This window comes from Chryseobacterium sp. FR054 (assembly GCF_056844565.1).
The window spans coordinates 230,686-288,356 of the sequence record NZ_JBXDSA010000006.1 but is presented as its reverse complement, the minus strand read 5'-3'; the positions used below and the strand labels follow the sequence as shown (position 1 = coordinate 288,356).

Sequence of the window (57,671 nt, the reverse complement as noted above, 5' to 3'; positions counted from 1 at the left end):
AATAACTGGATGTAATAAGAATAAACAGGCAGACATTTTGCCCATAAAGAAAGATATTGATGAAATTTTTAATTTGAATAATTATCAAAGAAAACAAAAACAAATTAATGACTCTGTTATTCAGTATGAGGGAGTTAATAACCTATTTTTAATAAAAGGAAAGTATAACTATCAAAAAAAATATAAAATAGGTTGGTGGAGAGTTTATGATCTGAAAAATAATGAAAAATATTTAGATGTAGAATTTTATAAAGAATTTGATAAAAAGGAAGAAATGAAAAATCAAATCATTTTTTACCAAAAAAATAAAATAAATATATCTAACAGTAAGTTTTATATAAAAAAGTATAATAGTGAAGATCATACTATTTTATATAATTTTTATTTTCCAAAAAGTACAGATAAAATATATTCCGCAAAAATAAATATTGGTATAATTGCTGATATGAAGCCTTTACTTTATCCTGTGACTTTTGAATGCAATAATAGTAACAATAGTTATAATTATTCCTTGGATATTTCTAAATATAAAAACCATGTTAAATGTATTGGGCTCATTTTCAGAACATTCAGTTAGTGAAAAGAAAAAAGAAATCGGTATTAATGAAATTATGATAGATGATACATTAGTCATCAAATAGTTTAATAAATAGCCAAAGCTGCACAAAATATCCTGACTTTGAGCTGACAACAAAAACCATTGCACATCAAACGGCAATGGTTTTTTATATCTTTCCTTAGAAAACCGCTATATTTACAATTATACAGACCATCTGAGAAATATAGACTAAGCTATGCTAAAAACGGCACAGGAACAGAGTAATTGAGGAAAGTAATTATTATCCGTTTGGCCTGAAGCATGAGGAGTATAATAATCTGGAGGGAAATCCGAATTATCAGTATAAGTACAATGGAAACTTCCCATCAGGGATTTTTACAACTTTACTGAATGCAAAAGAATGGATAGAGAAACATTCATTAAATGGGATATTAAATAAATATCCTGTTGACATGGGAGTTTATAATTGGGCTATAAAAGAAAATTTTTTTACAATCCGAAATGAATACCAAAAAGAGTCTAAATTTATTCAAAGATTTACATGTGCATCAATGGAGCACTTTCATTTTGAAGATGGTAAATTAATTTAACTCTCAGCTGGCGCAAGCGTCACGCTTGTGCCATGAAAACAATATAGATTGAATCTTCTATAATATGATCAATAAGTATCCTTATCACTTGACTGTCGAAATATAATCTGTACGTCTACAATTGGAAATGTCGGCCCTACTTTTTACATTTGTAAGTAAACCTTACCTTTCGTATAATACACAAAAATAAACCCTCGCAACCTGCGAGGGTTTTATATTATAAAAAGCGTTCTGTTTTTTTATATGAATTCTATCCCAACCCCACAAAAAAACCACCGCCTCAGCAGTGGTTATATTTTAAATTATTCTGTCTGTTTAGAATGATACTTCATTCACTTCTTTGCCCCGCTGAAAATTCATTACTTTCTGGCTTCCCTTGTAAGAAACACTTACAACGTTGTTCTGCTTAGGGAAAGAGCTTAAAAGGATCGTGTTTTTAATCTTTAAGGTACTGATATCTGAAACACCTCCGGTTTCAAAGTATACCCATACAGTTTCTCCGTTGACCTGACTTCCCGTGAATGTAATCGTTTTCGGAGATCCGTTAACGTACACATCAAAGTTATTGTTCACATATTTTTTTACTTCTGCTTCAAATCCTGCAGTATTGGGATTTATTTTAATAGCATCAGAGATATGGTTGGTATTCATTTTTGTGGTAAACTTCAATGTTTTGCTTCCGTCTACATAATCCACTTTAGTCATTGAAGAGAAAAAGTCTACATACATAAAACTCATTAACACAAAAAATGTTAAAATTCCTGATATATATAAAAGTTTTTTCATCTTAATTAATAGATTTACAATCATACTTGCTTGTTATATAAGTCACAAATAATATGCCAATTAAAAATTAACATTCACAGAATATTTATCATAAAATGCTTTGATGTGGGCAACAGCCTCATCCGCAGTGTCTACGACTCTGTACAGGTCAAGATCATCCGCTGCAATCATACCTTCTTCCAGCAGTGTTGATTTGAACCAATCCAGCAGGCCGCCCCAGAATTGGCTTCCTACAAGAACAATCGGGAATTTTCCGATCTTATTGGTCTGAATCAGGGTAAGAGCTTCCGTAAGCTCATCCAGTGTTCCGAAACCGCCCGGCATTACTACAAATCCCTGGGAATATTTTACAAACATTACTTTTCTTACGAAGAAGTAATCGAAATTCATAGAATAGGATTTATTGATATACGGGTTGAAATGCTGTTCAAACGGCAAATCGATATTAAGCCCGATGGATCTTCCCTGAGCATTGAAAGCACCTTTGTTTCCTGCTTCCATGATTCCCGGTCCGCCTCCGGTAATAATTCCGAAGCCCAGTTTGGTGATTTTCTCAGCAATCTCCACGGCCATGGTGTAGTATTGGCTTTCAGGTTTCAGCCTTGCAGAACCGAAAATGGATACACACGGGCCTATTTTAGCCAGTTTTTCGTAGCCATCCACAAATTCCGCCATCACTTTGAAGACCATCCAGCTGTCTTTGGTAATGGTCTCATCCCAGGTTTTCTGCCTGAGGCTGTTGTGTAGTTTTGTTTCGTTAATATCAAGTTCCGGATTTACTAAACTCTCATCCCTGGTTCCATCCATTTCCATTGCAAAATTATTTAAAATGTTTTTCGGCCTCTGTTACAGACTCCGGTCTTCCTACATCCACCAGGATGCTGTCATGCACAAAGCCGTGAATATGCTCGGTCTGCATAAGGTCCAGATATTCTTCCATAACAGAAAATTTGCCTGTTCTTTTTATTTTTTCAAAGATAACGGGGTTAATGCAGTGAACGCCACTGAAGGCAAGAGCTTTGAAACCTTTGTTGAATTCCGCAAGTCTCTGTTCTCCGGTCTGCACATTCAGCCAGCCTCTCAGAACCATATCATCATTGAAAAGAAGTTTTCTCGAACTTTCACGGTCCGAAACCGCTAAAGTAGCAAAATCTTTTATCTTTTTGTGGTATTCCACCAGAGCGGTGATATTGATTTCCGTTAGAATATCTGCATTCATGATCAGAAAATCTTCCCCGTGATCAAGAAATTTTCTAGCAAAAATCAAGCCGCCTCCGGTTTCCAGCAGTTCTTCTCTTTCATCGGAGATTTCAATGCTGCATCCGAAATTACTGTTTTTATTTAGAAAGTCAACAATCTGATCTCCAAAATGATGAATGTTGATCACAAAATCTGTGATCCCGAAACTTTTCAGGTATCTGATATTCCTTTCTAAAAGCGGTACGCCATTTACTTTGGCCAATGCTTTTGGATGATGATCTGTAAAAGGTTTCAGTCTTGTTCCTTTTCCTGCTGCGAAAATGAGAGCTTTCATATAGTATGGGCAATAAGTGATGGATAATAGGTAATGAATAATCGTAAGTAAAAATTACTTATTGCTCATTAATGATTACCAATGTTCAGGTGGTGCTGTTCATCATGATGAAGACTTATTTCGGTACCTTCAGGATATTTTTCGCGGATGAATTCTGCAATTTTTATCGCCGAATATACAGATCTGTGCTGTCCTCCGGTACATCCGAAACTGATCTGAAGATTCTCAAACCCTCTTTCCAGGTAGTTATCGATATTGATTGATATGATGCTTTTTACCAGTTCAAGAAACTTAGGCATTTCAGTTTGGGTTTCCAGATATTCCTGAACACCGGGATCGTTTCCGGTCTGGATTTTATATTCCTCAATTCTTCCGGGATTCAGAATTCCTCTGCAGTCGAACGTAAAACCGCCGCCGTTGCCGGTATTGTCTTTGGGAATTCCTCCTTTTTTGTAGGAAAAGCTGTGTATGTCGATGTGTAGCATTTCTTCTTTTTTTATTTTTTTGAACCGTTAAGGTTTATTTTATTAAGTTGTAAGGAAAGTTAAGATTTTGATAATTTAAAATTATTCAGGAAGCTCTCTGCCATATTCGTTCACGAAAGGCTTCAAAGACCAGGTTATATGAAGTGTGAAAAAGTTAATCAGCACGTCTTGAGGTTTTTCAGAACCGTCACACAAATAAAAAGCTTCTTTTTGGGGCATAAAATCTTAGAATGCGTTTAAATTTAAGAATTTTAATTTTTATGAATAATCAATGTCCTGCTTATAAAATCTTTGATTTTTTACTGACCAACCTTAATCATAAAACTTCTTAATGGTTTAAAATCATATTAATTTTTACTTTCGTTTCTTCTGTCGCAAGCTGTTGTATCACTTTTTTCAGTTCAGGATAGTGGTCCATCTGTTCCCGGGATTCTGCAAACCGGGTAATATTTCTTATGCCGGTTTCCAGGCTGGCCAGGAAGTGCTGTTTCCGCTGAATAAGTCCCCGGAACCCGTAAGCACCCAGTACCTGAAGAAATCTCATCATCTGTAACGGTCTTACCGAGTTTTTTAGTTGAGATTGATTTTCGGGATTTTCAAACTGTGAAATATAGAAATCAAGCATTTCATTTTTAAAATCTTCGGGGAAATCTGCTTTGGCCTGGAAAAGAAAAGAGATGACATCATACATCAGCGGTCCTTTCATGGCAGACTGGTAATCGATGAAGGAAACCCGGTCATTTTCATCCACCATAATATTCCTGGCCTGAAAATCACGGATCATGATTCCTTTGGGTTCAAGGCTTTCAATAAGAGAAGCAATCTCTTTGAATTCTTTGAGTAAGGCCGATTTCCGGTATTCCAGCTCAAGAACATCCGCTACAAAGTTTTTAAAGTAATACAGATCGTGGATCACCGGAAGTTCATCATAACTTTCATATTCAAAAGTTTTTGAGAAATCAATCCTGTCCTGGGTAAGGATCTGAAGCTGAAAAAGTTTTTCCAGTGTCTGCCTGACAAGAGACTTGATACGGGCGGAAAGTCCTTCCTGAGCAATAAGCTCTGAAAGGGTATTTTGCCCGAGATATTCCTGAATATAGGTTTTCCGGTCCTCAGAAACAGCCAGTATCTTTGGCGTATTGAGGTTGAGCCCAGAGAAAACTTCAGAATAATAAAGGAAACTTTCATTTTCCGGGACATTGTCATTCCCTGTGATAATATATTTCCTGGTACCGGAAGCCGCCAGAATATTCACCCTCGCAGAGCCGCTCTGAGCAAGTACTGTTAATTCGGAAGATTTTTCACCCAGATAGTTTTCAAAAAATCGTTTTGCGTTTTCAGAAGTCATAATATGGAAACAAATATACTAATTTACAATGAGTAGGGAAGATTTGATGGGCACTGTTGTTTATATTGTATTGATGGGGGTAATTTTATTTGTTTTTCATAGATCGGTTACTTCTTTCTTCTGTTCCTGAAATTTTTAAGTTTTCTCTTTCATTTTCCCTCTAATTTTTATCTTTGCATTATGCTAAAGGACTTCAAGCCTGTTTTATTTATTCTGTTGAGATTCATCATCATCTATCTGGTGCTGCTTTTCGCCTATCAGTTTTATCTGAACAGCGGAAAAGAAAACGGTCTTGATCTTTTTTCAAGAATGATTGCCGGACAGGTAAGCAGCATTCAGAATGCGTTGGGTTTTCCTACACGCCTGTATGATGACATCAAAAACGAGCAGGTCTGGTTTTATGTAAAAAAAGACTATGCAACCAGAATGGTGGAAGGCTGTAATGCCGTTTCCGTAATGATCCTGTTTGCTGCTTTTGTATTTGCTTTTTTTAAAGGAGCAAAAACATTTCTGTTTGCTCTTGCCGGGCTCGTTTTATTATACGTGATGAACCTCATAAGAATTGCTGCCCTGAATATAGTAATGACTGACCATCCTGAATATGGGAAGATGTTTCATGATTTTGTTTTCCCGGCAGTTATTTACGGAACGGTGGTACTTCTCTGGCTGATATGGATTAAATTCTTTGCTTTAAGACATGAAAATTCTTAGCTGGCTTCTGGTTATAGCAGGGATCTGCGGTCTTACAGGGGTAAGAATGCTCGAGGAAAAGATCTTTTATGATCCTTTCCTGAATTATTTTCATGAAGCAAATAAAAATATAGAATTTCCACAGTTTGAATGGGGAAAGCTGATCATCTCCCATCTTTTCAGGTTTATGCTGAATCTGCTTTTTTCCTGTCTGATCATTCAGTGCCTTTTTAAAAAACGGAACTGGACGGTACAGGGTGCTCTGCTGATGATGATGATCTTTGTGATTACTTTCCCGATCTATCTTTACTGTATTGATGACCGTTTTGATATAGGCTATCTTTTTTCTTTTTATATGAGGCGGTTTGTGATCCAGCCTTTGGTGCTGCTGCTGATTGTTCCCGTATTTTATTACAGAAAGCAGTTGGAAGCGGGGAAGGATGCATAGCTTTTAATTGATCATTCTGCAGTATGTTTATCTATACTGGTGACATTTTCAGGTGTCCATGTCACACGTTTTACAAAATCTTTTTCGCGGACCGGACAGTCTTTGATCTGGCAGACCGGGCATGAGATGGTTTTACAGTCGTCCATATGAAAGTTAAATTCTATATTTCTCTTGATATTCCCGGCCAGAAGAATGATCATCTTCTCCATTTCATTGTGGGCATCGCGAAGGCTGTAATACCAGGGAAGGGTAATGTGGGCATCAATATGGAGGGAAGCGCCAAACTGCTGGATTTTCATGTTGTGAACATCAATCCATTCTGTTTTTCTGTTTTCTTCCAAAACCCTGATGATCTGATTGAGAAGCTCCGGATCCTGTTCATCCATAATCCCGCTCAGGGATTTTCTCACAATTTTATACCCTACAAAAATAATGTAAGCTCCAAAAACAAGAGCAACCGCTGAATCCAGCCAATAGATTTTAGTGAAATAAACCACGACTAAACTCACCACTACCCCCAGAGTGGTAATGGTATCAGACTGAAGGTGCTTTCCTGAAGAAACCAGTACCGCCGAATTTTCTGCCTTTCCTTTTTTAATGGAAATATAGCCAAGAAGATAGTTAACAACAGCTGTTGCCGTTATAATCCATATTCCCAGGTCCAGCTTATCCAGTGTTTTTCCAACAATAAGGCTGTGAATGCCTTCATAAATGATCATGATCCCGGCAATGGCAATTAATGCTCCTTCTATACCGGACGTAACAAACTCTACTTTTCCGTGACCATACGGATGGTCTTCGTCTTTAGGTTTTGCAGCAAGATAGAGAGAATAAAGGCCCATAAATGCACTGATAACATTCACGATACTTTCCATAGCATCTGAAAATACGGCATCTGAATTGGTGACTTTCCAGGCGATGATCTTCCCGATGAAAAGGATAATTCCGAAAACGGCAATAAGTTTCTGGAAGCCTATTTTATCTTTATTGTTTTGTTTCTTTCTGTCCATAGGTTTGATAAAAAAAAGAATCTCAATTCTGAGACTCTTTTTTATTTTGTTAGTTTAAACTAAGTTGTTGGCTGCTAAGTATTCTGCAATCTGTACAGCGTTCGTCGCTGCTCCTTTTCGCAGATTGTCTGCCACGATCCAGAGATTGAGCGTTTTGGGCTGTGAAAGATCCCGTCTTATCCTTCCTACAAAAACTTCATCTTTACCTTCGGAATACAGCGGCATTGGATATTCGTTGTTTTTTACGTTGTCCATTACAACCACACCCGGTGTTTCAGATAAGATTTTTCTTACTTCATCAAGATCGAACTCATTTTCAAATTCAATGTTTACACTTTCAGAATGTCCTCCCTGTACCGGAACCCTTACTGCGGTTGCCGTCAGGTTGAACGTATCATCTCCTAAAATTTTCTTAGGTTCTTTCATCAGCTTGATCTCTTCTTTCGTGTAATCATCATCGCTGAATACATCACAGTGTGGAAGAGCATTTTTAAAGATCTGATAAGGGTATACTTTGGCCACAGAATCATCTCCGCTGATCTCTGAATTCAACTGGTCCACGGCTGCTTTACCGGTTCCTGTTACCGATTGATAGGTAGATACAATCACTCTTTTAAGATCATATTTTTTATTCAAAGGTCCCAGTACCATCACCAGCTGAATGGTTGAACAGTTCGGATTGGCGATAATCTTGTCTTCTTTAGTCAGTACACCGGCATTGATTTCCGGAACAACCAGTTTTTTATCAGGATCCATTCTCCAGGCTGAAGAATTGTCGATCACTGTTGTTCCCGCTTCTGCAAAAAGAGGAGCAAATTCCAGGGAAGTGGAACCTCCGGCAGAGAAAATAGCAATATCAGGTTTGGCAGCTATAGCGTCCTTCATGCTTACAATCGTAAATTCCTTCTGTTTATACTTCACCTTCTTGCCTACAGATTTTTCGGATGCTACCGGAATTAATTCTGTTACAGGGAAGTTTCTCTCCTCCAAAACTTTAAGCATAACTTGTCCAACCATTCCTGTTGAACCTACTACAGCTACTTTCATTGATTTAATTAAAAAATTTAAAGATTAAACTATTAAAAAGTTAACTCATAAATGATAACTTATTTTTATATTTTAAGCCCCGAAGACTCTCGCCCACGGGAATGCGAATGCAAATAAACCTGCCGCAATAAGACCCATGATCACAATTCCCAAAGAAATCGTATCGTTGGATTTTACCTTTTTGTTGATGATGGTCATCAGTACTGCTGCAATAAGCATTGAAAACGGATGTTCCACATATTGGAATCTTAAATCTGCATTTTTCATTACAGATCCCATATCCATTCCTTTAGTGAAGTTGATCACCAGCATGATGATTCCCAACAGGAACTGGATGTGGAAGAAGATCATTGTAAAGAGCGTGGTCTTCTTCAAAAATTTGTTCACTTTGCCACTGAAGCCGAACATGGTTGCTAAAAGCGCAATAATAAATAATGCTACTAAAAGAAGCTCAAGATACCCGAATCCTTTGTGGGCATTAAGTAAAATTTTGTAAAAATCCATAATCAATTTTTTTGTACACAAATATAGCAAAAATCCCGGCGAAAAGCCGGGATGGATATTGATAAAATCTTATATTATGATCTTATTAGAATCTATATGAGACAGATGCAGACCATGTTCTTCCGAAACCGAAGAATACAAGGTTTGAAGTATCTAAGCCTTTATAGAAGTTTGCAGGATTGTTGATGTAAGCATTATATAGTTGCTGTGCCTGCTGATCAGTATTGGTAGATGTTTTGAAATCAGATAGTTCTTTAACATGGTTTGAAGACTTACCATCAGAGATATAAGTAGTGTCAAACAGGTTATAAACGTTACCCGTTACAATAAGTTTGCTTCCGTTGTTCAGGTTGAAAGCATACGATAAACCTAGATCGAAAAGGTTGTAGCTAGGCATTTTTAATGCTCCTTTTTCAGCCGCTTTTGGAATTACACCATTGTTGATGATAAAGTTTTGGTCAATGTTAAATGTACCGTATAAATTATCAGCATATCTCCACGTACTGAAAATGCTAAGCTGTTTTACCGGTTTTAAAGTAAATCCTAAAGCTGCGGTTGTTTGCGCTGCATCAGAAACTTTAATACCGTCTAACGCCAGCTGTACTGAGTTACTGTTCGTTTTAGGATCAGTGATAGCAACATTATTGTCATCGAATAATTCTCCAACAGGATTATTCTTGTATTTCCAGTTACCTATTGATAGCATACCGTTTAATTCCAGGTAATCTGTAACTTTATAGAATGCTTCGAATTCCGCTCCCATGTGAACTTCCTGTACCCCTAATAAATTTACATACGCTCTGGTTTGGTTATTTGGATTTGATGGGGTAGGCGTATTGATATTAACGTTGGTAACTCTCTGGAATCTGTCTTTCCAGGTAGTGTAGTACAGGTTTACATTGGCTCTGAAAGCAGAACTTCTGAATCCGTATCCTAGCTCTGCAGAAGCAATTTTTTCATTCTGAAGGTTAGAGTTTAATACCTGTTGGTTATTTGGATATACCGCATAGTTATTAGGCTGTTTAGAATAATAACCCATATTGGCAAAAACGTTATGCTGCTCGTTGATGTTATAGTTGATACCTGCTTTAACGTTATATCCCCAGATTCCTTTAAATCCGGTTTTAGTGTTCACAACCTGATTTTGTTGTTTTGTAACACCGTCTATTACCCAGTTGTCAATTCTCTGGAACTGCTGATTGGAAAGAGACCCCTGTAAAAATGCTGAAATGGCATCGTTTGAGTATTCCAACTGTCCGAAAGTTCCTAGCCACATTACTTCACCATTGAAGTTTCTGCTGGCAATCTGCGAATCATCTTTGATTGCTTTTACAAAAGGATTGGCAGAAGGCTTAGGATCATAAGATTGTGTAACAGAGTAGTATGGTGCTGCATTCAGGTTGCTGTTCTCACGATATTCTGAATTTCCTAACATTCCTGACACAAGGCCCGGGTGGTACCCGTAATAATATCTTCCGTCTAAACCTGCGGAGAAGTTCCAGTTAGAATTAATCTTATGCTGGAAGTTCGTTAAGAAGCCATACCAGTCATGGGAGTTAATATGTGATCTTCTTACAAGACCATTTTTTCTGCCAGCAATCCCTGGAGTTGGGTTAACAGGAGCTAATGTCCCGGCAGAATTTGTGAAATCGGGAATAGAAGCTCCCTGGTTCCACGCATAGATATCATCAAATCTGATTTGTCCTTCAGAATTTTTAAGCTTACTATTGTTGATATTACTTCCATTAATTTCTCCTAAGAAACCAGTTCCTCCACCTCTTCCCCAGGAAGCATATAATACGGTGGATAATTTAGATTTTTCCGAGATATTCCAGTCCCAGTTAATGGATGCTACGGGCTTGCTGTAAAAGTTAACAGACTGAGAGTAAACATCTCCTTTTAAATATCCCCAGTTAGGATTATACTTTCTGTTTGGCTCTCCGTCTTCACCATATTTAATAAAATCGGAAATTCTACTCTGATAGTTTTGCATGTGCCACTGAGGAGCCCCTGTAAAAGTAAACTGGAAATCATGCTTTTTATTAGGCTGGTAACCTAACGCGAAATAGTAGTTGTATGATTCAAAATCGGTTCCGTCAACATACATAGCTCCTGCAGTTCTTGACATTAAGAACGAAGAAGACCATCCTTTTGCTGATTTTCCTGTATTGTATGAAAATAAAGTTTTAAGATATCCGTCATTACCAAGTCCTACCGTAACGTTACCTTCTCTTTTTTTATCTGCAGCTCTTGTTAATACGTTAATAGTACCTCCAATAGATGCGATTGCCAATTTAGAAGACCCAAGACCTCTCTGTACCTGCATTGCAGAAGTTACATCAGATAGTCCTGCCCAGTTTGACCAGTAAACAGATCCGGATTCCATGTCGTTTACAGGAACACCGTTTATCATTACAGCAGTGTTGTTCATGTCAAATCCACGAACGTTAACTCTACCGTCTCCAAATCCACCGCCTCCTTTAGTTGCATAAATAGACGGAGTTGTGTTCAGGATCTCAGGGAATTCCTGGTTTCCTAATCTTTCAACAATCTGAGCTTCTTTAATTGTTGAAACTGCTACCGGAGTTTTTCTGTCTTTTGCAATATCGGCAACACCGGTTAATACAACCTGTTCAATGTCATTGGATTTGGCTTTTACCGTATCCTGAACCTGTTGAGCATAATAGACACTGGCTGTAGAAAGTGTGATTACTGCAGACAGCATCGATTTGTTGATTAATTTCATAATCGTTAGTAATAATTAGATTTAATTTTCTGCAAAATTCGCGAAATAAATTTTAACTATTATTAACTCAATGTTAATTTTTATTCAATCTTAATAATATTTAACTCGTTGATTTTCAATTTTATAAACAAAAATTGAATTTTTATATGAAAAAAATCATATTATTGAATTTTTAACAAACAAGGGGTGTTTTTATTAAAAATACAACGCTATTTCACGGCTTTGAGACTCAGATCGATATTCTCAGCCGAGTGAGTAAGGGCTCCGGCAGAGATAAAAGTAACTCCTGTGGAAGCAATTTCTTTTAACATATCACGGGTAATTCCACCGGATGCTTCAGATTCACATACCCCGTTAATCATTTCAACAGCCTGCTTCATTGTAGGTACATCCATATTATCCAGCATGATTCTGTCTGCTTTTGCATTGATTGCTTCCTGAACTTCATCAAGATTTCTTGTCTCTACCTCAATTTTAAGTTTTTTCTTATGGGTTTTGATGTAATCTTTAGCCATTTTTACCGCATTGGTAATGCTTCCGTTATAATCAATATGATTGTCTTTCAGCATGATCATATCATATAAACCGTATCTGTGATTGGTTCCGCCGCCAATGGCTACCGCCCATTTTTCACATATTCTGAAATTTGGGGTCGTTTTTCTTGTATCCAGAAGTTTGGTTTTTGTCCCTACCAGCCTTGAATCCCACTCGTGAGTCAGGGTGGCAATTCCGCTCATTCTCTGCATACAGTTCAGGATAAGTCTTTCGGTGGAAAGGATTGATCTTGCGCTTCCGGTTACGGTAAGGGCAATGTCTCCTGCTTTTGCAGGGGTCCCGTCTTTGATGAAGATTTCAACATTCAGGTTTCTGTCAAAAGTCTTAAAAATAAATTCAGCCAGTTCCACACCGGCCAGAATGCAGTCCTGTTTTACCAGAAGTTTTGCGCTCTGTATCAGGTCCTGGGGAATCGTGGAAAGGGTAGAGTGGTCGCCATCCTGAATGTCTTCTTCAAGGGCATTTTTTATAAATATTTTTAGTGCTTTATCTGTAACGTAGCTGGGTCTTTTCATTATCATATGGTTTAGGCTAGATCTTTATTGTAGAATGCTCCTTTATTTTCTTTCATTTCCATGGATTCGGTAATGATGAGATGGGCAACGGTGGTAAGGTTTCTTAATTCGGATAACTGAGGGGAAAGAATGGAGTAGCGGTAAATTTCATCCACTGCAGCCGCAATTTCCTGATGTTTCTGAAGTGCCATGTTCAGACGTTTGTTGCTTCTTACGATACCTACCAGATCGCTCATCATTTCCTGAAGCTGTTTTCTGAGATAGGTGACAATGACCATTTCGTCCATAATTTTCATGCCTTCTTCATTCCATTCGGGTACCGCTTTCAGATCATCGAAATTGAAATGATTTTCATTCAGCAGGGCTACGGTTTTCATTGCGGCATTGTGTCCGAAAACAAGGCCTTCGAGTAAGGAGTTGGAAGCGAGCCTGTTGGCTCCGTGGAGTCCGGAATTGGTACATTCGCCTACGGCGAAAAGGTTTCTGATGGAGGACTGCCCGTCTCTGTCTACTTCAATTCCGCCCATCAGATAATGGCAGGCAGGAACAACGGGGATCAGCTGGGTAAAAGGATCAATACCTTCGTCTTTACATTTTTTATAGATATTCGGGAAGTGTTCCAGGAACTTTTCGTGATCCATTTCACGGCAGTCAAGACCTACATATTCGTCTCCGGAAATCTTCATTTCGTTGTCGATGGCTCTGGCTACGATATCTCTTGAGGCCAGTTCTTCACGCTGGTCATATTTATGCATGAACTTTTCCCCTTTTCTGGTTCTTAATTTGGCTCCGTCACCACGTACCGCTTCTGAAATAAGAAAAAGCATACCGTCGATCTTGCTGTAAAGTGCCGTAGGGTGAAACTGGTAATACTGCATATTGGAGACCTTTCCTTTAGCCCGGGCTACAAAAGCGATTCCGTCACCGGTTGCTATGGTAGGATTGGTTGTGTTTTTATAAACATGTCCTGCTCCTCCGGTGGCTACCAGTGTAATTTTAGAGGTTATTTTCTTAATCTTTTTTGATTTTTCATCCAGAATGTAAGCTCCGTAGCAGTGGATGTCGCCTTCATTCAGCGGTTTTCCCGGAACGTGGTGCTGGGTGATGATATCTATAACGTAATGATGATCCAGAATTTCTATATTGGGGCTGCTGTTGGCCGTTGCCAGTAAGGCTCTTTCAATCTCGAAACCGGTAATGTCTTTATGGTGTACAATTCGGTTTTCTGTATGACCGCCTTCTCTTCCCAGTGCAAATTTTCCGTTTTTCATGTCGAAATTGGCTCCCCATTCCACAATTTCATTAAATCTTGCGGGAGCTTCCTTCACCACCATTTCTACGACATCGCGTTTATTTTCGCCATCGCCGGCACGCATGGTGTCTTCAATATGTTTGTCGAAATTATCGTTTTTGAAATCGGTGACCACAGCAAGACCGCCCTGCGCGTATTTCGTATTGCTCTCATCTTCGTCAGATTTGGTTACGATGATGATCCTGGCATCAGGAAGCTGTTCAGAAACTTTTATGGCATAAGAAAGTCCCGAAATGCCGGAACCAATTACTAATACATCCGCTTTTATCATATGCTTGCTTTAGGTACAAATCGTTTATTAAATAAATTTAAACAATTTTTCGTTTGGTTTTCGTACTTTTTTCATGTGCTGGAAATGATCTTCTTCAGAACGGTATCCCAAAGCGAGGGTAACCGTAACTTTTTCTGTTTCGGGATTGATGTTCAGAATTTCTTCTATAAGATCCTGACGGAAGCCTTCCATCGGACAGGAATCTATATTCTCAATAGCGGCGGCATACATCAGGTTGGCCAGAACGATATAGGATTGTTTTTCTGCCCAGGAGAAAATTTCATCCTGTGTTTTCTGGCTGATATGCTGGGTAATACTTTTTTTGAAAAGATCAAGGCTCTCCAGGGGAGTTTCCCTCACTTCGGAAATATGACTGAAATATCCCCGGATATAGTTTTCTTCAATAGTTTTCTTTGAAATGATCACAATGAGGTGTGAGCACGTGGAAATTTGAGAAGGATTATAGAAAGCCGGGATTAATTTCTGTTTCATTTCCTCACTTTCAACAACAAAGATCTTGTAAGGCTGAAGTCCCAGTGAACTGGCCGACAGTTTTCCCGATTCAAGAATGTTTTGCAGGGTTTCCTGAGGGATGATCTCGTGATTAAATTTCTTCACAGAATATCTTCTGCTTAAAGCTTCCAAATAATTCATAAGGCAAATTTAAGAATTGAAGATGAATAAAGCGTGTTTAAAATCAAATAAAAAATCACTCCGTTTAAGCGGAGTGATTTGAAATATTAAAACTGATAATGATGAATTATTCTCTATTCTTTACCATGATCCATCCTGAGAATTTAATTGGAGTACTGTTTTTGTTGTTTTCATTCCATGTTATCGAGTACCAGTAATTTCCGGTAGGTACTTTTTTGCTTCCGTTGGTCGTTCCGTCCCATCTGTACCTGTTGGTTTTATCTGCCTGGAAGAGCTTGTATCCGTATCTGTCGAATATTCCTATTTCCAGATTGAGTTTTCCGGCCAGTGCAGAGTAATCGATGGCATCATTTACGCCATCCCCGTTCGGGGTGATTACGTTAATGAGATTAGGAACGGTAATGTTAATAATGATAGGATCGCAATCGTAGCTGTCCTTAACGAATACTTTAGTTTCTCCTCTCGCCACATTGGTGAAGATATTGGAATCCTGCCAGTGTACGTTGTCCATAGAATACCGGTAAGGAGCGGTTCCGCCATTGGTGAAAACGGTAACTGTACTTCCTGAAATATCAATACTGGTGACTACCGGCTGTTCGGAGGCATACACTTTTACGGTCTGTTTGGTGATACATCCTGCTGTGTTTAATTTTACCCAGTAAGTTCCCACTCCTACATTACTGATAGACTGGGTGGTTGCTCCCGTGCTCCATTCGTAACCGTTAAATCCAGGCCCTGCATCCAGGGTTGTTTTATCTTCGATACAGATGATCTTGTCTTCCAAAACATTGGATTTTACCGGAGCAATAACTGTCAGGGTAACTTTTGCAATAGAGTAGCACCCCTGTGTGTTGAAGACTTTTACGTAGATTACACCGCTTGGGGCTGTGTAATTAAGAAAGTTTAAAATTTCATTGGTTCCGTCAAGGGCATCTGTAAGGGAAGGGTAGTATTTTTTAGTCGCTCCCGTTACTGTGGTTACAGTAGCATTGCTGAGGTTGAATGTTCCCAGTGAAGGATTGGCTTCCAGGAAGCATGATCTTAAAAAAGCATCTGTTACCGTTACAGTCGGATTAAGGCTTAATGTTATTTTGGATGTACTTACACATCCCTGAGGTGTGGTTACCTTTACAAATATAGTTGCAGGCCCCGAAGCATAGGCAGTGGGATTGGTGATCTGATTGATCCCTGCATTAAGATCATACATGGTGTTGTAGAACTCTTTGGTGCATCCCGGAATAGTGGTTACGGCTGCCGATGTAAGATCAAAAGTTGCAGTGCCTGCATTATTATTGTTGCAGCCTGTTAAGGTGGCGTTGTCCGCGGCAAACGGAGTAGGTTCCAGCTTTATGACACCGTCCCCGTTATCACAGAGTGTGGAGGTTGGGTCCTTGATGACTACTTTGATTGTTGTATTTCCGGTATACTGAAAACTGGAAGGATTGGCAATCGGAGTGGAGCTTCCCAGTATGTAATACGTGAAAACGTAGTTTCCGGGATTGTTTACAAACTGATTGCTAAAAGAGGTAAGATCTACAATACCGTTTCCTGTTGCAGGATTGGTGCAGACAAAAGGAGTTACGGTACTGTTGAGTATAGGAACTTTATCTACAAAAACTTTTACATTTTTAATGGAATGCCTGGCACTTGCACCTCCGGTAGCTGCCGAAAATCCAAAATATCCCTGAGACATACCAACCGCTCCTCCGGATGGGGCAAAAGACTGGTCAACAATCTGCACACCATTAATTTTTATCTTTATAATCCATCGGTCGGGATTGCTGAGATCTGTTTCTCCGTTTACTTCCACGTGTCTGAATTCCGGTCCTACAAAGGGCTGGGTGGGATTCAGATCGGGAGAGTGAAATGTACTCCCCGGGGTGGTGTTAAACTCGATATTGTTTCCGGTGGTATTGTTGGTTCCATACAAAATATGGACTTTGCTCATTTGTGCTTCTGTGGTATTGTTGAAAATATCAAACCCTACCATCAGCCCTGAAGCGTTTCCGGGAACTCCCAAACCTCCTCCTGAAACGAATCCGGTGGGTGGATTGGCAAGATACCAGAATGTGAAACCGTCCCCCCGTCCGAATTGAGTGGTTCCGTTTCCGTCAATTCTAAAATCGAACTCCACCTTCCATTTATCACAATAGCTCAGTGTAATGGGGGTGGCAAGTTTTATAGCTCCATACAGGCTGGTGTTATCTGTGGTAAGTCTTACAAAATCACCACTGACAGCTGCATTGGAAACGAGATCCCAACCGGTTGTATTTACAGGGTCGCCTGTAAGCTGGTAAGTCTGAGAAAACATTTTTCCTGAGAAGCCTAATAAAATTGTTAAATAATAAATAAGTAGTTTTCTTTTCATGAAGTGGATTAGTTTTGAGTTGTATTTGTAAATATATTTATTTTGTTCTGTAATATGTAATATATAATTGTCAATTGTATAATAAAAAATGTCAATTTGTCAACTAATTAAAGGTATATGTGGGAAATGAATAAATTGGCATTTGCTTTTTTGTTTCTTATAAATAATGCCGGTCTGTTTATAAAAAAATCACTCCAGGTGAGGAGTGATTTTCAGAGATAGTTATTCCCTGTTTTTTACCAATATCCAGCCGGAATATTTTATTGGAGTGTTGTTTTTATCATTTTCATTCCATGAGATACTGTACCAGTAAGTTCCGGTAAGGATCTTTTTCCCGGATGCAGTGCCATCCCATGTGAAATTTCTGATTTTGTCAGCTTCATACAGTTTATTGCCGTATCTGTCGTATACCGTGAAGACCAGGTTTTTCTTATATGCCAGTGCGGAATAGTCTATTACATCATTGATGTTGTCTCCGTTAGGAGTGATGGCATTGATCAGATTCGGAACGGTGATCTGTACAGCCACAGGTTCACAGTTGTAGAAATCTTTAATATATACCTTAGCTTCTCCTCTCTTCAGACCTGTGAAGATATTAGAATCCTGCCAGTTAATACCATCCAGTGAATACCTGTAAGGAGGGGTTCCTCCAGATGCATTCACCGTAACGGTTGTGTTGCTGATCTCAATACCTGTAATCACCGGGTTGGCAGAAGCAATAACTTTTACGAACTGAGTGGTAATACAGTCTCCTGTTTTTAATCTTACCCAGTACTGGCCGACACCTACTCCCTGGATGGACTGTGTTTTCGCTCCTGTGCTCCATTCGTAGCCGTCAAAGCCAGGGCCTGCATCAAGGTTGGTTCTGGCATCCACACAGATGATCTTATCCTTTAAGACGGATGATCTTACCGGAGGAAGTACCACGAGATTTACTTTTGCAATTGCAAAACATCCGTTGGCATCTGTAACCTTTACAAATACAGCAGTGCTGGCTGACATGTACTGATTGGGGTTCATGATCTCGTTTGTTCCGTCCAGCGCATTGGCAATACTTGTATAATATTTTTTAGGAGGATTGGTTAATGAAGTGACATCAGCTGAAGTAAGGTCAAATATAGCGTTGGTAACATTGGTTTCTATAAAACATGATTCCAGGGTGGCTTCTTTTACAGGTGTTTCAGGGTAAAACGTAAGGCTGATTTTAGCTGTTCCGGTACATCCCTGAGGAGTGGTTACTTTTACATATACGGTTCCTGCAGCAGACAGATAGCTGGAAGGGTTCTGAATCTCGTTGGTCCCGGCATTTAGGTCATTGAGGGTACGGTAATATTTCTTTGTTACACCCGGGACATTTGTTACATCGGCGGAATTAAGATTGAATGTCGCTTTTCCTGCTTTGTTGTTATTACATGCAATAAGGGTTTTGTCATTAGCGGTGAAAGGTGCGAGCACCAGCTGAATTTTTCCGTCCGGGTTGTCGCACAGTACGCCGGCATTGTCTTTTACAATAACAGTAACGGTTGTATTGGCGTTGAACTGGTAATTGGTAGGATTGGTTATCGGTGTTGATCCCTGTACATAAGTGAAGGTATAGGCAGATGGATTGCTCACAAACTGCGAATTGAAAGTCGTTAAATTTACTGAAGCATATCCTGTTGTGGGATTCGGACAGTAAGACTGGGTAGCAGTAGGCTGTAAAATAGGGACTTTGTCTGTATAGATTTTTACATTTTTAATGGAATGTCTGGATCTTGCGCCTCCGGTGGATGCCGAGAATCCGAAATATCCTATCGTCATCGCCGCCGCGGTACCTGACGGTGCAAAAGACTGGTTGCAGATGACATTATTATCGATTTTTATCTGTACGATCCAGTTGGTGGGAGTGGCCGGGTCTACCTGTGCTGTTACTTCAACGTGTTTAAAGGTAGTTCCCTGAAAAGGCTGGGTTGTGTTCAGGTCCGGCGAGTGAAAAGAACTTCCCGGAACATTAAAAAACTCTACGTTGTTGGTGTCGCTTGTATTGGCAACCTGCCCGTAAGCAACATGCACTTTGCTCATGGTAGCCGTAGTGGTATTGTTGTAGGTGTCGAAACCAACAATAAAGCCCACTGCGTTTTGGGAAACTCCGAGACCGGAGCCTAAAATACTTGCTACGGGAGGGTTGGCGAGATACCAGAATGCGATTCCGTCTCCGTTGGATGTCTGGTTGGAGTCCATTCTGAAGTCAAACTCTACTCTCCATTTATCACAATATTTCAGGTTGATAGGGTCGTTCAGCCTGATCGATCCGGACTGGTTGTTGGTGTCCGGGGTAAGCTGTATGAAATCTCCATTCACCTGAGTTGGTGAAACCATTGTCCATCCTGTGGTACTTACCGGATTTCCAGCCAGTTGGTAGGTTTGGGAAAATACACCTCCCGGTAAAAAACACAGCAGGAAAAGAATATAAGACAATAAATTTTTATTCATTGAATCAGATTTACTATTATTAGATGTGTAAATATATTAAATCCTGATTAATAAATATAATGTTAATTTTACTTATAATGATATAAAATATGCAAAATATAGTTGAAGCTTAAACAAAATAGTAAATGTTTTTAAATGGAGTTTAGAATTGATAAAAATTAAATCAGAAAAGAGTATGATTTTCCGGTCCTTCAAAAAAAGTATCGATTTCCAGATCTGTGGAAGCTGCTGCTGCAACGGCTAGTTTATCGCATAATTCATTCTCAAAATGTCCGGCATGTCCTTTTATCCAGTGCATTTTTGGGGTATGTATTTTATAAAGTTCCGCAAACCTTTTCCAGAGATCCGGGTTTTTTACATTTTTCCAGCCTCTTTTAATCCAGCCTGAAAGCCAGTTCTGATTGATGGCATCTGCCACATATTTACTGTCTGTATAAACGTGGATATCATTTTCCGTTGATTTCAGTTTTTCCAGAGCAGTAATTACGGCAAGGAGTTCCATCCTGTTGTTGGTGGTCTTTCTGAAACCTTTGGAAAAAGTTTTCTGGTAATTTTTTTCAGGTACGCGCATGAGAATACCGTATCCTCCTTTTCCGGGATTTCCGCTGCAGGCTCCGTCAGTGTATATTTCGATTTTCAAAAGCTTAAAACATTTAAATAAAACAATACTTCTGATTCCTGAACATTTGGAGAGTGCTAAGAATCGGGATCATTGATTAAAAATCAGAACGGAAAATCATCATCATCATCAAAATCATTCATGGATGATCCTGATAGTTTTGAGCTGTCCGGAAGATCAAACGCAGCACCTGGCTGGATCGTGGTTTTTATCCTGTCGAATCCGCTTGGTTCTCCGGACCCGAAATTAGAAGGATATCCTCCTGCACCTCCGTCAAGGGCAGCCTCAATATCTCCGAATTTTGCAAAATGTTTAAGGAAAGATAATCTTACATCTGCGGTTGCACCATTTCTGTGTTTGGCGATGATCAGTTCTGCCTGGTTTTCGGTAGAGGTTTCCTGGCCTTCTTCATCATTATCCCATACGGCAATTTTATAATATTCGGGTCTGAAAATAAATGAAACGATATCCGCATCCTGCTCAATCGCACCGGATTCTCTAAGGTCGGAAAGCTGAGGTCTTTTTCCGGGACGGGTTTCCACGCTTCGTGAAAGCTGGGAAAGTGCAATTACCGGGACGTTTAATTCTTTTGCGATAGCCTTTAATGAACGGGAGATCATAGAGATTTCCTGTTCACGGTTTCCTGCTCCTTTCCCGCCGCTGCCGGCCGTCATCAGCTGAAGGTAGTCCACCATGATGAGCCTTACCCCATGCTGCATAACCAGTCTTCTGCATTTGGCGCGGAAGTCGAATATAGACAGGGAAGGGGTTTCATCAATATAAAGCGGTGCATTCTCCAGTTCGGATACATTGGAGAATAACCTCTGCCATTCTTCATCATCAAGGGTTCCCTTTCTCAGTTTTTCGGATGAAATTCTGGTTTCAGAAGCAATCATTCTGGTGATGAGCTGTACGGATGCCATCTCGAGAGAGAATAACGCCATCGGTATTTTATGTCCTACCGCAATATTTCTTGCCATAGAAAGAAGGAAAGCGGTTTTACCCATCGCCGGACGCGCAGCAATAATAATAAGGTCGGAATTCTGCCAGCCTCCCGTTTCTTTATCCACATCCCTGAATCCGGACGGAACTCCCGAAAGTCCCTGTTTATCTTTCAGGGATTTGATGGTATCGATGGCCTGTTTTACCAGTGAATTGGCGGTATCAAAACCTTTTTTGATCGTTCCGTTGGTGATTTCAAAGAAGGATTGTTCGGCTTTGTCTAAAAGTTCAAATACATCAGTAGATTCTTTATAGGAAGAATCGATTACGTTGGCTGAAACATTGATCAGACTTCTTAAAATGTATTTTTCAAGAATAACACGTACATGGTATTCAATGTGGGCAGATGAACTTACTCCCATTGTCAGGTCGATGATATAATGATCACCCCCTGCCGGAATGAGCTTATCCGTTTTCTTCAGATCCTGGATAATGGTCATTAAGTCTACGGGATGGTTGCCTTCGTAGAGTTTTAATATCGAAGAAAAGATAATCTGATGTCTTGGGTCGTAAAAAACTTCCGGAGTAAGAAGGTCAATAGAATGGTCCAGACCTTTTTTGTCAATTAAAAAAGTTCCGATCACCAGTCTTTCGAAGTCTACTGCATTAGGAGGCATTTTCCCATCCGCAATTGACAGTTCTTTTGCAAAGTTTCCGTGGGTAAGGGATGATAATGTTTCTTTCTGCGCCATGGTGCAAAGATAGTTTATTTAAAAAATAATTTAAAATGAGTATTCAACAAATTGTTCGCAAACTTCCGGAACAGGCTGTCAACAGAAGGTAAAGGGTGTGGATAAAAAAATCACCCCATTGCTGAGGTGATTTTCAAGATATTTAAACTTGTTTAATCTTTGTTTTTTAGAAGTATCCAGCCGGAGTATTTAACTTCCGTGCTGTTCTTGTCGTTTTCGTTCCAGGATATGGTGTACCAGTAGGTTCCTGTAGGGATTCTCTTGCCGAAAGCAGTTCCGTCCCATTTGTATCCTCTCAGTTTGTCTGCTTCATGCAGTTTGTTTCCATATCTGTCATAAACAATGAATATAAGATTCTTTTTGTAAGACAGTGCAGAGTAGTCAATCTCGTCGTTTACCTTATCTCCGTTCGGAGTAATCGCATTGATCAGATTCGGAACTGTAATGGTAATGTGAGTTGGGTTACAGTTGTAAGTGTCTTTTACAAAAATCTGATTTTCACCTCTTGGAAGGTCCGTGAACGTATCGGAGTCCTGCCAGTTGATTCCGTCTATTGAATACTTATACGGAGCAGTTCCTCCGGTAACGTTTACTTTGATTGTATTGTTGGTGATGTCTACGCTTGAGATAACAGGCTGCTGAGAAGCACGTACTGTTACCGTCTGAAGAGTGAAACATTTTCCTGTTTTCAGTTTTACCCAGTGTACTCCTATCCCGACATTGTTTATCGATTGGGTTTTTTCGCCGGTGCTCCATTCGTATCCGTCAAATCCAGGCCCTGCATCTAATGAGGTCTTAGCCTCTGCACAGATTATTTTGTCTTTCAATATGGCAGATTTTACAGGAGGAAGTACTCTCAGTGTAATTTTAGCGATTGAATAACACTGGTTGGTATTTGTTACCCTTACGTATACCACTGTGCTTTCGCTCAGATGATTTTCAGGGTTTAGGATAGCGTTGGTTTCTTCAACAGCGTCTACTAATGTTTTATAATATTTCTTAGTATCTGTATTAAGAGCTCCTACATCAGCCAGGGTAAGATTGAATGTTGAAGAAGTGGTATTGTTCTCCAGATAGCATTCTTCAATAACGGCATCTTTAAGCTTCACAACCGGATAGAACGATAATCTGATCGCAGCCGTAGCCGTACATCCGAATACTGAAATTAATTTTGCGTATACTATTCTTTCATTGGAAACATAGCTGGTTGGGTTTGTGATTTCGTTGGTATCTGCATTCAGATCAGCCATGGTAGGGTAATATTTCTTGGTAACCGTACCGGTGAACACGTCTGCCATGGTCAGGTCAAATTTTGCCGTACCCTCTTCTCTGTTGTTACAGCCTAAAACAGTAGCGTCCCTGGCTGTAATTTTTACTTCTTTAAAAATAAAGCTTCCTGATATAAAACATTTGTTCAGTGCATTGTTCGGATTATCAGGATCTGTATATTTTATTCTGTAAAAATAAGTAGTTGTTCCGTTTACGGTAATAGGTGTGGTAATAGGCGCATCTCCTGTAAGGGCATCATTATTGTTACGGTGATAAGTTACTGAGAAATTTTCATTCCCGTTGACAATATTATTGCTCAGTGTAGAAAAGTCGAATAAAGAAGGAAGTGAACAGATCGGCACTTCGCGTGGAGATGTAGGTGTTGCTCCCGGCGCTCCCGGTGGAAGGAAAGGATTCGGGGAAAGTGTAGGGTGGTTGAAAGGAGATGCTAAAGTAGCTGTTCCTCCCCACGTTAAAGAGAATCCTAAGGTATTGTGACTGAAGTTGTCAACCAGTAATACGTAAGTCTCACCGGCTACTACGTTCATTGGAGCTTCGTAACTGCCGTTAGGAGCAGGAGATGCCAATCCTGTAGGGTGAGGCCACGGTCCTGTTCTGGGTGCATAGTTACAACGGACAGGAGTTCCTAAAGTCGTGATACTTCCGCAGACAGGGCTTGGTCCCCATACGGCCCAGTCATAATCGGCACTGTTAGCATCGTTGTGTGGACCGTCCGGGTCAACATTCGGAGTGATTTCAAATGTAAGGGTACCGGATTGTCCGACTGTAAATGAATACCATACTGAAAAATGTTCGCCTCCTTTTAGGCAGAGGTCGGCCGGAATATTACCCGATGGTCCCGGTATGTCTACAACGGTTCCCGGTCCTTTCGGATCGTATGAGATATTCGAGTTCCCACAAACCGGAATTGCAGTAGCACAGTCAGACTGCGAGTAAAAAACCTGCGATATAAATAGGATAAAAAGAAGTAGTGTTTTTTTCATTTTTAAACGATTTTTTAATGAAACAAGTTAAATATACAATTTAATTATCATTTATGTTGAAAAACCGCTCCGTAGAGCGGTTTTTTTTATTTCTGTCAAAGATTTACTCTCTGTTTTTTACCATTACCCATCCTGAAAACTTGAACGAAGTATTCTTTTTGTCGTTCTCGTTCCAGGTTACGGAGTACCAGTAAGTTCCCGTAGGGATTTTTAAGCCGCCTACTGTTCCGTCCCATTTGTATCCGTTTGTCTTATCGGCCTGATGGATTTTTGTTCCGTACCTGTCAAAGATACTGAATATAAGGTTCTGTTTACCTGCCATAGCAGAATAATCTATCACATCATTTATACCGTCTCCGTTCGGAGTGATCACATTTACGAGATTAGGAACTACAACACCTATTTCAATAGGATCACAGTCGTAAGCATCTTTTACATAGATTTTGTGATCTCCTCTGGATAAGTTGGAGAATACATTGGAATCCTGCCAGTTGATGTTATCCATAGAATATTTATAGGCTGGAGTTCCACCGATTACGTTCACCGTGATGGTGTTGCTTGTAATGTCAATATTGGATACTACGGGCTGCTCGGAAGCATAAACTTTTACGGTCTGTTTGGTGATACATCCTGCTGTGTTAAGTTTTACCCAATAGGTTCCCACTCCTACATTGCTGATAGACTGTGTCGTGGCTCCGGTGCTCCATTCATAGGCTGTAAACCCGGGTCCTGCATCCAGAGTGGTTTTATCTTCTATACAGATGATTTTGTCTTCCAGAACGTTCGACTTCACAGGAGCGATCACGGTAAGGGTTACTTTGGCAATTGCATAACATCCCTGTGCATTAAACACTTTTACATATATTACACCACTTGGAGCTGTGTAGTTAAGAAAATTTAAAATCTCGTTGGTCCCGTCGATAGCATCTGTATATGAAGGATAATACTTTTTAGTAGCACCGGTTACCGTTGTTACCGTCGCGTTAGTCAGATTGAATTCTCCAAGAGAAGGATTGCTTTCAAGGAAACATGATCTTAAGAACGCATCGGTTACAGTAACTACCGGGTGGAATTTAAGGGTGATCTCTGCTGTATCGGTACAGCCAAACTGTGAAATTACTTTGACGAAAATTTTTCCTTCCGCAGAAACAAACTGATGCAGGGAAACTCCGGTGATTTCGTTGGTTCCGGCATTCAGGTCATACATTGTAGGGTAATACTTCTTGGTTGCGGTAGGATCTCCGAATACATTGGCAGAAGTAAGGTCAAAGGTTGCGGTACCGGCGTTGTTGTTGTTACACTGGGTCAGTGTGTCATCATTGGCAACAATGGTTCCGTCTATGAATTTAAATTTGCCAAACTGTTTACATTTATTGATAGGGTTGTTCGGATTGGTTGGATCCTCGTAGCTTATACTGTAATAATAAATGTCGGTTGTGTTGACAACTTGTGGCGTTGTAATCGGGTTGTTGGATGCCAATGCGTCATTCTGGCTGGTGTGATAAGAAATCTTAAAATTAGGATTACCGTTAAGAATTCCTGCCGATAATGATGAAAAATCAAAAGGAGCCGGATTGGTACAGATGATCACTTCTCTCGGATCTGCCGGGTCTGCTGCCGGTTGTCCGGGAGGATTGAACGGATAAGGCTGTATATTCGGATCTGAGAATGGAGAGGCAAGGGTGGCAGATCCGCCCCATGTCATTCTGAAACCATTGGCTGACTGGCTGTGGTTGTTGACTATCAGATAGTACGTTTCACCAGGCAATACATCCATGTATTTTGCCCATCGGTCTCCGCCTACCGGGTCGCACAGATCGGTAGAAGTCATATTAAGGCCTGTGATTCCGGGTGATACAGCATAAGACCCACGAAGCGGAGTGCCTCGGGTTGCACATGTTTTATTAGGACCGAATACTGCAAAATCATAGTCATTGCCCAGGTCATTGGGAACAATCGAAAAGGTAAGAGTCCCTCCGGTAGCAATAGTAAAGGTATACCATACCGAATACCTTTCACTGCTAAGACAGCCTCCAATAGTTTCCAGAGTATCACCATGTCCGTTAGGGGTATATGAGATGTCTGTATTGCCACAGACGGCCATAGCTGATGAGCAGTCTGACTGCGCATATAGAATATGTGAAAATATTATTAAGAAAAGGAAGAGTGCTTTTTTCATAAGGGGAAGATTTAAAAAAACAAATTTTAAAAGTTATTGTTTATAATAACATTGTTTTGTTGTAAAATACCGTTTTACAAATCGGTACTGATTTTTCAAAAGATGAATGCATCTTAAAATGACAGAGCGGTAAATCAGTTGGTTCTGATCGAAAGCCCTTATACTTTCTCAAATTTTTATTGACTGATTAGCTGTTTGCCCCAGTTTGGAGAAGCTGTTGCTGATGCGTCCGCGGCTTCAAATTCTTTTATCGCCTTTTGATGGCGCTCCACGGCATCGGCTTTATTGTTGGACAGCTCTGCTATTTCAGCCTTCAGAAAGGTAAGTCTCGGACTGCTCTTCAGCTGGGTTTCTGCTTTTGACATATAACCAATAGCTGTTTTTAAATCCTTTTGAGGTTCGGTAGAGGTTACTGTTCTGATTCTCTGTACCAGAATAAGCCCCAGAAGAGTATTGATCTCTCCGTTATTCTTTTCCGCAGCAGCAGCCTGAGTTGCATATTTTTTTGCCAGCTCGCTGGATTCGCTCAGGTTTTTTTGTGGGAAGTTCTTCAGAAGAAAGCTGGTCTTCAGATACATAGATACAGCCGCATAATAGCTGGCCTGCCATTTTTCAGAGGTTTTAGCCTCAGAAAATGTTTTGAAAAGAGTATCATAGTCAGTTTCGGACCGGGCATCGTTGAGCTGCAGAACAGACTGCTGTAAAGCCTGATCTGAGAATTTCTGGGCATCTGCCCGGAAGCCGGCCATGAAAAAGCATAAAATTAATAAAAGTTTATTCATAAAGGGGAATTTTTTTATTAAGCAAATATAGAAAATTATTAAAATTAAATTAAAGAATTTGTGATATATTTAATAAAATAAGAGTGTTTTGTGTTGATATTTTAATATTGCTAACTTGAGATTTGTATTTTTGATTTTCCGTTTTTACTCATTATTGTTGCTTTTTATAAAGATGAAAACAGTTTTTTATGTAAATTATTGTGTAGTGAATAAAAGAGGAAAGAGCTTTTCTGGCATGTTATGCTGAACTGACCGTAAAAGAAACACTTTAATATAAAAAGGCCACTTCAACGGTGAAGTGGCCTTTTTATGGCAAAATCTGATATAGACTAAAATTAAATTATTCTCTGTTTTTAACCATTATCCAGCCAGAGAATTTAAATGCGGTGTTCTTTTTGTTGTTCTCGTTCCAGGTTATGGAATACCAGTATGTGCCCGTTGGAATTTTTTTACCGGTTATGGTTCCGTCCCATTTGTAGCCGTTATTTTTATCAGCCTGATGGATTTTTGTTCCGTATCTGTTAAAGATACTGAATATAAGGTTCTGTTTACCTGCCATAGCAGAATAATCTATCACATCATTTATGCCGTCTGCGTTCGGAGTGATCACATTTATAAGATTGGGGATTACTACCCCTATTTCAATAGGATCGCAGTCGTAAGCATCTTTTACATAGATTTTGTGATCTCCCCTGGATAATTTGGAGAATACATTGGAATCCTGCCAGTTGATGTTATCCATAGAGTATTTATAGGCCGGGGTTCCACCGATTACGTTCACCGTGATGCTGTTGTCTGTAATATCAATATTGGATACTACGGGCTGTTCGGAAGCATAAACTTTTACGGCCTGTTTGGTGATGCATCCTGCTGTGTTAAGTTTTACCCAGTACGTTCCTACTCCTACATTGCTGATAGACGGTGTCGTGGCTCCGGTGCTCCATTCATAGGCTGTAAACCCGGGTCCGGCATCCAGAGTGGTAGTATCTTCAATACAGATGGCTTTGTCTTCCAGGACATTGGATTTTACAGGAGCAATCACCGTTAGGGTTATTTTGGCAATTGAATAACATCCGCGGGTGTCTGTTACCCTTACATATACTACGCCCGTTGGAGCAACGTAATCAAGAGGAGTCAGGATTTCATTAGTACCGGCTGCAGCGTCGGTAAAAGACGGGTAATATTTTTTGGTAGCCCCTGTTACAGTAGTCACGGCAGCATTACTGAGATTGAATGAAGCCGTTGCCGGATTGGATTCTATAAAACAGGATCTGATACTTGTGTCGTTTACCACAACTACGGGGTGAAGATTCAGATTGATTTTGGCTGTTGCAGAACATCCCTGAGGGCTTGTTATCAATACATAGATGACATTGGTTGATGAAAGATAAGCGTAAGGATTAGTGATTTCATTGGTGCCGGCATTCAGATCAGACAGGGAAGGATAATATTTTTTGACAGCGGTCCCGGTTGGATCATTGTATACATTGGCGGTTGTAAGATTGAAAACCGCAGTTCCTGCACCGTTGTTGTTACACATCGTTAAAGTAGCATCCGTAGCGACAATATTTCCCTGTTTGAATTTAAATTTCCCTGTCAGCCGGCAGGAGTTTATCGGATTATCCGGATTGGCAGGATCTTGGTAATGGATGCTGTAATAATATACCCCGGTAGTGTTTACCGTTTGAGGAGTAAGGATGGGATTGCCTCCGGAAAGCGCCTCATTCTGGCTGGTATGGTAGGTAATAACAAAATTAGAATTGCCATTTGCAATTCCTGCTGTCAAGGTTGAAAAATCAAAAACAGTAGGATCCATACAGATGATCACTTCCGACGGATCGGCAGGGTTGGCAGCCGGAACTCCGGGCGGTACAAACGGATAAGGGGTGGTTGCCGGATCATTGAAAGGGGATGCCAGAGTAGCTGTTCCTCCCCAGGTTAGGGAAAATCCGTTGGTGTTGGCGCTGTAGTTGTTTACCAGGAGATAGTAAGTCTCTCCCGGCAGTACATCCAAATATCTTACCCAGGCAGTTCCGTTTCCTGTACCGCCTCCGGCAAAAGGGAAAGTGGTCGTCATGTCAAGCCCGGTGGCACCAGCGGTTAAAAGGGTATTGCATCTGATGCTGTTTCCTTTGTTGGCGCATGTTATATTGGGTCCCCATACATAAAAGTCATAATCCGTGGGTGTCGTTTGCAGAGGAGTAATAACAAAAGTTAATGTTCCTCCGGTAGCAATGGTGAATTTATACCACACAGAATACATTTCCCGATATATACCACAGCTTCCATCCGGCAGTTCCTGAACTCCCGGCCCGCTGGGAATATAAGAGATATTTGAATTGCCGCAAACTGCCATCGCTGTAATGCAGTCCTCTTGTGAGAAAAAGAGTTTGGGTAGAAATAAGATTAAAAGAATTAGAGTTTTTTTCATATCTGATCATTTAAGATATTAATTTCATATAATTAAGGTTAAATTGCTGCCTGATTTGTCTGTTTTGCAGAATTTTAACCTTTTAATTGTTAATGATTCTGAAAAATAGCATACTGAATTATGGCGTTTTATCTTTACTTCTGATGGAATGGTATTTATAAACCCATTGAAGCCCGGCACTCTTCAAAGGGATCAATAAATGTTATAATTACCATCCCGGATGCTAAAAAATATACAGATCCGTTGCAATGCAGTATTTTTATCAAAATCATTTTTTCGTAATCAAATTTACATAAAAAAAGATATTTGATTGATAAATAGCTATTATTTTAATCTTTTTTCAATTGTTAATGAATTTTAATAAAAGAAATTTAATGGTCTTATGAAAATATATAAAGATCGAATGATAAAAAATGAATTTTATTTATAGGGATATAGAAAAAACATGAGAATTTCCTCTGAATTAGGTTCAGAGGATAAAGAAAATATCATATAATAAAAGAAATTAATACTGCATTTTTCTCAGCTTAGGATTGGTGCTTCCCACGAGCAGAGCAATCAGAACCGTCATGCTTCCTCCGAAGACAACCGACCGTACAACGCCCAGCAGCTTAGCCATCAGTCCGCTCTCAAACTGTCCCATTTCATTACTGGACATAATGAAAATTGAATTGACACTCAGAACCCTTCCTCTTATATGATCCGGAGTTTTCAGCTGTACAATGGTTCCCCGGATGACTACGGAAATCCCGTCCAGCATCCCGCTCATCACTAAAAACATAAATGAAAGCCAATACAGCTTAGAAAGCCCGAATCCAATGATGCAAAGTCCGAATCCTGTAACCACTGCCAGAAGAATTTTCCCCTGATTCTTACGTAAAGGAACCAGGGAAAGAATGGTAATGATACACATGGAGCCAATATCCGATGCGGCATTCAGCAGTCCGAAGCCCTCAGCTCCGGCATCCAGAATATCGGTGGCAAACACCGGGATCATCGCAACCGCACCACCGAAAAGTACAGCAAACATATCGAGACATAAAGCCCCTAAAATCTCCTTTGTTTTGAAAATATAAGAAATTCCTTCACGCATGCTGTCCATTACATTGACGTGTTCTTTTTTATATTCCGAAAACTGTTTATTCAGCTGCCAGAAGAAAAGAGATGCGGTAAATATCAGCGAAAGGATGACTACCAATGTCCACTTTACCCCGAAATACCCTATCAGAAGTCCGCCGGCGGCATGTCCGCATACAGATGAAATCAGAAATGTAGCCTGATTGAGGGTAACGGCGTTCGGAAGATTTTCTTTCTTTACGATCTTCGGAATCATAGAAGGTACGATCGGTCCTATGAAAGCACGGGCAATCCCCGTAAAAAAAATCACACCGTAAATAAAATAGGTGATCTGATGTCCGTTGAAATGCATCTCTACATTGAGAAAAGCGGGGATCAGCAGCAGGCCGATCAGAACAATATAGGCATAGTTGCAGATCAGCAGTAATCTCTTTTTTTCATTCATATCAATAACATGTCCGGCATATAAAGCGCAGCTTACGGCCGGAATGACCTCCGAAAGTCCTATCAGTCCTATTGAAAACGGATCTTTTGTCAGTTGGTACACCCACCATCCCAGTAAAGTAGCGAGCATCCTGAAGGCCAAAACAATAAAAAATCTTCCCGTAAGAAGATTCCTGAATTCAACATTATCTAATGTTTTTAACGGGGTAAAAGAAATCATGCACAAAAATAGCCCTAAATATTCATTTAAGGCTGTGGGTATATTCGTTTTTTAAATGATAAATCAAATAAGTCCTGAAAGATAAAATCTATTTTAGTCCGCTCTCAGTGAACTGATCACAATAGCAGCAACACCCGCTGCACCAATTACAGTGGCACCTGCGGTCACTCTGGCTTTGGATCTGTCTTTCACAGCAGCCACATTGGATTTTGGAATAATTACTTCTGTACTGTCTTTCTTGCCTGCAGTTCCGATGAGGTTGTCTCCGTCTACATTCCTAAAGAGCATTTTCTGTTTTGGAGAACCGTCTTTCATAGTAACGACATAAACTCTTCCGGCTTCCAGATTTGAATAGTTATTTTTTGAAATATCATCGCTGTACTTTGTAGTAGCACATGAAGAAATAACAAATAAAGACGTGAATAAGGCTGATTTTAAAAGTACAGATGCTCTCATTATTATTTTTTAGTTTTTCAAATTTATAATTTTTTTCCAATATACGTTTTTGGAATTGAAAAAATATCTTTAAAATTTATGAAGTTCTAACTGATCTGCAATTTTCCTGTCATTGGCCAGTCTCGGAATTTTATTTTGCCCGCCCAGTTTTCCCTGGGATCTCGCATATTCATGAAATGCATTTTTCTTCAGTTTTGTGATCTGAAGCTTCTGCAGGATATTCCCGGTAATCAGATCGTTGTAATACGTATTGCGTTTGCGGAGCTGATCATCCAGTTCGGCTCTGAAAACGTCCATATTTTCCGGTTCTTTTTCAAATTCTATCAGCCATTCATGATAGGGAAGTCCCTCATCGGGATTTACCTGTGGGGCAAGATGGAATTCCGTGATCTGTGCAGGATATTTCTCTAAAGCGGCTTTCAGTGCCTCTTCTACTTCAAAGGCAATCACATGTTCTCCGAAGGCGGACGTAAAATGTTTGGTTCTGCCGCTTACCAGGATTCTGTAAGGATTTTTGCTGATAAACCTTACTACATCCCCGATAGAATAGGCCCATAGACCGGAATTAGTGGTCAGGATTAACGCATAGTCCTTATGAAGCTCAACCTCTTTTAAAGTTAACCTCCGTGCGCCGGGTTTTCCATATTCTTCCAGTGGAACAAATTCATAAAAAATTCCGTGGTTGGTTAAAAGAAGAAGTCCTTCTTTAGTATAATCGTCCTGGAATGCGAAAAAGCCTTCAGAAGCGGGGAAAGTCTGTATGGTATCTACTTTTCCACCCAGAAGGTCTTCCATTTTATCCCGGTAAGGTTCATAATTTACGCCTCCTGTCACAATCAGCTGCAGATTGGGGAAAAGCTGTTTGATCTTTTTGCCGTGTTTTTCAGTCAGTTTTTCAAAATACATTACCAGCCACGGCGGAATACCTGAGATCAGGGTCATGTTTTCCCTCTCTGTTTCCTCAATGATCTGGTCTACTTTAGCTTCCCAGTCTTCCATGATATTGGTTTCCCAGCTCGGAAGACGGTTCTTCTGAAGGTATCCGGGAATGTGGTGGGCAACAATGCCGGAAAGACGGCCTGTCTTTATCCCGAAAACTTCTTCCAGCTCAGGACTGCCCTGAAGGAAGATCATTTTTCCCTTCACAAAATCGGCATTGTTTTTCTGAGCAATATAATGAAAGAGAGCACTCCGGGCACCGGCAATCTGAAAAGGCATACCTTCTTTGGAAATAGGAATGTATTTTGATCCCGAAGTGGTTCCTGAAGTTTTCGCAAAATACTCAGGCGTTTCCGTCCAGAGAATATTGGCCTGTCCTCTTTTTACCCTTTCGATATACGGTTTTAAATCTTCATAGTCTGCAACAGGTACTCTTTCCTGAAATTCTTTTACAGAATGAATATTCTCAAAATCATGCTCCCGGCCGAAAAGTGTTTTCCGGGCGGTTTTTACAAGAGATAAAAGAAGAGTTTCCTGATTCTGTTCAGCATTTTTCTTGAATTCTTCAGTCTTCCGGACATGTTTTTTTGCCCAGATCAGTGCTGCATTTTTCTTGATGAAGTTTAACATGGTTCAAATTTATAAATAAGTACAGAATCTTAAACCATTTTCTTCGTCCAGGTGTAAAAGTTGAATGATTTTTTGTCAGCCGATAAAGCAAACCGTAATAAATAGCAGTGAAGTGTCTTTAAAATGAGCAATCCCGTATCGCTTATCTCTGAAATATGAGACTTTATATTGCTTTGCTGAGTTTCCGTTCTTGTTATTTATACACAGCATCAATATTTGTTTTTATCATTGTGCTACATATTTACTATTTATCAGTTTCCATTTAAACCCTGTTGAAGCCGGTAAAACATTAGCTATTGTTTTTATCACAGGTTCGACAGGCTTCTTTATAACACAAAAAAACCAGTGAATGGCTTCACCGGTTCTTCGAAATTTGATTATGAAAATAACAACTATATGTTGAGTTTATTTGTTCACTTTGTACCTTTTGTCAGGAGTACCGTCTTTTTTAAGCTTTTTATTCTCTTTGTATCTCTTGTCCGGAGTGCCGTCTTTTTTCATTTTGGCTGCCGGTTTTGCAGTTTGAGCTTCAGGAGCTTTTACCGTTTTTGCTGTTTGATGAGGGGTTGTGCCGGAAGCAGGAGCAGTCTGCTGGGCTGTCGCAAGTCCCAGACCTAGTACCAGAGACATTGCCGTTAATAATTTTTTCATAGGGTGTATTGTTTATTTCTTAAGTAAAGATATACAAAAAACGGGCTGGAAAAACGGGGTGTTTTAAACTTAACTAAAGTTTATCACTGCTTAAAAAAAAATTAAAGCCCCGGAAAATAAGATATAAAAAAAGCCTGCTTTATGTTACAGCAGGCTTACGTATCCGTATGAATAGTTGGTTTATCGTGTACAGTTGGCGGTCCATGTTTTACCGTCCTTTATATATAAAATCTTCAGTTCATTATTGTCGATTCTGATATAAGACGTTGCGGAAGATCCGATCATTACCAGTGTATGATCCCCCTGCTGCTGAAATTCTACTCCGTTCAGATCGGGGATGCTGTTGGAAAAGGCAAAATTATATTTTGTTCCGCTGGCGATCTTGGTAACAAATACACTTCCGTCATCAGCATTGATGTTGGTAGATCCGTCATTATACGAAACACTTCCTTTATAAGTTCCCGCGAAAAAATCATTGTTTACAGGATCATCGTCTCTGCTGCACGATGAGAAAGATAATGCCGTGAAAAATACCAGCATGCAAATTCCTAAGATTCTAATTGCTTTTTTCATAATATTATTTCTTTATAGTTTGGTAAAGGAGAATTTTCAAACTCTGTGCCACTGGCTGAAATGGGAATTATTTTAACTTATAATTAAATAAATTGGTAAAAAATTAAGATTTGGGTATCTGTTTTGGTATTTTGTTAATTTTTATGCAAAAGTGAAATTCTTGAAACAGAGAAAAATATCCGTATCTTTGTGCTTCAGACACGGTTTCGGAGAACTTCCGGAATCGCTTTTGTCGTTTATACCTTTACTATTTATGCAGCTAAAACCCATCAACGAAAAGTTTCTCCCCGATCTGCTTCAGAAAGAATTTGGAAAAGAAATCTTTGATCAGCTGGAAGGCAGCCGGCATATTTCCGTGAAAGGAAGTGCCGGATCCAGTGTATCTGTTTTTACCGCTGAACTTTTCCTCACACGCAAAAAGAATATCCTTTATCTGGTGGATGATAAGGAAGACGCCCTGTATGCAAATACTGAAATGGAAGATCTGCTGGGAAAAGAAAAAGTTCTGTATTTTCCGGCTACCCATCTGGAGCCTTATCAGGTTGAAAAGACGCAGAATGCCAATCTCGTTCTGAGAACCGAGGTTTTAAATAAAATAAATTCAGGAAGGTCTCCCAAAGTGATCGTTGCCTATACGGGAGCTTTATCGGAGAAGGTTCTTAAAAAAGAAGATTTTAAAGCCATATCTCATCATATTAAAACCGGAGATCAGCTGGATTTTGATTTTGTAGACGAACTGCTCAGTCATTACCATTTCCAGCAGGCGGACTTTGTTTCCGAGCCTGGCGAATTTTCGGTAAGAGGAGGGATTGTGGATGTGTTTTCCTATTCCCATGAAAAGCCTTACCGTATTACTTTCTTCGGAAATGAGGTGGAAAGTATCAAAACATTTGATATAGAAACACAGCTTTCAGTGGAAAAGGTCAAAGAGTTTCAGCTGGTATCGAATATGAATTTTTCAGTTACCGGAACAAAGGTTTCCCTGCTGCAGCTTCTGCCGGAAGACAGCTTTATCGTTTCCAGGAACGGAGCTGTGGGAATGCAGAAGATCAGGTCATTTTACGGGAAGTCTCTTGAAAAATACGAGTCCCTGAGCAGAGATATCGCTCACAGAACCCCTCAGGAGCTGTTCATTTCGGATCAGGAGTTCTTATTTGATTATAAAAAATTTACAACCATTGATTTTGCAGGGATTTCAATGGAGGGAATCAAAGATCTCAATGAAATTAAACTGGAGCAGCTTCCGCAGCCGTCTTTCCATAAGAATTTTGAGCTGCTTATTGAAGATCTTGAGGAAAAGCAGAATGAAGGTTTTGATACATGGATCTCTTTTTCCACGGAGAAACAGAAAGAAAGACTTGAGTCTATCTTTGAAGAGCTTGAACACGAGCTGGCTTTTAAAAGTTTTAAATCTGAACTGCATGAAGGCTTTGTAGATAACGGGCACAGGTTATTGGTATATACTGATCACCAGATCTTTGACAGGTACCAGCGGTATAAAGCAAAAAATACTTTCGCCAAATCTGAGCAGCTTACCCTGAAAGACCTGATGTCTCTGAAGATCGGGGATTATATTGCCCATATCGACCACGGCATCGGAAAATTCATGGGGCTGGTAAAAGTAAACAATGACGGAAAAATTCAGGAATGCTTCAAACTAACCTATAAGAATGGTGATCTTCTGTATGTAAGCATTCATTCGTTACATAAGATTTCGAAATATAACGGCCCGGATGGAAAAGAAATTGTGCTGAGCAAACTGGGATCGCCAACGTGGAAGTCTCTGAAGCAGAAAACAAAGGCCAAAGTAAAACAGATCGCTTTCGACCTTATCAAACTGTATGCCCAGCGAAAGACAGCAAAAGGATTTGCCTATACTCCGGATTCGTATCTGCAGAACGAGCTGGAAGCAAGCTTTATTTATGAAGATACTCCTGACCAGGAAAAAGCCACAATCGATGTGAAAAGAGATATGGAAGCAGATACGGTGATGGATCGTCTGGTATGCGGTGATGTTGGCTTCGGAAAGACGGAAGTGGCGATGCGTGCTGCCTTTAAAGCTGCAACGGACGGGAAACAGGTAGCTGTGCTTGTTCCTACCACTATTCTTGCCTTCCAGCATTACAGGAGCTTTAAAGAAAGACTGAAAGACTTTCCTGTAAATGTTGCCTATGTAAACCGATTCAGAACTGCCAAACAAAAAGCTGAAACACTGGAAGACCTGAAAAACGGAAAGGTGGATATTATCATCGGAACCCATCAGCTGGTAAGCAGCTCTGTGAAGTTTAAAGATCTCGGCCTGCTGATTATTGATGAGGAACATAAGTTTGGTGTTTCTGTGAAAGATAAGCTAAAAACCCTTAAAAACAACGTAGACACGCTTACGCTGACGGCTACTCCCATCCCGAGAACATTACAGTTTTCCCTGATGGCAGCAAGGGATCTTTCTGTAATAAAAACACCGCCACCAAACCGCCAGCCGGTTGATACCCATCTGATCGGTTTTAACGAAGAAACGCTTCGGGACGCTATTTCTTACGAGCTTCAGAGAGACGGACAGGTGTATTTCATTAATAACAGGATTGAAAATCTTAAAGATATAGCCGGGCTTATTCAGAGGCTGGTTCCGGATGCAAGAGTCATCACAGGGCATGGCCAGATGGAAGGTAAACAGCTGGAAAAAAATGTCCTGGATTTTATGGACGGGAAATATGATGTTCTGGTTTCTACTACTATCGTGGAAAGTGGGGTAGATGTTCCTAATGCCAACACAATCTTTATTAATGATGCCCACCGTTTCGGAATGGCAGATCTTCACCAGATGAGAGGAAGAGTGGGGCGAAGCAACAGAAAAGCATTCTGCTATCTGATTACGCCGCCTTATGATATGGTAACTTCTGATGCCCGTAAACGTCTGGAAGCAATTGAACAGTTCTCTGATCTTGGAAGCGGTTTTCAGATTGCAATGAAGGATCTGGAAATCCGGGGAGCGGGTGATCTTCTGGGAGCGGAACAGAGCGGCTTTATCAATGAGATGGGCTTTGAAACCTATCAGAAGCTGATGCAGGAAGCATTGGAAGAATTAAAAGATGATGCGGATTTTGAAAACCTATTTGAAAATGAGGAAGACCGTCAGAAACTGTTCAAATCTGTAAAGGATGTGAATATTGATACGGATCTTGAACTGATGCTGCCTGATTTTTATATTTCCAATACGGAAGAAAGGCTGCTGCTCTATCAGAAAATTGCGGAAATCAATAATGAAAAAGAACTCCATCAGTTTGAACTTGAACTGATCGACCGTTTCGGGCCACTTCCGAAAGAAGCTGTGAATCTGTTGAAAAGCGTCTCGCTTAAATGGCTTGCTGCGGATATAGGATTTGATAAGATTGTGATGAAAAACGGTGTGTTTCTGGGATATTTTCCGGGTAATCCTCAGGATAAGTTTTACCAGACCGACCGTTTCAGGCATATTATAACCTATTTAACCGGCAATCCGGCAGAAGCACAGCTGAAAGAAAAGATCGGGAAGGAGGGCAATCAGCTCATGATGAGAAAAGAAAAAGTGAAAAATGTGGATGAGGTGAATCTGCTGCTTAAAGCAATTATCGGACACAATTAAAATGAGCTGTTTTCTGTTGAAAAACTGTTTTTTCTGTCTTTGGAAATAATTGATTTTTAACTAAAACATAGAAAAGATCTGAAAATTTTACTATTCAGATCTTTTTTTTATTGAAAATTTTCCATGAGTTTTTTGCTGAAAAATTCATGGAAAAGTCTTTGAAAATCACAGAATAATGAGTAAAAATAAATGTTTAATCGTTTGATTTATAGTGGGTAATAAAGATTTTTTAAAGAAAATAAAGAGGATATTAATCACTTGTAGAAATAATTCTACTTTTTTGTACAACTAATTCTATGGCGTAAATGCTTTATTTCTACATAGTTAGAATTAATTAAAATATGTTTTTTGATTGATAATTTGTACCTTTGTGGCCCTAATTATGAAAAAAATTATATTTTGTTGCACTTTTGGACTTATGTCATTCTGTGTCAACGCTCAGGTGGGAATTGGGACAAATTCTCCTAAGTCTACTCTCGATGTAAACGGGAAGACCACCTTAAGAAAAGAACTTAGAGTCGGAGGCACTTCAGCTCAGGCAGGAAATGCCGGACTTAATGGCCAGGTTTTGGTTTCACAGGGAGAAGGAAAACCTCCTGTATGGAAATCATTGAATGTTTCCTTTATGGAAGAGGGACAGTACAAATTGATCAATTCGTATGTGTCTTCAGATCAGAACGGGATAGGTACCCTTTCCAGTCAGGCAGCCGGTGACGGTATTTATAAGAATAATGTAGGAGATGATATTACCGATACCTCAAAAGGAGTATGGGTAAAAATAGAAGGACTGAAAAATACCTTTGATATCAAAAACGGAAAAAACAGACTTACTTATCAGTTTCAGACCGGTGTTGAAATAAAAGCCCCGAATGCACAAACTTCCCAGAACATAAGTTTTACCTGTGGTGTTTTCAGAAACGGAAGGCTTGTTGCAGTACGTCCGGACAGGATTGCTTCAAATAACAACAGCGAAAAAGCAGGAATACAGGAGTATATTTTTACCCTTAACTATACTGAACAAAATGTACCTATAGGTGTACAGAAACTTGAAGTGGCCTGTCGTAAGATCTCTACTTCCAGTTCGGGATCCCAGTTTGCCATAGGACGTAATATATCAGATACCAACACAGTTTCCAATGCATTTACTCTTGAGTCTATTATGAAGATAGATGTGATTGAGTATGTTACTTATAAAAACAATTAATCAACTGATGAGAAAAATAATATTAACTCTATTTCTTGGAGCAGGACTGCTGTTGTCCGGACAGGTGGGTATTAATACAGATACTCCGAAGGCCAAACTGGATGTGAACGGAGATCTGAATCTGAGAAATAAAATAGTCGTTCTGAATACCACAGACAACAGCCTTTCTCAAGGGAATAATGACCAGATCCTTGTCTCTCAGGGAGAGGGCTACCCTCCCATCTGGAAATCGCTGCGTATTCCGGAATATGAACCGAATAAATTTTACCTGATATTCAATAATTCCTTTTCAGACAGAACAGGTGTGAAATTTACCAATAGTGAACAGTTTGGTACTGCTGCCCGAAGTACTGCTTTTGTAAAAGGAGCAAACTTTTCCAGTTTTCCAACGTTTAAGAAAATCCCGGGACTGTCTGATAAGATCAAAGTATACAGTACACAAAGCAAAACATATTTCCAGTTTGAAACGGTGGTGCAGGCCGATCTGCCTTCAAATAAAGCAACAGACGTTTCAATAGATTATGCATGTGGAATTTTTGTGGATGATAAACTGGTCAATATGAGACAGAGAAATCTAAAGGCGAGTAGTGCATCCAATACTTTCATTACCCATAATCAGATCGGGGTAATTGAAAACCTTTCTATTGGAGAACATAATGTAAGTGTTGCATGCTCAAGAATCGGGTCTTATGAAACGGCAAATACTATTGTTCTGGCTATAGGGACTTATGCGTCAGATAATATCAATGATTTTATTACCCAGTCTTCTTTGAAAGTAGATGTGTATGAAATTCCTCAGTTCTTTAATCCTATTACTAATTAAATCCGGTCATGAAAAAAATACTAATTATAAACTCTTTACTGTTGGCTGTTTTTGCCGGGGCTCAGGTGGGAATAAATACTTCTAACCCTGTTAATACATTGGATGTAAACGGGGATCTGAGTGTAAGAGGTGAGTTGAGAACAGGGGGAACTAATCTTCTTAAAGGATCTGCCGGAACAGCAGGATATATTCTGCATAATAACTCAGAAATGAATGTTAATGACTGGAAGAACATCAAAATTGCTGACGGGCAGGGAAGTATGTCTGTATTTTCTCTGAATACGGTGGCAGACCAGACTGGTGTTACTTTTACCGGAAACGGATCAGCTGTTCCTTATTCAGAAAATACAACCCTGAATAGTAATTGGGTAGTGCTTCCCGGGACTAACGATACATTTTCCACTACAAATGGTACAAACAAAGTGGTATTTACCTTTCAGACGACTGCTCAGAAGACTGGAAACGGAAGTTCTTCAGCCGGTTTTGCCTGTGGTGTTTTTGTAGATAATAAACTTAGGGCAGTCCGAACTGAAGTTTTATTAGGAGATGATGGTGCCTATAAGGTTTTTAATCTTAATGCAACACTTACCAATCTTCCTCCCCAAAATAATTATAGCGTTAAGGTAGCCTGTACAAAGAGAACTTTGAATAACGGAACTTTGGGAATAGGTACTGCTGTAAATGCAACCTTCCTTAATAATGAAATGGCACAGTCTGTATTAACAACTTCCGTACTGCAGCCTTATTAAAATATCATTATTATATCCTATAAGAACCTAAAAACATCATGTTTTTAGGTTTTTTTTGTGAAAAGAAAAGAATTGCTTTTAATTTGTTGTGAAAATGAATGATTTCGTCAGAAAAATGGATTATATTTGTGAACTCACTAAAATATTTTTTCAATGGGAAAAAACTATCTTTTAAAAATTTTTGCCGGTGTACTGATTGGTTTCATGGTATCATGTAACAACAGTGGCTCTGATGATTTTGAACCGAGCTCCGGTAACGGCGGAAACAATGGAAACGGAACACCTCCTCCTGCAAGGGTCCTGGAAAAGATCACTTTTAACAATGCCGTTCAGGAAGAATATGTTGTTAGCGCAGGTAAACTGGTAACCGGAATGTTCAAAGACGGTAATACCACCACATCTTATACGGGTACCGTAACCTATGGCGGAGATAAAATATCCAAAATAAAGTTTGTAGGAAACCAGCCAGGAAGCATTTCCTATGATTTCTCAATCAGTGAAGACAGTAAAGGAAATATGTATAATGCCACCTGTACGGCTGTTGCTTCTACGGCTGCCAATTCTTATATCAGCGACTATACTTTTACTTATGATGCAACAGGAAAACTTACCAAAATCCTTGAAAAGAAAAAGTATGGCGGTATGTATGCCTACACCAATTTTGTACTGATTGATTTTACGTATATTGGAAATAATATTTTTAAAGGCGACTGTACGAGAGGAATACTGACTGCAACAGGAGATCCGGATATGACCACTGCCAAAAAAACAATGTACAGCTTCCAGAATTATGATTCAAAGATCAGTCCGTTTTCCACGCTGCCAAAAAGCTTTTTTATGGCATGGAGTTTAGTGCGTCCTGAAACCTTTTACAGAATATCTCCGAATAATCCTACCTCAGTGTATGTAGCACCGCCGGCACCGGCCCTGCCTACCAGTACTCCATTGGATTATATTTATGATACCCAGAATTATCCTGTGTCCAATCAGGATCAGAAACTTAAATATACATACAGGATTTTATAACCCTTTTTGATTATTGGTTTTACCTGAATATAAATAAAAAGATAGCTTTTATACAAAAAAAAGTTATATTTGTCAAAAAATAAACAATTACCTGGAAATGAAACGACTTTTCTACTTTATTGTATTGATAGCAGGATTTTCTTCAATCTATTCCTGCAAAGATATGCTGGATGATAACGGGGATCCTTTAATAGATTTAAATAATACGGAAGGCCTTATCGGCCCGAGAGCTCTGTACAGGGAAATTACAGATAAAGATACTTTAGCAGAATACCATTACAGCGGTCTTCTTTTGACCAAAGTACTTATGGATAGTTCTTCAGTGGCAGATATCGCTTACAGCGGGGATAAAATAAGCCAGGTTGTTTTTAACGGATTTCTGGATCTTGACGGAAACGGAAAACTGGATAAGGACAGCGTTTCCTATACCCAGTTATTCACTTACGGACCTAACGGCAGATTGGTAACCGTTTCTGAGAACCGTTCTGTTTTCAGAAGACCGGCACCTGTACCACCGGCTACGGCTCCGGGACCTCAGACGCTTTTGGCCAGAACAAAGTCTCTTTATGAATTAACATACGATGCCTCTACATCTAAACTGAGTTTAATTAAAATGAAAAACGGTCCTGATGCTTCAGGAGTTCCGTTTGCCTATAAAGATTATTCTGAAACAGAATATACTTATTTAGGAGATAATGTAGCTAAAGTAGTAAGAATTTACGGACCTATGGCAGGCGGTGTGCCCGGAGCAGTTACCAGAAAGTATGCTTACGAGTATTTTGCTTATGATAATGAAATAAGCCCTTTTACCCTGCTTCCTTCAGCGTATAAGATTTCAAGACTTCTGTCGACGGAGATCAATGATAAAGAAAGTCATCTCTTATCTCCGAATAACCCTAAGAGAGTAACGGTAACAGACCTTATGCCGCCTCTTCCTACTTCTGTGATCAGAACAACGAATTACAATTATGATGCTCAGACTTATATGACAAAAGGCTTTGGTGTCAACTATATTTATAAGCCTTTCTAGAAAATAATTTCTTAAAATATAAAGCCCGGTCTTTCCAAGATTGGGCTTTTTGTTTTTTATCCCTTAATTTTGTAAAAAATTTCTAATGAAATATTTAATCGTCGGCCTCGGAAATAAAGGCCCGGAATACGAAAATACACGCCATAACATAGGCTTTAAGGTTGCCGAAAAAATCGGGGAAACTCTTGAAGCTCCATTCAATACAACCAATTTCGGATGGATGGCTGAAGGAAAATATAAAGGCAGAAAGGTTTTTATCCTTAAACCCGATACTTATATGAATCTTTCCGGTAATGCTGTAAGGTACTGGATGCAGAAGGAAAATATTCCTTTGGAGAACGTGCTCATTATCACGGATGATCTGGCATTGCCGTTCGGTACGTTGAGGATGAAGATGAAAGGTTCGGACGCTGGTCATAACGGTCTTAAAAATATTAATGAGGTACTGAACACCCAGAATTATGCAAGGCTCCGTTTCGGAATATCCGCAGATTTTTCTGAAGGCCGTCAGGTAGACTATGTACTGGGTACCTGGAACGGAGAAGAAGCGGAAAAATTGCCCGAAAGAATTGATAAGTTTTCCAAAGCCAGCCTGTCCTTTGTTTTTGCAGGGATTAATAATACCATGTCGGCATTTAACGGAAAGTAGCACCCGGATTAAATATTTCGTAAATTATTTATCCTGCATCAGTATAAAATAAAGACCATCGGAAACTCCGATGGTCTTCTGTTGTACTTTTAAAAATTAATTTCCAATCAATTTATATCTGACCGCTACTTGCTTTTACATCGCCCTTCTGTGTGTGATCAGGATATGGGAATCTTCATCTCTTTCATAATCTGTATATGAAGTTTTGAAGCCTAAAAGTTCCACATCAATGTCTTCTTCTTTTGCCCGGATATTTGCGAAATCCTGAATCATTTCCAGTACATCTGTGGCAATATATGAAGTTCCCCTTGCATCGATGGTCACTGCAGAATTGGATTTGATATTTTTTAAAGTTTTTTTAATGGCAGCCTTATTCAGGAAAGATACCTCTTCAGCCAGTTTAATGGTGATACCGTCTGCATTATTCAGCTTTTCCCTGCTCAGATAATAAGCACGTTTCATATTTCCCTGAAGGATATAGAAAACCGAAATAGCCAGACCGATCCCCACTCCTTTTAAAAGGTCCGTGGCAACTACTGCTGCAACCGTAGCCGCAAACGGGATAAACTGGAATTTTCCAAGATGCCAGAAGTGCTTGAAGGTTGCCGGTTTTGCCAGCTTATATCCTACAAGGATCAGGACCGCAGCAAGAGTAGCAAGCGGAATAAGGTTAAGAATAAATGGAATGGTAAGTACACAGACCAATAAAAGTACACCATGAATCATGGCAGACAGTTTGGAGGTTGCTCCTGCATTCGCGTTGGCAGAACTTCTTACGACAACTGAAGTCATAGGAAGTCCTCCGATGAATGAGCTTACAAGATTTCCGATTCCCTGAGCTTTAAGCTCAAGATTGGTATCGGTGATTCTTCTCTGCTTATCCAGTCTGTCAGACGCTTCAATACAAAGAAGGGTTTCAATAGAAGCTACAATGGCAATAGTTGCTCCTACAATCCATACCTTAAGATTGGTAAATCCTGTGAAATCCGGCATAGTTACGAGATTTTTAAAATCATCCAGTGACTGCGGAACAGGCAGTGAAACCAAATGCTGGCTGCTGATCGCCAGAGAGCTTCCGGACAGCTTAAATGCTTCGTTCAGAAGAATCCCGGTAACAACAGCTACCAAAGCTCCGGGTAGCATTTTCATCCTCTTTAAAGCAGGAATTTTATCCCATACAATAAGAATAGCTACGGAAACCAGGGTTACAATAATGGCTCCCGGATGAATCGCTCCGAAAAGTTCTGAGAAATAACCAAAGTTGACTCCGTTTTCGAAAAGAGACTGATTGCCTTCATAATCTTTATCAAATCCCATCGCATGAGGAATCTGTTTTAAAATAATAATGATTCCGATAGCGGCAAGCATTCCTTCAATAACGTTATTCGGAAAATAGTTGGAAATACTTCCTGCTCTTACGAATCCAAGAACCAACTGGATAAGCCCGGCAATAATTCCGGCACATAAGAACAGTTCAAAAGCCCCCAGATCTGTAATGGCTGTTAAAACAATAGCGGTAAGTCCGGCAGCCGGACCGGATACCGAGATATTTGAATTACTGATGAATCCTACGACAAGGCCTCCCACGATACCGGCAATAATACCCGACAACGGTGGTGCCCCCGATGCTAAAGCGATTCCTAAACATAAAGGTAACGCAACTAAGAATACAACGAGCCCTGAAGGGAAGTTCTCCTTGATTCCTCCTAATAATGATGTTTTTTTCATGATTTTTTTGAAAAATATAACCGATCTGTCAATCCCTTGATAATCAGTTATAAAAGATTGGAAATTTAATTTTTAAAGCACACGTATTCCATATCAAGCTCAGACATGAATACTATTAAATAAATCTAACTATACTTAAAAATTAAGCTTCCGGAGGCGGAGAAAATATAGTGAGTAAAGGCGACAGATGGAAAGAATCATCTATCAGCACAAAAGACACGCCCTGAGGATCAGGTTCGGAGAACTTCAGATAATCGAATACATCCAAAGTTTTCGGAAGGGTCTTTTCGTAAACAATAAAAGATGACGGGTGAGAGTGAGGCTCCTCTTCGTTGATTACTACATTGGTTCTTACCAACTCCCAGCCGGCAACCGCAGCAATGCCCGGCAGCGCTGTAAAGTTTAGGAAGAACATCAAAATAATAATACTCCAGAATTTCATTTTACTCTCTTTTTGTCAGAAAAAAATTATTGAGTTTTTCTGCTCATTACCCAGTCAGAACTTGTAAGGTTGTAGATCTTCTGAATGTCTTTTAAGATTTTCTCAAAATCAATTTCCAGATCAATGATCTTACCGGTTCTAAGGTCAAACACCCAGCCATGTACGATAGGATACTCTTCTAAAATGTATCTTTCCTGCACGCAGGCCATTTTGATCACGTTGATACACTGTTCCTGAACGTTAAGTTCTACCAGTCTGTCATAACGTTTTCCTTCGTCTTCGATAGCGTCTAATTCAGTTTGGTGCAATCTGTAAACGTCACGGATGTTTCTCAGCCACGGATTTAATAATCCTAAGTCCTGAGGGGTCATCGCTGCTTTTACACCACCACAGTTGTAATGTCCGCATACCACGATGTGCTTTACTTTAAGATGTTCTACCGCGTATTGAATAACCGCTGTGGAACTCATGTCTAAAGTATTGACAACATTGGCAATGTTTCTGTGGACAAAAACTTCTCCCGGTTTTGCACCCATGATCTCTTCTGCTGTTGCTCTACTGTCTGAACATCCGATATACAGATAATCAGGCGTCTGAGTTTTAGCCAGTTCATGGAAAAAATCCGGGTTTTCTGCAATTTTAGACTCTACCCACTTCTTGTTGTTTTCGAAAATAACTTCGTACGATTGTGACATAATTTAAATGTTTAAGGTTTATAATTATTTATTTCGTTTAAATTATTTTCAAATTCAATAGACTAAATCAATAATCATGCAAAAATATAATTTTTGCCGTAAAGGCAGACACTTTTAACAAAATTTAATATTAAAATATGCTTAAAATCATATTTAAAAAGATCATTACAAGCCATTTTCAGATAAGTTTTTCTGAAAAAGCAATAATCCAAACTCAAAAAACAATGATAAAATTACGAACTATTAATCATAAAATTGAATTTAAAGATCAAAATATTTTTAAATCTGCATAAAAAAACTGCCTCAGTCTGAGGCAGTTCGTTTAAAGCAATGGCAGTTTGTTACTGTTTAATGATTTTTACAAAGGTTTCCGCATTGTTGATCCGTACCAGATAGGCTCCGGATATCAGTGAAGAAACATCGGTCTGTCTGTTCTCAAACTTTCCTTCCTTAATAAGCTGTCCGGAAAGATTGTAAATCTGGAAATAATAATCTTTATCATCAGCATTGATGTACAGGGTATTTTTCACTGGATTCGGGAACAGGATCAGTTTATTATCCTTCTGAATCTTTTCTATTTCTTTTTCAGCAAAGATATTCACTGCTTTCTGTACTGCGTTTTTAGGAACAGGAATCGCAAACGGTTCATATCTTGGAATCTCCTTTCCATCTGCATCATACTGGATTTTCGCACATCGGCACGACATGGCAGACTGGGGACGGAAAGAGAAGCTTGGGGTAAAGAAATACATTTTTACATCGTGACTTACCTGGCTGATCTCCGTATTGAACAGGATTCCGATAGAGTTATCTCCTCTGAGAGCCGCGGTCCATACTCCGGAAAGCTTGAAATTCTCATCAGCTCCGAATGTACCGGCCTGGGAAGCTGTCAGGGCATTTCCTCCGCCAAATCCTCTGATTCCGTTATTCGGGAAATTACCGATATTGTATTCAGGCTTATTAAAGATAAAGCCGTATCTCACATTTACCCTTCCCTGGCCGGCAGGAGGAACAGATTTTACATAGCCGCCCAGATAATTCAGTTTGGATGCACTGAAAGCTTCATTGCTCACAAAAGTATTCATATCGGAAGGATCCAGACCATAAACATTTTTATTGTTCTGGATAAAATTAGCGTGGTAATACCACGGTGAGTTTCCTTTGGCATAGGCCAGGAATCCCGGAGAAATATTCACTCCTCCGTCAGCGATTCCCTGTACATCTGGAATTCTCCATCCTTCAGGACACGGGTCATAAGGTGATTTCTCTGTGGCATGTCCCCATCTTTCAGAAGCCAGGCCGTTTTCTCCGGAAATCCAGTCTTTACTTGCAGCTGCACTCTGATACATGAAAACAGAAGGGTTATTCACCGAATACTTCAGAACCTTTTTAAGCTTCAGGTCCGGAGTATCATTGGCTGCCACACCGCTGGAATACGTGGAATAATCTTTAGTCTGGTTGGCCATATAGCTGGTTTCATCAATCGCTCCTGAATAAACGATATTTCCGGCACTGGTTCCGGTCTGCCTGAAAATAGTATACTTTCTGAACAGATTCCGGGTATTTCCTCCCGCAGAGTGCTCATAAAAACCTCCGGGATAGTAGAATACCGGTAGCGGATCTTTTCTTCCCCACTGGTAATGAAGTCCGCCGCTGTCTTTGATCGTCTGCACGATAGCATTTCCGTAATAGGCAGGATTGGATGCATTATAATAGAATGTACCGTATAGGCCCTGTTCTACCATATGCTGGTTCAGGAATGGGCCTAAGGCACCCAGGTCTCTGTCCATCAGGGTTGTTTTTAACGGAACTCCGTAATAGCTTTTTGCGGAATTGACAAACTGACCGGCAGTGTCTTCGGTAATTCCCGTATTGGCAACGGTTTCTGTCTTATACTCCGGCTGTTCCTGTATAACGGATTTAGGTGCCCAGATATGCCAGCTCCAGAGAAGAGGGTCTGTATTGTTTCCGGCGGTCCACTGCCCGGAGTTTCCTAAATGGAATCCTACTACGGCATTTCCTGTTCTGTTTTCATTAAGGGTAACGCGCAGTTTTGCCGTTTCAATTGAGCCGTCAATAATTTCTACTTTGGAAATCAGGCTCTGGTCTGTGGTCCATACCACAGAAGTTGATTTTATACTTCCGGCAGGCATCTCATTGTTTTCAGATAAATACAGCTTGTGCATAGCGTAAGCTTTCTTTAAAGGAATATCAATGATTCTGTCCTTGCCGGCTGCAGGAACCTCCAGTGAATTATTGGTATATTCGATATAGCTGTTGGGTTCTTTGGTCCATTCTTTCAGAGTCTCAAGGGTATACTGTGCAGGAGATGAAAGAACATAATCTGTTTCAAATACTGACGGCATATAAGCATTGTTGGGGTCTTTTATGCAGCGTACTGCTCTTGTTTCATAAGTATTGCCTTCCAAAACCCTGTTGTAGGCGATATTATGCCATCCCGCACTTGAATGGCCGGGAATATTCCCGGCATCTGAAATCAGGAATAATCCTCTTGCTCCGGTAACCGGAGTTCCCCCTATGCTGATGGAAGAGAAGAAGGTTGATGCGTGGAGTGCCCCGTCACTGTGCTGATCCTGGAAACCAATGATCGGCTGTTTGTATAATTTATTACCGTCTCTCAGCGCATCGATCTGAGCACTTGTCCGGTTGATTAAGGTCATTGGCTGCGGATAATATTCATAATTTCCGGTGATAGGAAGCATTCCCAGATTGCGGTCTGCAACATTGCTCAGGTCAAATCCATAGCCCGGGTATACCTTTATTCCCGGATACTGAACATTTGGAGTATTAGGAACAATATCTACATTATTCGCTCCTCCGGCTTTTCCCCACGGGCTGGTTTTTGCTCCGGCATCTACTGATGAATAGAAAGAAGGAACCCTCCACCCGCACGGGCACGGATCATATGGAGATTTCATAGCATACCGCTTACTTTCTTTAGCAACATTTACATCAGAAGTACTTATATTTGTCCACTTACCCCCTCTGGTATCTCCCCAAAGATCCCATGTTTCATTTTTATAATGATCGGCATCGTATACTTTGTATTTGCTTTTTGAGAACCAGGTGGTCTGCTCCTTTCTTTCCCAGTCTGATGCGGCCGGCCCCTGTACAAGGTAGTTCTCCCCGTTATTCACAGGAGTTTCCCCTATTTTATAAACATAAACCGGAGGAATGATGAGGTTGATCGGGTTATTGATGGAATATCTGATATTTCCGTTCGGGGAATCAAAGCCGGTATTGTCTGCAGCTGCATATAAATTTCCTCTGTATTTGGACGGGACAGAACCTTTTAAAGTTCCGACTTCTCCTCTGATGGTATAAATAGAAAGGTCTTTATAATTGGAAGGGAAAGGATCTTTTCTTCCCCACTGGTATTGCAGCCCTCCGGATCTCTGGAAGCCGTGACCTGTAAGATTGGCATGAGTGGCACCCAGGTTTCTGTCCATCCATTTCCAGTCGGTGACCAGATTACCGTTTTTATCTTCTTCAAATCCCAGGTGATACGTACTTCCGTCCGTAGGATCATCAGTTACCCATACATGCCATGTCCAGTACACTTTGTCATTCACGCGGTAAGAAACAACGGCGTTTCCTTCTTTCAGTTTATTAACCAGTACTTTTATTTTGGCATTTTCCCCGGTTCCTTCCAGGGCTACGGAGCGGATCAGGCCAATTTCATCTTCCCAGTAAAGGCCGGCAGAAGGAATTCCGTTATCCGGAATTTTAGTGTAATTGTTCTGTTCATCCTTCATCAGATCGCCGCCTTTCGCCCACATTTCATAGGCTTTTTTTACAGGAATGTAAAGACCGTCAGCAGGATTGCCATTCTTATCTTTTCCGGTGAAAATATAGCTGTTGGGAGCTTTCGTCCAGTCAGCAGGCGTATTGTCAGGAGTAGCTCCTGAATTTACAGTATAGCATGCATTCACGCAATCCCCTGAGTTATAAGGTACATTAAAAATTCCTACATAGTTGATGAATTTTGATACCTCTGATTCGATATCCTGAAGCGATCTTACAGGCTGGTAAAAGTTTGTTACATCATTACGAAGAGCTCCCATACCATATAAAGTCATTTCCGGAGTATTGGATATGATCAGATTTTCAGAACCGGGACCTCTGCGGGCATTTCCCTGGTCATTGGTATAGCCGAAATAAGGTCCGCCGTAATTGCTGTGGGCGGTAAGGTTGGTTATGTTAATGTGTGTGCCATCACTCTTATACACTCTGAATCCTGTAATATAGCTGGATACAATAACAATAGGCTCCTGATCGGTCATGAAATCGGATAGCTTTTCATGGATGGTATTGTACAGGTTGAAATACCTGCTCTCCAGCTGGTTGGGATTCTTGAAATTGTGATAGCCCGGTCCGTTGGCATCTCCCGGCCATTGGCTGAATTTCATCATTAATCCGTTGATGGAAAATTTTCCGGCAAACATATACACCGGATCATTGTAGCTGTATAAATAAGGGATAGGATGCCCTGCCATTTCATCATAAATGAATTCGGGAGTAGATCCCAATACACTGTTTGCAGCACCTGTATTGATCATGGTGATGGATTTTCCGTCCGGAGCAAGCTGGGCAGGTGTAGCCGGAGAAAATACAACATCATCCTTTTTGTTGTTCATAATCACATTCCCGAGTTTATTCCAGGAATGGGCAGAAGTAACCCTGTCTTTGATTCCTGTGACTTTTCCTGTGGCATCAAAAGTCAGTGTTCCGCTTTTTTTAGGGGTCAGGAGGATCGTGTATTCATTTTCGTCCAGTTCACAGGATGCCGTTGCATAATCGCCTTCTTTATAGTGATTTACAGATCTTTCCCATGCCACACTGCTGAAATTGCTGATATTGACATCAGAATTCAGCTCAATTTTTAAATTGTAGGCAGGGTTGGCGGAAGCCGGAAGTTCAAAAAAGGCCTTAAGGTTTTCATTGTACTGGTTGTATGAGTACAGCGTCTTGCACCAGATAGTGATCCAGTCTCCCTGTGAATTCCTGTACTTGATCTCCATACGGATATTTCCGGTGGTAAAAGGTTTGGTGAGCTTGCCTTCAATAACGACAAGACCTTTCTGGCTTACGTTCTGCTGAACAGTGAAGCCGGGATCCAGATCGTAGACGTAGGGTGGGGCCAGGCTTTCCGGCCGGAGAAGTTTTTCTTTTTCATAAATGTGTTCCGAAACAGGAACTACCCGGGAAAAAGCATGGCTGGGTACTATACAGAATAGTACGGCAAACGCCTGCAGCGTAGATTTTTTTTTCATAATGTTTCCGAGAAATTGTTAAACGTTGTGTTTTAAAAGTTATAGGCAGCCGGACGGAAAAATCAAGCGATCGTTTTCCATGTTATCATGGAAAATGATGTTCCTGTAAACCACAGGTCTACGGAGATCTTAATTTAAACCGTCTGTTCTGTTATTTTCGGGAATAAATGTGGAGTAAATGATAGCAGCGGGAGACCCGCTTTGGGAAGGTTGGTGTAATTTTTTTCATGGTTGTCTTTAGTTTTATGTGTTTTTTAGCGTAAAAAACCTGAACATTAAAAGCTTTAAGTTTTTTGTAAAAGTAAATAAAAAAAATATATCCCACAACGTTTGAGTTATATTTTTGCTGCTCATTATTAATGAGTTGTAAATAATCTTTTATAATTAAAGACTATGAAAAAAATATATTGAAAAGGGTAAAATTTTATATTTTATGATTGATGTAGCCGTCCGTTGCTTTTTCATTAGGATAAATTTTCCCCGGATTTCCCATAACAACAGAGTGGGAGGGAACATCAAAATTTACATAAGAATTCGGGGCGATCAGAACGTTGTCTCCAATGGTTATACCTCCTACAATTACGGCATTGGTGCCTATCCATACTTCATTGCCGATTACAGGAACGCCTGCGTTTTTACCCCGGTTCTGCTGCCCGATGGTTACCCCCTGTGCGATATTACAGTTGATCCCGATTTTTGCTTTCGGATTGATCACCAGGCTTCCCCAGTGGCCAAGATAAAAACCTTCTCCGATCTGCGTTTCAGGATAGATCTGGAATCCGTATTTGATCTGATAATGCCTTAAAACAAACTTCCAGAAAATTCCTGAAACGGGATGGTTAAGGTGCTGCTGGGCTTTTCTGAAAATATAGATGAAATGGAGATTGGGATTAATGCACTTTTTCCATATCTGAAAACCGGACAGCCACTGGCCGTTTTCCCGGTAAAAATCCTTTTGAATAATAGAATACTCAGCCATAACAGTTGTTTTTATACGTGATCGATGATTTCCTGGATATGCTGTACCGATTTTTCCAGAACGAAAGGAAGCTCTGTATGGGCTATTTCTTTTTTATACTGTTCGGCAAGATCTCTGTTGATGAGGAATTTTTTCATGCCATCATAAATCCCGTCCCCGGAATTCGGCGTGATGATTCCCAGTTTTCCGTCCTGAAGAAGATCTCTGATTCCGGAAATATCTGTTGCCGAAACAGGCTTTTTCAGAATAAGAGCCTCAGCAATAATGGTTGGATAGCCTTCATGCCTGGAAGACATTACATAGAAATCGGATTTTTCCATATAAGGGTACGGGTTGCTTTTATAGCCCAGCATTCTGGCTGTTTTCTGTACATTCAGGGTTTCCAGCTGAGCCTGTATGTTTTCGAGATCGTAGCCGTCACCGATGATCAGCAGGTTATGCTTCAGGCCCTCATCCAGTAATCTTTTGTGAACCTGCAGAAGTCTGTCATAGCCTTTTTGGGGATACACGGTTCCTACGGAAACAAAAACAGGATCACTGCTTTCTGTAAAAGGCATGTCATCAACAGCAATATGGGCTTTTTCCAAAGTATCATTCCTGTCGATAGGATTGTAAATTTTTACAATCGATTTTTTTTCATTCTCATTTTGGGCATGCTTCAGCATCCCCTCTTCCAGCTTGTTTGAGATCACAAGTATTTTATCGAATTTAAAGAACTCCCTGATCACATCCGGAGTAAATTCCTTTAAACTAAAAATATCGTTTTGAATCCAGATGATTTTTTTTGAATCCTTTAAAGGGCTGGACAGGATATCTTTATACATTCCGTGGATAGCGCCAATTTCTACATCGTATTTCTTGTTTTTCAGGATGAACTTATAGAGAAGCGCCGGGAACCACAGGAACATTTTCTGGTAAAGAACGCGGAAGGCTTTCACCGGAATTTCATGAGGTCTGTTGGTGGTGATCATTTCCCCTTTGATGAGATAATAAAGATTGACCCAGGCGGGAACATCCTTAATGTACTGTCCGGAGTATAAATTGATCAGAAGGTCAATTTCATATTTGTCTGACGGGATGTTTTTCAGAAAATTAATCAATGCTTTTTCTGCACCGCCATGGCGTAGGGAACCGATTCTGATCAATATTTTTTTCTTCAAGGCAATAGGTATTATGTGTTTAAAAATCTTTTAAGTCTCAGGACTGAACGGAATTGTCCGGCCTTCAGAAGCAAAAATAAAACTTTTCGGTAATAGCCGGTGTATAAAAAATGATTTGAGCTGAGGGAGTCTCTGATTTTTTGAAGATAAAGATCAGATTCCTCTTTTTTAAAGTTTCTTCCGATAATTCCCTGGTCTATGGAAGATTCAATAAAATCCCAGTCGAATTGATACAGATATTTTTTTGCTCCTTTATCTTCCCGTTTCTGGAAAGTAATAAAATCTGTTACTGCTGAGTGAAGGGTAAATAATGAGCTGAAAGAATGCTTTATCCTGCTCAGGGACCCGTCAGTATATTCATAGTGATAGAGCGCGGCGTCGAGAATTTTTATAGAATCAGTATGCATGAAATATTCCATGAAAAACATAAGATCTTCACCGTAGCTGACCTCTTTGTTGAAACTGATATTGTTTTTTAAGATAATCTCTCTTTCGAAAAATTTGGCGCAGGGACCTCCGAAATAAAGCAGATTATTCCTCACCAGAAGTTCAGTGAAATCGGTTTGAATGTGGTAAGTTTTACAAAGGAGATCCCTCGGCTGGCCGCGGATGATATTCTGAATAAGCAAAACATCCGGAGATTCATACTGTTCCTTAAAAATCTGGAAATAATTATTTTCTACCCAGTCGTCAGCATCGATGAAACATAAGTTTTTGCCTTTTGCATGAGCCATACCCGTATTTCTGGTATCACTTACTCCGCTGTTCTTTATTTTATCGATTACTTTTACCCTTTTGTCTTTTTCGGCAAAAGAATTCATGATCTCCAGGGAATGATCGGAAGAGCCGTCATTGATTAAAAGGAGTTCAAAATTGGAGTATGTCTGGTTCAGAACAGAGTCTACGCATTTCTTCAGGGTAGCCGCAGAATTATATACCGGAATGATTACAGATATACCTATCCCGCTGTCTAAAGTATCTCCTTCCATTGCTCTATAATTTTTTCCTTTCTCCACTTTTGTGATTCTTCAAAAGACGATCTCATAAGATCTGTCAGAAACTGATCATCATGAATAAGAAATTTAAGCTTTTCAGCAAACATTTTCCTGTCATGTAAAGGGATTAAAAAACCGTTTTTCTCATTGATAATGTCTGACGGGCCGAATTCGCAGTTATAGGAAATAATGGCATTGCTGCAGAACATGGCTTCTACAAGCACCAGCCCGAATGCTTCACTTAAAGAAGTGAAAATAAAGATCTTTGATTTCTGCATCAAAGCAGCTACTTCTTCGGGAAGTCTGGCACCCAGCAGAACAACCTGGTCTTCCAGATGATGAGTTCTGATGTATTCCAGGATATTGTCTTTTTCCGGGCCATCACCAATGATCTGCAGTTTCCAGCCTGAGGGTTTGGGCGTTTCGTGAAAAATTTTTACCAGTTCTATGGCATTTTTGGTTTTATCCAGCCTTCCCGCAAAACTGATCAGCTTCTCCTTTTTTTCAGGAGGTGTAAATTCCAGCCTTTCATATATCCCATCCGAAAGATTGGGAATAAAAAATGTTTTGCCGAACTGTTCATAATACTTTACCGAAGGTTTATTGATGGATACAACAGCCTTCAGATTTTTGTAGTTCCTTCTCAGCATTTTATCGTAAACAACACCGCCAATCCTGAAGGAAGAATGTTCCCAGGCAATGGTCTTTTTGTTGATCTCTTTTTCAAAAGAAAGCATGGTGGCCAGCTTATACCAGCAGGCTACAACTGTTTCATAACGGTGATGATTTTCCCTGATCCATTCCCGGAGTACACGGTATGAACCCCAGTCATAGAGATAAGAATACACGGTGTAAATTTTGGGAACTGATCTGTACTTATTATTAATATGTGTGGCAAACTTTGAGTATTTGTCTGCAAAAGAATTGATGTAGTGTTTTTTTATGTTGGGATGGATCTTATAAAAATCAGGATGGGGAGCCATGAGAAAAAGGATCTCAATATCGTAGCCTTCATCAGCCAGCTCTGAGGTAAGATTCGCCAGTACTTTGGCAACACCTCCGATTTTTATATTCTGGTAATAGACAAATAATATTTTTTTTTTCATTTGGTTTTCAATTCGTCAGGGAATGACTGTTGCAAAAATATAAAAAAGAACTTAGAGGAGCGTTGGGAAACAGCAGTCTTTAAGGGACCGGCCTCATATACTATTTAATTCTTCTTGCTTTTTTGAATTTATAAGGCAGGTTGGCCTTAATATACTCATCCAGTTTTTTCCTGTCTTTTTCCAGCTCCCGGGGGTATTCCGGATTGTTTTTCAAGATAATGTCGCCGTAATCTTCTATGGTGCAGAGAAACTGAGCTGGGTTGCCGATGAATACAGTATTGTCCGGCATAGACTGCGACAGAACAGAGTTGGCACCCAGGATACAGTTGTTACCGATCTGTACATCCTGTGTGATTACACAGTTCAGTCCGATGGTACAGTTATTTCCTATTTTTATCCATCCGAAAATCCGGGCATCCTCATAACCGGGAAGCCTTCTCAGAAGAGTGGTTGTTCCTCCGTGGTTGATAAATCTTACATTCGCCGCAATATTCACATTATCCCCGATTTCAATAAGATAAGGCTCTGTTCCGAAATAAACTTTATCCGGCATATTGAAGCTTTTCCCCACTTTCATACCACGGAATTTGGCTGCTTCAAGGCTGGCCCTGTTCAGAAATGAATGGTAGACGGAATGTATTTTCAATACTATTCTGTATATGAAGATCATTGTTGTAAATTTGTTTTACTTTTGCAAAGAAAAAGAATTTATTTAATATGATAAAAGTTTCCAAAATAGAATATTATCTGCCGGAACTGGTTCTTACCAATGAGGATTTGGAAAAAGAGTTCCCTGAATGGAGTTCCGAAAGGATTCATGAAAAAGTAGGCATCCGGCAGCGCCATATTTCGGCAGCCCATGAGACGGTACTGGAGCTTGCCGTAAAGTCGTCTGAAAAGCTTTTTGAAAACTACGAAAGAGATAAAGTAGATTTTATTCTTTTCTGTACACAGAGCCCTGATTATTTTCTTCCTACTACGGCGTGCCTTCTTCAGGACAGGCTGGGGCTCAGAAAAAATATCGGAGCCATGGATTTCAATCTCGGATGTTCCGGTTTTGTATATGGAATGGCTTTTGCTAAAGGATTAATAGCCGCAGGTATTGCAGAAAACGTTCTGCTGATCACTGCGGAGACCTATACGAAGCATATCAACCGTAAAGACAAAGCCAACCGCAGTATATTCGGAGATGCATCAGCTTCCACCATCATTGAAAAGGATACAGGAGCCGGAGATTATAAATTCTGCCTGGGTACAGACGGAAGCGGTGCTGAAAACCTTATTGTAAAAAAAGGGGCTTTCAAAAC

46 protein-coding genes (2 of these 46 only partly in view) are annotated in these 57,671 nt (G+C 39.9%); 12 read left to right on the top strand and 34 right to left on the bottom strand.

Features of this window, described 5'->3' with window-relative positions; translation table 11 throughout:
- Both AC106S_RS22075 and AC106S_RS22070 read left to right on the top strand, forming a co-directional pair.
- Nucleotides 1-577: the 3' portion of a hypothetical protein gene (locus tag AC106S_RS22075; protein WP_482441993.1), read on the top strand. Its footprint begins 35 nt before the window's first position; only the last 577 of its 612 coding nucleotides appear in the window; the start codon falls outside the window, past its left edge; it ends in the stop codon at nt 575-577.
- 353 nt (nt 578-930) lie between these two features.
- Nucleotides 931-1,149 carry a DUF7710 domain-containing protein gene (locus AC106S_RS22070; RefSeq protein ID WP_482442009.1) on the top strand — a complete coding sequence of 73 codons (219 nt, stop codon included), beginning with the start codon at nt 931-933 and terminating at the stop codon, nt 1,147-1,149.
- A gap of 315 nt (nt 1,150-1,464) precedes the next feature.
- Here AC106S_RS22070 and AC106S_RS22065 read toward each other — a convergent pair whose 3' ends face one another.
- The 5 genes from AC106S_RS22065 to AC106S_RS22045 all read right to left on the bottom strand — a co-directional run bounded on the left by AC106S_RS22065 (nt 1,465) and on the right by AC106S_RS22045 (nt 5,302).
- The gene (locus AC106S_RS22065) at nt 1,465-1,935 is read right to left on the bottom strand and encodes a DUF6702 family protein (protein ID WP_482441992.1); all 471 of its coding nucleotides are present in this window, start codon (nt 1,933-1,935) and stop codon (nt 1,465-1,467) included.
- 60 nt (nt 1,936-1,995) lie between these two features.
- A complete protein-coding gene (locus AC106S_RS22060; protein ID WP_482441991.1) occupies nt 1,996-2,748 on the bottom strand; it encodes an LOG family protein in 753 nt (250 codons plus the stop codon).
- Between the two features lie 7 nt (nt 2,749-2,755).
- Nucleotides 2,756-3,469: a nucleotidyltransferase family protein gene (locus AC106S_RS22055; RefSeq protein WP_482441990.1), complete on the bottom strand. Its 714-nt coding sequence runs from the start codon at nt 3,467-3,469 to the stop codon at nt 2,756-2,758.
- A 68-nt stretch (nt 3,470-3,537) separates the two neighbouring features.
- A complete protein-coding gene (locus tag AC106S_RS22050) occupies nt 3,538-3,954 on the bottom strand; it encodes a RapZ C-terminal domain-containing protein (protein WP_482441989.1) in 417 nt (138 codons plus the stop codon).
- Nucleotides 3,955-4,282: 328 nt separating this feature from the next.
- Nucleotides 4,283-5,302: an aminoglycoside phosphotransferase family protein gene (locus tag AC106S_RS22045; protein WP_482441988.1), complete on the bottom strand. Its 1,020-nt coding sequence runs from the start codon at nt 5,300-5,302 to the stop codon at nt 4,283-4,285.
- A gap of 180 nt (nt 5,303-5,482) precedes the next feature.
- Between AC106S_RS22045 and xrtF the strand changes: the two genes are divergently transcribed.
- On the top strand, nt 5,483-6,013 hold the full coding sequence (xrtF, locus tag AC106S_RS22040) for an exosortase family protein XrtF (RefSeq protein WP_482441987.1): 531 nt from the start codon (nt 5,483-5,485) through the stop codon (nt 6,011-6,013).
- Complete coding sequence (locus tag AC106S_RS22035; protein WP_482441985.1) at nt 6,000-6,440, top strand: exosortase F system-associated membrane protein; 441 nt, start codon at nt 6,000-6,002, stop codon at nt 6,438-6,440. Before xrtF ends, AC106S_RS22035 begins: the two co-directional genes overlap by 14 nt.
- Before the next feature lie 11 nt (nt 6,441-6,451).
- Here the strand turns inward: AC106S_RS22035 and AC106S_RS22030 are convergent, their stop codons facing one another.
- The 20 genes from AC106S_RS22030 to AC106S_RS21935 form a co-directional block, all read right to left on the bottom strand.
- Nucleotides 6,452-7,450, bottom strand: a complete 999-nt coding sequence (locus tag AC106S_RS22030; RefSeq protein ID WP_482441984.1) for a cation diffusion facilitator family transporter — start codon at nt 7,448-7,450, stop codon at nt 6,452-6,454.
- Between the two features lie 54 nt (nt 7,451-7,504).
- The gene (locus AC106S_RS22025; RefSeq protein WP_482441983.1) at nt 7,505-8,497 is read right to left on the bottom strand and encodes an aspartate-semialdehyde dehydrogenase; all 993 of its coding nucleotides are present in this window, start codon (nt 8,495-8,497) and stop codon (nt 7,505-7,507) included.
- Nucleotides 8,498-8,569: 72 nt separating this feature from the next.
- Nucleotides 8,570-9,001, bottom strand: a complete 432-nt coding sequence (locus AC106S_RS22020) for a hypothetical protein (protein WP_309427948.1) — start codon at nt 8,999-9,001, stop codon at nt 8,570-8,572.
- Between the two features lie 85 nt (nt 9,002-9,086).
- Nucleotides 9,087-11,747 carry a TonB-dependent receptor gene (locus AC106S_RS22015; protein WP_482441982.1) on the bottom strand — a complete coding sequence of 887 codons (2,661 nt, stop codon included), beginning with the start codon at nt 11,745-11,747 and terminating at the stop codon, nt 9,087-9,089.
- Between the two features lie 209 nt (nt 11,748-11,956).
- A complete protein-coding gene (nadC, locus tag AC106S_RS22010) occupies nt 11,957-12,817 on the bottom strand; it encodes a carboxylating nicotinate-nucleotide diphosphorylase (RefSeq protein ID WP_482441981.1) in 861 nt (286 codons plus the stop codon).
- An 11-nt stretch (nt 12,818-12,828) separates the two neighbouring features.
- Entirely contained in the window at nt 12,829-14,400 is a 1,572-nt protein-coding gene (nadB, locus tag AC106S_RS22005) for an L-aspartate oxidase (RefSeq protein ID WP_482441979.1), read from the bottom strand.
- A gap of 27 nt (nt 14,401-14,427) precedes the next feature.
- Entirely contained in the window at nt 14,428-15,054 is a 627-nt protein-coding gene (locus tag AC106S_RS22000; protein WP_482441977.1) for an NAD(P)H-dependent oxidoreductase, read from the bottom strand.
- 106 nt (nt 15,055-15,160) lie between these two features.
- A complete protein-coding gene (locus AC106S_RS21995) occupies nt 15,161-17,422 on the bottom strand; it encodes a T9SS type B sorting domain-containing protein (RefSeq protein ID WP_482441975.1) in 2,262 nt (753 codons plus the stop codon).
- A gap of 222 nt (nt 17,423-17,644) precedes the next feature.
- The gene (locus AC106S_RS21990; RefSeq protein ID WP_482441973.1) at nt 17,645-19,894 is read right to left on the bottom strand and encodes a T9SS type B sorting domain-containing protein; all 2,250 of its coding nucleotides are present in this window, start codon (nt 19,892-19,894) and stop codon (nt 17,645-17,647) included.
- Between the two features lie 163 nt (nt 19,895-20,057).
- The gene (gene rnhA / locus AC106S_RS21985) at nt 20,058-20,534 is read right to left on the bottom strand and encodes a ribonuclease HI (protein WP_482441972.1); all 477 of its coding nucleotides are present in this window, start codon (nt 20,532-20,534) and stop codon (nt 20,058-20,060) included.
- An 83-nt stretch (nt 20,535-20,617) separates the two neighbouring features.
- Nucleotides 20,618-22,207 carry a replicative DNA helicase gene (dnaB, locus tag AC106S_RS21980; RefSeq protein ID WP_482441970.1) on the bottom strand — a complete coding sequence of 530 codons (1,590 nt, stop codon included), beginning with the start codon at nt 22,205-22,207 and terminating at the stop codon, nt 20,618-20,620.
- 152 nt (nt 22,208-22,359) lie between these two features.
- Entirely contained in the window at nt 22,360-24,480 is a 2,121-nt protein-coding gene (locus AC106S_RS21975; protein WP_482441968.1) for a T9SS type B sorting domain-containing protein, read from the bottom strand.
- A gap of 103 nt (nt 24,481-24,583) precedes the next feature.
- The gene (locus AC106S_RS21970) at nt 24,584-26,659 is read right to left on the bottom strand and encodes a T9SS type B sorting domain-containing protein (RefSeq protein WP_482441966.1); all 2,076 of its coding nucleotides are present in this window, start codon (nt 26,657-26,659) and stop codon (nt 24,584-24,586) included.
- 176 nt (nt 26,660-26,835) lie between these two features.
- On the bottom strand, nt 26,836-27,441 hold the full coding sequence (locus tag AC106S_RS21965) for a hypothetical protein (protein WP_482441965.1): 606 nt from the start codon (nt 27,439-27,441) through the stop codon (nt 26,836-26,838).
- 340 nt (nt 27,442-27,781) lie between these two features.
- Nucleotides 27,782-29,872 carry a T9SS type B sorting domain-containing protein gene (locus AC106S_RS21960; RefSeq protein ID WP_482441964.1) on the bottom strand — a complete coding sequence of 697 codons (2,091 nt, stop codon included), beginning with the start codon at nt 29,870-29,872 and terminating at the stop codon, nt 27,782-27,784.
- A 505-nt stretch (nt 29,873-30,377) separates the two neighbouring features.
- Nucleotides 30,378-31,613 carry an MFS transporter gene (locus tag AC106S_RS21955; protein ID WP_482441962.1) on the bottom strand — a complete coding sequence of 412 codons (1,236 nt, stop codon included), beginning with the start codon at nt 31,611-31,613 and terminating at the stop codon, nt 30,378-30,380.
- Nucleotides 31,614-31,706: 93 nt separating this feature from the next.
- Nucleotides 31,707-32,069 carry a hypothetical protein gene (locus tag AC106S_RS21950; RefSeq protein ID WP_482441961.1) on the bottom strand — a complete coding sequence of 121 codons (363 nt, stop codon included), beginning with the start codon at nt 32,067-32,069 and terminating at the stop codon, nt 31,707-31,709.
- Between the two features lie 69 nt (nt 32,070-32,138).
- Nucleotides 32,139-33,638, bottom strand: a complete 1,500-nt coding sequence (locus AC106S_RS21945; protein ID WP_482441960.1) for a GH3 auxin-responsive promoter family protein — start codon at nt 33,636-33,638, stop codon at nt 32,139-32,141.
- A gap of 405 nt (nt 33,639-34,043) precedes the next feature.
- Nucleotides 34,044-34,289 carry a hypothetical protein gene (locus AC106S_RS21940; protein WP_482441958.1) on the bottom strand — a complete coding sequence of 82 codons (246 nt, stop codon included), beginning with the start codon at nt 34,287-34,289 and terminating at the stop codon, nt 34,044-34,046.
- Nucleotides 34,290-34,469: 180 nt separating this feature from the next.
- On the bottom strand, nt 34,470-34,862 hold the full coding sequence (locus AC106S_RS21935; protein WP_482441957.1) for a hypothetical protein: 393 nt from the start codon (nt 34,860-34,862) through the stop codon (nt 34,470-34,472).
- A 253-nt stretch (nt 34,863-35,115) separates the two neighbouring features.
- Between AC106S_RS21935 and mfd the strand changes: the two genes are divergently transcribed.
- The 7 genes from mfd (at nt 35,116) to pth (ending at nt 43,965) form a co-directional block, all read left to right on the top strand.
- Nucleotides 35,116-38,484 (top strand): transcription-repair coupling factor, encoded by a 3,369-nt coding sequence (gene mfd, locus AC106S_RS21930; RefSeq protein WP_482442008.1) that lies wholly within the window; start codon nt 35,116-35,118, stop codon nt 38,482-38,484.
- A gap of 418 nt (nt 38,485-38,902) precedes the next feature.
- Nucleotides 38,903-39,688 (top strand): hypothetical protein, encoded by a 786-nt coding sequence (locus tag AC106S_RS21925; RefSeq protein WP_482441955.1) that lies wholly within the window; start codon nt 38,903-38,905, stop codon nt 39,686-39,688.
- A 7-nt stretch (nt 39,689-39,695) separates the two neighbouring features.
- Nucleotides 39,696-40,511, top strand: a complete 816-nt coding sequence (locus AC106S_RS21920) for a hypothetical protein (protein ID WP_482441953.1) — start codon at nt 39,696-39,698, stop codon at nt 40,509-40,511.
- 8 nt (nt 40,512-40,519) lie between these two features.
- Complete coding sequence (locus AC106S_RS21915; protein ID WP_482441951.1) at nt 40,520-41,260, top strand: hypothetical protein; 741 nt, start codon at nt 40,520-40,522, stop codon at nt 41,258-41,260.
- A 153-nt stretch (nt 41,261-41,413) separates the two neighbouring features.
- Nucleotides 41,414-42,286, top strand: a complete 873-nt coding sequence (locus AC106S_RS21910; protein WP_482441950.1) for a hypothetical protein — start codon at nt 41,414-41,416, stop codon at nt 42,284-42,286.
- A gap of 97 nt (nt 42,287-42,383) precedes the next feature.
- Nucleotides 42,384-43,316 (top strand): hypothetical protein, encoded by a 933-nt coding sequence (locus AC106S_RS21905; RefSeq protein WP_482441948.1) that lies wholly within the window; start codon nt 42,384-42,386, stop codon nt 43,314-43,316.
- 85 nt (nt 43,317-43,401) lie between these two features.
- The gene (gene pth / locus AC106S_RS21900) at nt 43,402-43,965 is read left to right on the top strand and encodes an aminoacyl-tRNA hydrolase (RefSeq protein WP_482441946.1); all 564 of its coding nucleotides are present in this window, start codon (nt 43,402-43,404) and stop codon (nt 43,963-43,965) included.
- Nucleotides 43,966-44,100: 135 nt separating this feature from the next.
- Here the strand turns inward: pth and AC106S_RS21895 are convergent, their stop codons facing one another.
- The 9 genes from AC106S_RS21895 to AC106S_RS21855 form a co-directional block, all read right to left on the bottom strand.
- Nucleotides 44,101-45,693, bottom strand: a complete 1,593-nt coding sequence (locus AC106S_RS21895; RefSeq protein WP_482441945.1) for a SulP family inorganic anion transporter — start codon at nt 45,691-45,693, stop codon at nt 44,101-44,103.
- Nucleotides 45,694-45,835: 142 nt separating this feature from the next.
- Complete coding sequence (locus AC106S_RS21890) at nt 45,836-46,135, bottom strand: hypothetical protein (protein WP_482441944.1); 300 nt, start codon at nt 46,133-46,135, stop codon at nt 45,836-45,838.
- A gap of 26 nt (nt 46,136-46,161) precedes the next feature.
- Nucleotides 46,162-46,830 (bottom strand): carbonic anhydrase, encoded by a 669-nt coding sequence (locus tag AC106S_RS21885; protein WP_482441942.1) that lies wholly within the window; start codon nt 46,828-46,830, stop codon nt 46,162-46,164.
- Between the two features lie 341 nt (nt 46,831-47,171).
- A complete protein-coding gene (locus tag AC106S_RS21880; protein WP_482441940.1) occupies nt 47,172-52,124 on the bottom strand; it encodes a T9SS type A sorting domain-containing protein in 4,953 nt (1,650 codons plus the stop codon).
- Nucleotides 52,125-52,548: 424 nt separating this feature from the next.
- Nucleotides 52,549-53,103 carry a serine O-acetyltransferase gene (locus tag AC106S_RS21875; RefSeq protein WP_482441939.1) on the bottom strand — a complete coding sequence of 185 codons (555 nt, stop codon included), beginning with the start codon at nt 53,101-53,103 and terminating at the stop codon, nt 52,549-52,551.
- An 11-nt stretch (nt 53,104-53,114) separates the two neighbouring features.
- The gene (locus AC106S_RS21870; protein ID WP_482441937.1) at nt 53,115-54,263 is read right to left on the bottom strand and encodes a glycosyltransferase; all 1,149 of its coding nucleotides are present in this window, start codon (nt 54,261-54,263) and stop codon (nt 53,115-53,117) included.
- Between the two features lie 11 nt (nt 54,264-54,274).
- A complete protein-coding gene (locus AC106S_RS21865; protein WP_482441935.1) occupies nt 54,275-55,252 on the bottom strand; it encodes a glycosyltransferase family 2 protein in 978 nt (325 codons plus the stop codon).
- Nucleotides 55,234-56,364 (bottom strand): glycosyltransferase, encoded by a 1,131-nt coding sequence (locus AC106S_RS21860; protein WP_482441934.1) that lies wholly within the window; start codon nt 56,362-56,364, stop codon nt 55,234-55,236. The genes AC106S_RS21865 and AC106S_RS21860 overlap by 19 nt, the downstream gene beginning before the upstream one ends.
- A gap of 100 nt (nt 56,365-56,464) precedes the next feature.
- Nucleotides 56,465-57,034, bottom strand: coding sequence for an acyltransferase (locus AC106S_RS21855; protein WP_482441932.1), 570 nt, complete (start codon nt 57,032-57,034; stop codon nt 56,465-56,467).
- A gap of 47 nt (nt 57,035-57,081) precedes the next feature.
- On the opposite strand from AC106S_RS21855, the gene AC106S_RS21850 reads away from it, so the two are divergent.
- Nucleotides 57,082-57,671: the 5' portion of a 3-oxoacyl-ACP synthase III family protein gene (locus tag AC106S_RS21850; protein WP_482441930.1), read on the top strand. 385 nt of this gene lie beyond the right edge of the window; only the first 590 of its 975 coding nucleotides appear in the window; it begins with the start codon at nt 57,082-57,084; the stop codon falls past the right edge of the window.

Coding starts and splice junctions, on each gene's coding strand:
- AC106S_RS21895 (WP_482441945.1), bottom strand. CDS start 45,693: ATGAAAAAAACATCATTATTAGGAGGAATCAAGGAGAACTTCCCTTCA.
- xrtF (WP_482441987.1), top strand. CDS start 5,483: ATGCTAAAGGACTTCAAGCCTGTTTTATTTATTCTGTTGAGATTCATC.
- nadC (WP_482441981.1), bottom strand. CDS start 12,817: ATGAAAAGACCCAGCTACGTTACAGATAAAGCACTAAAAATATTTATA.
- AC106S_RS22000 (WP_482441977.1), bottom strand. CDS start 15,054: ATGAATTATTTGGAAGCTTTAAGCAGAAGATATTCTGTGAAGAAATTT.
- AC106S_RS21865 (WP_482441935.1), bottom strand. CDS start 55,252: ATGGAAGGAGATACTTTAGACAGCGGGATAGGTATATCTGTAATCATT.
- AC106S_RS22035 (WP_482441985.1), top strand. CDS start 6,000: ATGAAAATTCTTAGCTGGCTTCTGGTTATAGCAGGGATCTGCGGTCTT.
- AC106S_RS21910 (WP_482441950.1), top strand. CDS start 41,414: ATGGGAAAAAACTATCTTTTAAAAATTTTTGCCGGTGTACTGATTGGT.
- AC106S_RS21860 (WP_482441934.1), bottom strand. CDS start 56,364: ATGAAAAAAAAAATATTATTTGTCTATTACCAGAATATAAAAATCGGA.
- AC106S_RS21855 (WP_482441932.1), bottom strand. CDS start 57,034: ATGATCTTCATATACAGAATAGTATTGAAAATACATTCCGTCTACCAT.
- AC106S_RS21905 (WP_482441948.1), top strand. CDS start 42,384: ATGAAACGACTTTTCTACTTTATTGTATTGATAGCAGGATTTTCTTCA.
- AC106S_RS21875 (WP_482441939.1), bottom strand. CDS start 53,103: ATGGCTGAGTATTCTATTATTCAAAAGGATTTTTACCGGGAAAACGGC.
- AC106S_RS21935 (WP_482441957.1), bottom strand. CDS start 34,862: ATGAAAAAAGCAATTAGAATCTTAGGAATTTGCATGCTGGTATTTTTC.
- AC106S_RS22025 (WP_482441983.1), bottom strand. CDS start 8,497: ATGAAAGTAGCTGTAGTAGGTTCAACAGGAATGGTTGGACAAGTTATG.
- AC106S_RS22015 (WP_482441982.1), bottom strand. CDS start 11,747: ATGAAATTAATCAACAAATCGATGCTGTCTGCAGTAATCACACTTTCT.
- AC106S_RS21955 (WP_482441962.1), bottom strand. CDS start 31,613: ATGATTTCTTTTACCCCGTTAAAAACATTAGATAATGTTGAATTCAGG.
- AC106S_RS21880 (WP_482441940.1), bottom strand. CDS start 52,124: ATGAAAAAAAAATCTACGCTGCAGGCGTTTGCCGTACTATTCTGTATA.
- AC106S_RS22020 (WP_309427948.1), bottom strand. CDS start 9,001: ATGGATTTTTACAAAATTTTACTTAATGCCCACAAAGGATTCGGGTAT.
- AC106S_RS21965 (WP_482441965.1), bottom strand. CDS start 27,441: ATGAATAAACTTTTATTAATTTTATGCTTTTTCATGGCCGGCTTCCGG.
- mfd (WP_482442008.1), top strand. CDS start 35,116: ATGCAGCTAAAACCCATCAACGAAAAGTTTCTCCCCGATCTGCTTCAG.
- AC106S_RS21975 (WP_482441968.1), bottom strand. CDS start 24,480: ATGAAAAAAACACTACTTCTTTTTATCCTATTTATATCGCAGGTTTTT.
- AC106S_RS21920 (WP_482441953.1), top strand. CDS start 39,696: ATGAGAAAAATAATATTAACTCTATTTCTTGGAGCAGGACTGCTGTTG.
- AC106S_RS21925 (WP_482441955.1), top strand. CDS start 38,903: ATGTCATTCTGTGTCAACGCTCAGGTGGGAATTGGGACAAATTCTCCT.
- AC106S_RS22030 (WP_482441984.1), bottom strand. CDS start 7,450: ATGGACAGAAAGAAACAAAACAATAAAGATAAAATAGGCTTCCAGAAA.
- AC106S_RS21995 (WP_482441975.1), bottom strand. CDS start 17,422: ATGAAAAGAAAACTACTTATTTATTATTTAACAATTTTATTAGGCTTC.
- AC106S_RS21970 (WP_482441966.1), bottom strand. CDS start 26,659: ATGAAAAAAGCACTCTTCCTTTTCTTAATAATATTTTCACATATTCTA.
- AC106S_RS21915 (WP_482441951.1), top strand. CDS start 40,520: ATGAAAAAAATACTAATTATAAACTCTTTACTGTTGGCTGTTTTTGCC.
- AC106S_RS21950 (WP_482441961.1), bottom strand. CDS start 32,069: ATGAGAGCATCTGTACTTTTAAAATCAGCCTTATTCACGTCTTTATTT.
- AC106S_RS21890 (WP_482441944.1), bottom strand. CDS start 46,135: ATGAAATTCTGGAGTATTATTATTTTGATGTTCTTCCTAAACTTTACA.
- AC106S_RS21945 (WP_482441960.1), bottom strand. CDS start 33,638: ATGTTAAACTTCATCAAGAAAAATGCAGCACTGATCTGGGCAAAAAAA.
- AC106S_RS21960 (WP_482441964.1), bottom strand. CDS start 29,872: ATGAAAAAAACTCTAATTCTTTTAATCTTATTTCTACCCAAACTCTTT.
- pth (WP_482441946.1), top strand. CDS start 43,402: ATGAAATATTTAATCGTCGGCCTCGGAAATAAAGGCCCGGAATACGAA.
- AC106S_RS22055 (WP_482441990.1), bottom strand. CDS start 3,469: ATGAAAGCTCTCATTTTCGCAGCAGGAAAAGGAACAAGACTGAAACCT.
- AC106S_RS22060 (WP_482441991.1), bottom strand. CDS start 2,748: ATGGAAATGGATGGAACCAGGGATGAGAGTTTAGTAAATCCGGAACTT.
- dnaB (WP_482441970.1), bottom strand. CDS start 22,207: ATGGCGCAGAAAGAAACATTATCATCCCTTACCCACGGAAACTTTGCA.
- AC106S_RS22045 (WP_482441988.1), bottom strand. CDS start 5,302: ATGACTTCTGAAAACGCAAAACGATTTTTTGAAAACTATCTGGGTGAA.
- AC106S_RS21885 (WP_482441942.1), bottom strand. CDS start 46,830: ATGTCACAATCGTACGAAGTTATTTTCGAAAACAACAAGAAGTGGGTA.
- nadB (WP_482441979.1), bottom strand. CDS start 14,400: ATGATAAAAGCGGATGTATTAGTAATTGGTTCCGGCATTTCGGGACTT.
- AC106S_RS21940 (WP_482441958.1), bottom strand. CDS start 34,289: ATGAAAAAATTATTAACGGCAATGTCTCTGGTACTAGGTCTGGGACTT.
- AC106S_RS22050 (WP_482441989.1), bottom strand. CDS start 3,954: ATGCTACACATCGACATACACAGCTTTTCCTACAAAAAAGGAGGAATT.
- AC106S_RS22065 (WP_482441992.1), bottom strand. CDS start 1,935: ATGAAAAAACTTTTATATATATCAGGAATTTTAACATTTTTTGTGTTA.
- AC106S_RS21990 (WP_482441973.1), bottom strand. CDS start 19,894: ATGAATAAAAATTTATTGTCTTATATTCTTTTCCTGCTGTGTTTTTTA.